Raw genomic sequence first — 46,298 nt, forward strand, 5'->3', positions numbered from 1 at the left:
AAAAAATTTTGATCAGAATTATTATCAATACCCCAGATAACTATTTACCTATTTAAAAACGAGGAAAGACACCGAATCCAGAACTGTAATCCAAGTAATCTACTAGGCAAATAAACCTACCCTTGCCAGGAAATAAGACCCCTTGTAGGCCAAGCGCGGATGAGGGCTACTGAAAGCCCACACTATACTGGATCGAGTAAGTGTGGTGAAGGTTATGTGAGTGATTAATTCATGGATAATCTGTATATGAGGCAACATTTTGCTTCAGAATGAGTAAAGAAGCACGTAAGGAGTACTCCGAAAATGCTGGCATACCTCTTGGCGTTGGTTATTGCTCTTGGTAGCTTAGTCTTTTACCTAGCTGCCTTCTTTTTACCAGAGGTTCATCGTAAATATGACTTTATCTGGAGTGGAGTGGGATTATTCTACGCTCTAGTGTTATGGATTTGTGCTGGACGCATTACTGGCGGCGTCTTAATCGGTCAAATTGCGGGTGTATCCCTGGTAGGCTGGTTGGGTTGGCAAACCTTGACCTTGCGACGAGCCTTGATACCGATTGACCAACAAACCCCTATCCCAAGTCAAGGTGAATTTATCGCCAAAATTCAAGAAATACTGCCAAGTGAGTCATTAAAAGGGCTAATACCTAAAGTAACTGGCTTTTTTGGCAATCTTTTGGGCAAACGCCAAGACTCAGCCCGAACTCCTGCTGTACCGGCAGATACCACCATGGCGTCCCCCACCCAGGAAACCAATCCCAAAACTACCCAACCAAGCCCTGCAGCGGATGAAGCAACTACGGTAGCATCCACTACCCAAGCAGCGGTTATAGAAACAGATGACACTAAAACCTCAGATTCTGCTGAAACAACTATCCCTAAAACAGAAACCCCTCAACCAGTAGCAGCGGCTAAGGAAGACTCACCTCCCCCAGAGACAGAAACCCCCCAAGCAGTAGCAGTCCCTAAGGAAGACTCACCCCCCCCAGAGCCGGAGTCAAGTCAGGAGCCAGAGCAGAAACCAGAAGCGATCGCACCAGAAGCGATCGCACCAGAAGCAAAAGCCCCACCACCTCCTAATCCGAAGGTGGAATAAAAATAGAGCGCAACATAAAAGCTACCACCAGCTTCAACCCCAAAACAACCGATTTCTAAAAAATCCCACCATTCTTCCTTGGGAAATTTGTAAGGTTGGCCAGATTGCTGCCAATAAAAATAAGAGAGATATATTATATAGATATATATCCTTTGTTGACCGTTGATTGTGTGATGTGGCCTGTAACGACTCAGCAGTACACAATCAGCGGTTAGCAAGTTAAAGTTGGTTATAGCGATCTAATCAACTGCTAATCAACTGATCTACTAGAATTTTGGCTTCAAACTGTGACAGCATCCAAAAGCTATAAAGATACGGTCAATCTGCCCAAAACCGAGTTTAATATGCGGGCAAACGCTATCAAGCGAGAACCAGAACTCCAAAAGTTTTGGGCAGAGCAAACTATTTATGAGCGCCTGTCACAAAATAATCCTGGCGAGATTTTCGTGTTGCATGATGGCCCCCCCTACGCCAACGGGTCTCTGCACATGGGTCACGCCCTTAATAAAGTACTCAAGGATATCATTAATAAATACCAACTGTTGCAAGGTCGCAAAGTACGCTATGTCCCTGGTTGGGACTGTCATGGCTTGCCGATTGAGCTGAAAGTCTTGCAAGCCATGAAGCTAGAGGAGCGTCAACAGCTGACTCCGATCAAACTGCGCCGTAAAGCCAAGAAATTTGCCCTGAAAACAGTAGAGCAGCAAAGCAAAGGTTTCCAGCGGTATGGAGTATGGGGAGACTGGGAAAATCCTTACCTGACTCTAAACCCACAGTACGAAGCGGCTCAAATTGGGGTCTTTGGTCAAATGGTCTTGAAGGGCTATATCTACAGAGGCCTGAAGCCAGTTCACTGGAGTCCCAGTTCTAAAACAGCCCTAGCGGAAGCGGAGTTGGAATATCCGGAAGGTCACACCTCCCCAAGTATCTATGCGGCTTTCCCAATAACTAAGGCAGGGCCAGGGATAAAGGAGATCCTAGAGCCATTTTTGCCAAATCTTGGTGTGGCGATTTGGACGACCACTCCCTGGACAATCCCTGGAAATTTGGCAGTAGCCGTTAATCCAGAACTGACCTATGCGGTAGTGGAAGATGGTTCCCAAACTAACCAATTCCAATTCCTATTAGTAGCAGCGGATTTGGTAGAAAGACTATCAGCTACTCTGGAAACTCCACTTACGGTCAAAACCACTGTTAAGGGTGAGGCGTTGGAGGATTGTACTTACCAGCATCCCCTATTTGATCGGGAAAGCAAAATTGTGATTGGTGGGGATTACATCACCACTGAATCGGGTACAGGTTTGGTTCACACGGCTCCTGGTCATGGTCAAGAAGACTATGGTGTGGGTCAGCGTTATGGCTTACCTATCCTTTCCCCAGTAGATGCGGATGGGAAGTTTACCGCAGAGGCCGGACAGTTTGCTGGATTGAATGTGCTCAAGGATGCCAATCCAGCCATCATTGAGGCACTGAACACAGCTGGGTCATTGCTGAAAGAGGTGCCCTATGTTCATAAATATCCTTACGATTGGCGCACTAAAAAGCCAACTATCTTTAGAGCCACAGAACAATGGTTTGCTTCAGTAGAGGGATTCCGGGATGAAGCGATAAATGCGATCGCATCCGTAAAATGGATCCCTGCCCAAGGACAAAATCGGATTACCCCGATGGTGGCAGATCGTTGCGATTGGTGCATTTCCCGCCAACGGAGCTGGGGTGTACCAATTCCGGTATTCTACGACGAAGAAACCAACGAACCCCTGCTTAATGAAGAAACCATTGCTTACGTCCAGGGAATTATTGCTGAGAAAGGTTCCGATGCCTGGTGGGAACTATCAGTAGAGGAATTGTTACCAGAATCCTATCGCAATAATGGTAAGACCTACCGCAAGGGTAACGATACCATGGATGTCTGGTTTGACTCCGGGTCCTCTTGGGCAGCAGTGGCGGAGCAACGGGAAGAATTACGTTATCCCGTGGATATTTACTTAGAAGGCTCAGACCAACACCGGGGTTGGTTCCAGTCCAGCTTACTCACCAGTGTAGCCAGCAATGGCTATGCTCCCTACAAAACGGTTTTAACCCACGGTTTTGTTCTAGATGACCAAGGGCGCAAGATGAGTAAGTCTTTGGGGAATATCTTGGAACCAGCTATAATCATCGAGGGTGGTAAAAACCATAAAAAAGAACCCCCCTACGGAGCTGATGTACTGCGATTGTGGGTATCTTCTGTAGACTATTCCTCAGATGTTCCAATATCTCAGAGTATTCTTAAGCAGCTAGCCGATGTCTATCGCAAAATTCGTAATACAGCCCGTTTCCTGCTAGGGAACCTTCATGACTTTGACCCAGCTAAGGATAAGGTGCCTGTTCAGGAATTACCGGAATTAGACCGCTACATGCTACACCGGATCACAGAGGTATTTGAGGATGTAACTGATGCCTTTGAGAGTTATCAATTCTTCCGCTTTTTCCAGAGCGTGCAGAACTTCTGTGTAGTAGACCTGTCTAACTTCTATCTGGATATTGCTAAGGATCGACTCTATATAAGTGCTCCCAACTCACCACGGCGGCGCAGTTGTCAGACAGTGCTACAAATAGCAGTAGAAAATTTAGCTAAAGCGATCGCACCGGTCCTCTGTCACATGGCAGAGGATATCTGGCAATACCTACCTTACCAGAAATCCCATGAATCCGTGTTTGAGTCAGGTTGGGTCAAATTAGAGGAACAATGGAAAAACCCTGAACTAGCGGCGTCCTGGTCAACCTTGCGCACCATCCGCACAGAAGTAAATAAAGTACTCGAAAAAGCCAGAGCCGAAAAGATGATTGGCTCATCTCTAGATGCTAAGGTCTTGCTTTATGTTAAAGATCAACAATTAAAGCAGCGCCTGGAAGCTATGAATCCTTCCGATAGCCTGAGTGGAAATCAAGTGGATGAATTGCGCTATCTCCTCTTAGCCTCTCAAGTAGAATTAGTAGATTCCCTAGAAGCTATACAAACAGCAACCTATAGCGCTGAATCAGAAACTATAGCGCTAGGGGTAGTCAATGCAGAAGGCTTAAAATGCGATCGCTGTTGGAACTACGGACCTAAAGTAGGTACAATTGCTGAGCATCCTACCATCTGCGAACGCTGTAATGCTGCCTTAGCTGGTAACTTCTGAGGTAACTTGTTAACTGACTTGTAAGTTATTGGTGATTGAGAGATTGCTAAGGACAGTTAGCACTATTGGCCAGATCAGGGATTAGAGATTCAACACTAATCCCTGATTTGTTCCATACTCTTAATCCCCTCAAGCTTAAGTAAAAATTCTTCTGTCAACTTGAAGAATGCTTTAGAGCCAGCAGAATTAGGATGAGCGATAACTACAGGACTAAAACTATCCACAGCTTTAGCAACATTAACATCCATGGGAATGCGAATTTTAAAAATTTGGTTGCTATCGAAATCGTTATCAACTCGCCTCATCACTTGCTTATAGTACCTACCCATCAGTCCCCCGCCTGACAAAATAAAGATAATCCCCAACAGCTGCAAGTTAAGAGGACTATCCTGCTGATGACTTTCTTTGAGCCTGGCAATCCGTCTTTCTAGAAGTTGAATCCCTACAATAGATAAAGGTTCTGGTCTGGCTGGTAGCAAATAGAAATCACTAGCCACAATGCCACTGCGAGTCAAAAGATTGTAGCCCGGAGCGCAATCTAAAATAATAAAGTCATAGTTAGGGATAATCGGCTCTAATATCCCTTTGATTAATAAACTTTCAAAGCGGCTCCAAACCTTACTAAATTCCACCTCCCCTTCCTGAATAGATTGCTTATGGAGTAGATCAGACACTACATATTCATCATAAAGCTCAATATCTCCCGGCAATAAATCCAATCCTTTGATATTACAATTATCAGTTTGAATAATATCCTCAATTGTTAAGCGACTGCGATAGCTAGGTTTAATGACTTTGTCAATTAACCGACTTAATGTCCGCCTTCCTTTTCTAGCTTTAGCAAATGCTTGGGGCTGCATTAAGCTCAAGGTTCCACTAATTTGGGTATCTAAATCGACCACCAAAACCCGCTTATTATGATTTTTGGCTAAGCAAGTCGCCAAGTTGACGGTGAGGGTGGTCTTGCCCACACCACCTTTCATATTGACTGTACTAATGACTAATCCCATTGATAAACGTGATCTTGCCATGACACTATTTATCATCATTCAGTATTATTGGTTACTAGGCAAGAATTCCGATGGATTACTATGATTTACCCTTGGGCAGTCCGCAATCATTCGGTAAGTCGTCGAGAGTCACACCCAAGGCTTGACACAGGGCTTTCATCTGTGGAATAGTCAGCTACCTTAAACCTGGATAAATTCTGCATTACCTGCATTACTTACCAATGGGTTTATGGTGAGTTGATGCGATCGCAAAATTGCTGAAAATTCCCCTAGACCAGATTGTACCTGTTGAATGCTCGGTTGAATAGTTGGTTGAATGCTCCGTTGATGTGATCGTTGTGTATCGTGGTTCAAGGTCTGCTCAAAACAGCATGTATCTTTTTGGAGCTTATGGGCTGAAATTATTACCCAGTATGGATTTCAGCTTGGATGTCGCCTCCCCAGATAATCAGTATAAACCATTCTGGTACAAAATCTGGAAGAAACCCTGGGAAAATCTTCAAAGGCAATCCAGGTTCATGAAATTCAGCCGTCGGTTTTTAAGCAGGGTAAGCGCCAGAAAAATTGAGCCAAAATGTGATATATGGCAAGGATTATGACCATATTAAGCCTTGATTTTCAGCACTATTGCAATTTCTTCTTAATATTATTTATAAAAATTATTCTTTATTGATTCTTTCCCTTACCCTCGGTTTTGATGGATTTATAGCATTTTTATTTGAGTTGTGAACAGAATCCTTAGGGAAAGGTAAGAGGCAAGAGGCAAGAGGCAAGAGTTAATCAAGTATATAGGGGTTTTTGGTAATAAAAAAATGGTAGTCCTTGTTTACAAATCATTTGGAAATGCTATATACCAACTTGCCATAGCCAGATTTGTTATGTATCCTAACTAAATACCCCCCAAAATTGGGGGGATTTCAGCTAGGGAAAAGGTATTTGGCGAAACCTGAACTGTTATGAAACCTTTTCCCTTTTCTTTTTTAGGTTAATCAGAAACCAAGGCTTCCTAAACCTCCAAAAGGAAGATTTTTAGGTAATGTTAGTGAGATTGATGGTGAGATTGATTTCCCCGTTTTCCTTTGATCATGGAAGCAGCACCAAAGGCACCAAATACTAACATACCCAATACCGAGGTAGGTTCGGGAACTTTAACACCACCATTGATGAAGAATAATGTCCGGTCATAGACCTTGCCACCAACGTCTCGCCCTAATTGTCCCCCGAATATATCTCCATCATCGAAGTGAATGCCACCGTAGATGCGAGAAATACCAGCTTCATCAGCAGCATCGGAAAATGTCTCCCAAAACAGGGTGACTTGATCCGTGGGAGTCAAACCAGGTTCAAAAAGAGAGGAACCAGGGAGAAAAGTTACTGAATTGCCGAAGTAATCACTACCGGTAAATAGCTTAAAAATCTCAGCTGCAGCAGCACTGAAAGCACTATGTCCTGAGGTAAATTCCGCAAAGGGAGGGGATGGATCGGCACCAGGAGTTTGGTAGGTAATGAAATCACTAGCTAATAGCCTTATGGTTCCTACTCCTGGTCCACCATAAGATTCGATCGCAAAGCCTCCCAGCTCCTGATCGAATTCACCAATTAAGCCCAGCTCACCTAGTTCGCGGATCGCTCGGACAGGACGAGTATAGTCGTAGAAGACTTTTGCTTCCCAAGTCGCAATGCCCGCATCCAAAACTGCATTCCCCAGACCAAAGTAAAGTTGGATATCTTCATCTAGGGTTTGGTTATCCCGTTCAGAGACGAATGAACCAAAACTCATCCAAGTTCCAGGAGGGAAGGGGGTGCCAGAGGGGTCTTCCCAGAACTCAGCCACTAGTTTTTGCTCATCGGTGAGATTAGCGCTGACCTCAACGATGCGCTCAGCTTGGTCGATAAACCCAGGGTTAACAACGTCAGTATTAACCTCGCCGTTTTCGTTAACCAGACTAACCTCTGTGCCATCCTTAAGGGTGACGGTACGCTTCTCCCGATTTAGAGTACCCTCTACACGCAGAAAAGGTTCTGGTGCTGGTGGTCGAAATTCAGAGCCAGAGTTCAAGGCAAAGGGAGTAACATTGCCCCACTGGGGAGTCAGAAACCGTTGCAGCCTGGCATCCGGGCTGCCAATTGGTACCCGTTCTGGTGTCCAGCGAGTGATATCGACCACGTTATCGGAACTGTTCACTGGTCGATAACCAGTGGTATCGGAGTAAGGAACACCAAGTGTACCCCTCGGGTCATTTCCTAACTGGTTGGAACCATCCTGACGTCGGAACTGCAATAAGCTGTTGGCTACTGTCTTACCAACGTTGGTAGCAGTAGGGATAGAAGCAGAGTTGCCAGCAAGCGATCGCACATCAGTCAGAAGCGAATCGAAGGAAGCAACCTCAGAGGGGAAAAGGTCCGAGAGGACGCTATGAGCGGCATAGCTAATCGCTAGGGACTTATTTTCCAAGGTGTTCTCAATATCAGGACGTTGCAGAGTATCCCCAAGAGTGGTGCTAATCGGGGTTCCTTCATAAGCCGACCAGGCATCGTACATGGCAGTACCCAAGATGCCATAGGCCCGGGAGGCTCCTGTCGGTCCCAATTGCGGGTTATTTTCTACGGCCCTCAAGGCTTGATTCACCCACAGATTAGCGCTGTTGTCTAGTGTCAGGTCTATGGCTTGTGCTGGTAAGCCCAGGGATAGACCTACGGTTGTTACTCCAATGGTTAGGAGTGAGGAGAGATGCTGTCGTTTTGTCAGCCCTTGATGGTGAGCCGAAAATAAATTTTTCATATTTACACCCGTGACTGGTTGTTCTTGAAAAGACCTTTTGCAAAAGTCAGTTTCTACGAGGTAACTACAGTAGTTATCACCCTGTTGTTGGCTTTTTATGCAAGAGGTCTAAAAATTGGACGGTAGATTGGACGGTTTTTACGAGGCAACTACAGTAGTTATCACCCTGTTGTTAGCTTTTTATGCAACAGGTCTAAAAATTGGACGATAGATTGGACGGTAGCAAAACGTCGTTACCGATCGGATTGGTTACCTGGGAAAAAGCAATGATGAGATCAGGTCGTCTCACCAATTTAGGAGAAAATTTAGGATAAATAGTCTCCCGAGAACACTACAGGGTAAGCATTCAGCATTCAGCATTCAGCATTCAGCATTCAGCATTCAGGTATCAGCATTCAGGTATCAGCATTCAGCTATTAGCATTCAGCTATCAGCATTCAGCTATCAGCCATTGGCAAACGGCTGACGGCTGACGGCTGACGGCTGACGGCACCTCAAGTAGCACCATCTGTAGCGCATATGCTTACACTACAGGTAAAAACACTGATGTCTTGCCGTTGAATCAAGTTCCAAAATAGATTCAAATAAGACCCATATTAGAGTAGCATGGTCAACGCATCTTGTCAATTAATTCGTAATAATTCTCAATAATCAAAAAAAATCGAAAAAAATTATCAATAAATTCTGCATTATTGTGGTTGTTGACAAGGCATTTTACACATATAGTGTTTTGTGAATTCAATAAACACTATATATAAGTCATAAAATTAGATGCGTTTACCCTGAACAGACTAGGAACTCTGAGCATAAATTCCTTAGATCTGGTTGATTAATCAGAGTCTTTGGGAGTTCTCGGTACTTGACACATAGGTCAAAATTTTTGGCTAGATTTAAATCCTTCACAGTTATCATCCGTATTTTCACAAACAACGTCAATCCTCATCAGTAAACTTCTTGGTAACTTTAAGAAATCTTCATAAAAGATATCCATATTTTCACAAGTTTCACAGAAACTGGGAATCGTCATGATTAGAGTTACCGCTACCAGGGTAAACCGGGACAAAATTCTGACCATAATTAGCTCAATATCCCAGAGGCCAAAACCATCGCTAGATCAGGTTTACTGCCTTAAGTTGGTAGCACTTATTAATCACGTTTCTGTTATTGATTCGATTTGGCCAACCTCATGGTCATGATCTTCACAAATTAGTCTCGTATTTTCACAGGAAAAATCCCTGGTCATAATCAGAGTTACTGATAACGACCAGTAGTTTTCACAAATCCTCAGGTTTTGTTCACCTAATTGTCACAATCTTCACAGAGTTCGTATTTTGAGTAATATAGCAGTCGCCAGGGCAGTTAGGACATGACAAAAGTCTCACACCCTTTGTAAGCGCAAGAGTTTTACTTCTGACTTCTGACTTCTGCTATAACTCCCCAAAATTGCGGGGATTTCAGCTAGGGAAAAGGTATTTGGCGAAATTTGAACTGTTATAAAACCTTTTCCCTGTTCTGTTTCAGCTTTATTGACCTGAATCAGTAGTAAGCTAGATTCATTATTGAACCGTTGACTTGAGATGTTTATGCGCTAACCACTACTCGTCCTACAGGACGAGCCACACAAGTTAAAATCATCCCTTGCTGCCGTTCCTCGTCTTCCAGAGCGTCAGGCTGTTCATCATACTCTACCTTCCCTTCTATAAGCTTGCGCTTACAAGCACCACAGGCTCCCATGCGGCAACCACTTGGTAATGGCACCCCTTCTTGTTCCGCCACATCTAGGATCACATCCTCCGCATCACAGCTGACCTCTTTTCCAGACTCAGCAAAGACCACAGTGGGTTCATTAGAGGTTGATGGTGATTCTACTAGGTGTAGTCTAGGACGATTGTCCCCTTTGACTGGTTCAGGAGTTGTTGCTGCTGCTTTCTGTTTATTCTGTTTAGAGGGCTTTTTGCCGCCAAAGCTCTCTTCATGGTAGTTTTCCATGGGGAAGTCTAGACCGGCTAGCATCCCTTTCACCCCTGCCATAAAGGGATTCGGGCCACAGACATAAACAATGCGATCGCGAAAATCTGCAGCCATCTCTGCCAGCATGGCTTCATTGAGTCTTCCGGTATAACCGGACCAAGCTTGGTCGAGTTCTGGGCGAGTCGTGGTAATCGCCAGCTTAAAATTAGGGTGCAAAGCGGCCATCAACTGTAATTTCTGATGGAAGATGATATCTTGTGGGCTACGAGCACTGTGGACAAACACAACATCCACATCAGCACCGGTATCACAAAGCCATTTGGACATAGACATGATCGGGGTAATGCCACTACCTGCTGAAATAAACAGCAGTTTATCAGCCCTATGGTCAGCACAGGTAAATTTCCCCATTGGACCATTTAATCTCACCTCGGACCCAACTTTGATGTTGTCGTGCAACCAGTTAGACACCAAACCCGCTGGCACATCAGGAGCGTCCGCTGGTGCTGGAACTCTCTTGACAGTAATTTCCAAGGTATGAGGACGTGAGGGGGCCGAAGATATGGAGTAGGAACGCTTCACTGGTTTGCCATCAATCTCCAAATCGAGAGTGACAAACTGACCTGGCTTGTAGCTGAACAGTATTGGTGGTTCGGCAACGAAGCGAAATGTTTTCACATCATCGGTCTCATTAATGACCTGTACACAGCGGACAGTAATCTCACCCTTAGTCCACTGCTTGATTCCAGGGCTATTACCATCTACCAGGTTGGCTTCCTGGTTAGAGCCATAGAGCTGTAGGTCTTTGACCAACAACACAAATTCACCGATGCGGATGATATCATCTTCCTTCAGGAGCCAGTTTTGGTTAACATCTACCTCCTCATTATTGATCCGAGAGCCATCGGTGCTACCGAGGTCAGTAAAGAAACACTGTCCCCTTATGCATAGGATTCTGCCGTGTACACGACTGACGACAGGACTATCCAAGACTAGGTCACAGCTCGGATGGCGGCCAATCAGATACTCACCTTGAATTCCAGTTGCTGGTTTCAGGGTTTTTTCCTGTAACTCGTTGGTTTGGTAGTTGATGATTGTAGTCGTCAGCATGTTTTGTGTCACTCCACATTACCGAACTAATGGGTCAATTGCGTCAATTGCTGAAATTATGAAGGGATTGTCCATCTATGATGCGGAAATTCCCCAGGCATCTATACCCTTCGGGTTAGTGCCTGGGGAATTTCCGCCAACAAATAAATTGTTCGCGCAGCGTGGCCTACGGCCAGCGATAGCGAATCAACATTAATTAATCTCGTATTCATAGCCGTCAGCTTTAAAAATTGTTTGCAGATATTTAGGGTGAACATCAATCTTTTTCGGTTGTGTTTGAAGTACAAAACTCGGACGATGACGAATAGCAATCCTACCTGTATAATTTCCAGCATATTTTCCTTTTGGAATGTTAGCTTTAACTATGTCACCTGTCTGGAATCCCTGAAAGAATTTGGCTTTAGGTGCATGAGCTTTTGGAAAACCGTATTTATTAGGGCGACATCTCTGACGAACCCCATGACCTTTTGCTTTAATTAGTAATGGTTTGATACCTTTAATTAACAATTTTTCAGGGGTAGATTTACCAACACAAGCAGCATCTGTCCAGTGAGTCTTTTCAATGCCTCTAGTTTGACGATTGAACTTAGTCAAACCACCAGAACCAGTTTCAACAGATAGCCCAGTCAACTTTAATCTTCTGAACAATTCCCATCTAGTTGCATTAACTGCTGCTGCGTCTTTAAGTGGTGCTTTTGCCTTGGCTAACACTCCCTTAAGGATGGCTGGTTTTTTCTTGAGGAATTTCTCAATAGGGTCACTACCTTTTTTATGGTTACAACAACGACAAGCTAGGGTTAAATTGCTGACTCGATTACTACCTCCTCTTGACTTGGGGACAATATGTTCTACTTCCAAAGGCACATTTTCAGCACCACAGTACACACAATTCCTTCCCCATTTAGCTAATAAGTATTCTTTCACTTCAAATCCAAATAGCTCACCTCGTTGATACTCAATTCCTGATATTTCAGGATTTTGCATTTTTTGGGTATCAAAACGTACTAATTCTTGAGAAATTGCTGTTATGGGGCAAAGCTTTCTTAACCTTCTAACCCAGGTTTCAATATTAAAAACTCGACTCATCAATGATGGTGGTAGCCAACCTTCAGGTTTTTTACGGTTAAGAAACCGAGGCTTACGGTAACGGGTTTTACGATTCCGTCTTCCTCTTCTTAAAGCTCTACGAGATTCAAGGGAATTTTTAATCTGTAATCCCCGATGAGCAATTTCTAAAGCATTAGTTACCCGACCTGTTGATTCTTGAACAATAGCAATTCCCGTATTTTTATAACCTGGGTCTATTTTTAATCTGTGAGAATGAGTAACATAATTATCAATTTTTCTATCTTGCAAAATAATTGTGAATGGGTATCGTTTAAAAACTTTTGCTCTACCTTTTTTTAGTAGTTCTCTAGCTTTTGCCGGGTGACAAGGGTCTAAAGGTTTTTTATTTTTATCTAATACAAAAACTCTCATTACTTTGAAATCTCCACTATGTGGGTAAAGTTTGCATCGACGGTGTTAAGACTCGGTACTTTATGAGTAACACTGGCTTTCCCGAATAACCTGTTTAATTACTCATTTCTAGAGCTTGGAGCTGGCACGCACCCCAAGGTAGGAACTTTAACTCTTGGTCTTAACGGCTGCTAATTTGATTAGCCATCTGGTCAACAGGCTCTTTCAAGCCCACACTGTACCGTTAGGTCAGTGTGCGGTAGTTGACTGTGAGTTCACAATTCATCTCAACTTGTCTTCATCGGTAGTACCCTCGGCCTGAGCCACAAGTAAGTGTTTTATAAGTGTTTTACCAGTGGCCATATAGTTATCAGCCTTTTTTTTTCTTTTTATGAAAAATGCTCTCTTTTTACGGTATATCCTCCTCGTCTCACCCTGTTGAATGTACTATCTGGGATCACCTTGGACTAGTCCTGATCACCTGATTGATTGTCATCTTTGCGGTCTTTTAGCAGCTTGGTGCGCTTATCAGAACGATTCTGCTTGCGAGATTCCCTGAGTATAGTGCGTTGGTTAGAAGTACTAGTTTTCTGGCGCTCTTTGATGGTGCTCAGTACTTTATAAGGGTCCCGTCCATAGTGGGGATACAATATTGGTAAGTTTTCTTGCTCCTTACCAAGTTCTTCTAAAACCTGATAATGTTGCTGATCGTTGATACCCAGTTCATCCCGGATCTGCTGGAGAACCTCGAGACTACTAGCGGAATTCACATGTCCAGCTTGGATGGCTTCTCTTAGCACCCCTTTGTATACCCCCAAGCGGTATTGTTGGTTAGCACCCGGTAGGGTTTTAGCCAGGATGTGTAATTCCTCAGGTTTGAGATCATCCACGGAACGACCTTCCAGAAATTCCGAGAAGTCCAGGGGTAGCTTCTTGAGTTGACGGCGCAACTTGTCTGCCAAACTCTCCTGGGTATATTGGTGGGAACTACGACCCCAAGTTTGATAAAGCCATAAGCTGCTGACTAGAATCACTACACTCTGAAACAGGAATTGCACTAGAACAGGGAACCGATTAATTTCGGGACGACCCCCGTAGATGAAGAAGAAGTTAAACGCAATAAAGGTACAAATGGAAAAGACTCGGTGCAATACTTGCTCGTGAGTGATAGATTGGTTTTTTCGCCACAGAGCAGCTTTGTATGTCTTCTCTAGCTTGGTACAAATTAGACAACTGAGCGCCACGAAGACAACGAAGGTAAGAGGAGTTGCCACCAGTTTAGGAATCGCAATCGGGTGATTCATGATGTAAAACCCTGGCTTGAAAAGCGCACCTAACTGATTCTCTTCATGGGTCCAAGCCCCAGACAGGTAATAATCGAAGTTTCCTGCATACAACCAGTAGTAGACGAAATAGCCAATTACCATGCCTAAATAACCGTATTGGACTAATTTCCGACCAGGCTTAGTCAGTTGTTGCCAGTAGGCTTTTTCGGAATCGATATCCATACAAGGGGACTTACAACTGATACAGGCACTTTTTTCTTGACCTGTGGTCTTGTCTAGGGTGCGGCACATGGACTGGGTAATGGTTTTTGGCGGTGCGTTGTGAGCTTCAGTGCCAAGCAATCCCCGTGGTCCAGTAAATACCATCTGAACCATGCCAAATGGACAGACATAATGACACCAACTTCTGCCACCATAGAGGAATACCATCATCATGGCGGATACGATAGTCAAGCTCAGAAACAAACCCAGAACCAAGCGGTCAGAGTTAACAAATAGAATCCGGCAGTTCAACCCGATAAAGAAAATGGCAAACTGCACATATAAATGGTTACGAACTAGCCAGGGATTTTTGCTGATATCCCCCTGTGGCTGCAACCCCAAAGCTCTGGGAATTTGGGACAGAAAGTAAAGTGGGCAAATGCGTCGCCAAGTCTCATGACCAAACACCAAGACAATCATGATGGCGCTAGGCACGATCATGCCCCAAAACATTCGCGCTCCCAGGGCATAGGGTTTCTCATCTAGGCATACTCCCTGGACTTGAACACATGGGTCTCGGGTGAGTATGGGATCTCGAAATAGGCTGAATAGATTATCAGGATCAGTTAAATTGTGTGAGATCGGGTCATAAAACAACGAGACAATTAATATTAGCCAACTAATCGCTAGCACCCAACGGACTCGGTGCCAACTTTGTTCTGGTACCTTTGACAGCATCACTTTAACCCCCTTTTGCTCCATTATGAGAAACAACTTCAGCCATTGACAGTACCCGTTTGGATAATTCCTAACAGCTAGCACCGAAACTAAATCCTGATGATGAGAATTACCCATGCCTGGGCATGATCTGTTCCATAAAACCAACCAGCTTTAGGTCAAGCCTCTTAAGCTTGGGTTTGTGGGCAACCTAACTAACACCATTGGTTTGTGTCACCAGTTACTTATCTGGTTGAGTCCACACCTTTTATGCAGTTTCCAAATTTTTATAGCACTAAGCATTAAGAGGACATTGATACAAGCTTAAAAGCTGTTGTATTCAACTTTTGCATGGATGCATGCCTCTTGCCTTGGGCGTAGCGCCATAACATCATGAGCTTACAAAAAAAATGCATATGGTTCTAATCTGACAGTTGGGTAGACATCGCCCTACTTGCTGTCAGAAACAGAATTTGTTGGAGCTGGTCGAAAGCACTATTAGCTCTACCTGATGTGGTTGGGTAAGCTAGGCTTTGGCCAGTTTTGAATAGGCTTACAGGTTATGGAGAGCTTTTTAAACAGCTCTGGGTGCTCTCTCTCTTGTCTCAATCATCAGTACCAACTGCTCCCATTCGACAGCGGTTTAGGGGAAATTACCTCTCGTCAACATAGGTGTAACTAGGTTTAACCAGTAGGGGTCACTAAACTAGGCATTAATCACCACTGAGGCGGTTGGCCAGTTGGGACAGCTTGGTTAACCCCTCAATTGAGGTTATAGATGGATCTCAACAGCTCCCAGGAGTTAATCCACAAACTAACCGAATCTTGACAGCGAATCATCATATGCACCCTTCTCATGATTTGAATAAAGGATTTGTAGGTTTGTTTAGCTTCACAGATAGTTTACCAAAGCAATTCACCAACTTTACTAAAAATTTGCATAAATTTATTTCAAGCCCTGGTAAAGCTAAACCAAGGTCGCTTTAAATACTTGGCAGTAAGGGATTCAGGAGTCTGATCCCCTTTCAGGGTAAACGCATCTTATTTTGAAATGCCTACTGGATATGAGATTAATAAGATAAGTATTTATGCTTATTAATTTTGAAATCTCTTCTGAGTAAGGCTTTTAGAATTTAGATGCGTTTGCCCTGGATCCCCTTTTCCCGATTAATTGTAGCTGTTGATACCAATATTAGCTTAGGGATAACAATAATCTATAATTTATTTTATAGGCATACTAAGCTTTGATATCTTGAAGCGAATATCTTGAAGCCATGAGTTGCTCGTCCTACCCATTAATCGTAGCTGTTGATACCAATAATTGAATTGAAAACTTAGTATCTAGCGATACTAGGTTTTCATGTCTTCAATCCATTTTGACGTTTATTTTGAGAATAATAGCATTTTTGGCGTTGCTCAACTTAACGATTAATTATTGAAAGCATTAGCATCTTGGCTCCCTAAATCGACCCATGCTGTGGGGTGTCCAAGACTTCACTACATCGCTTTTCCCATCAATCCTAGTTTCGCACATCCAATAAAAATGCTATAGTAACTTTCATTACATTAGGGGAATCAAAATAATGAGCGCCAGAATGGGCGCTTTTTGGGTTTAAGGGTATCGGTCTTGTCCTGATTAACTGGCGTCTGATCAGCCTCTACACCTAATTGTGGAGATTTGGACTGTGGGGATTTTCGATTAGGAATTTCTTTACCCAACTTCCAGTCATTGTCAGCCTGCAATAAAACATAGGTAGCCACATTTTCAATCTCCTGCTCAGTTAGCTTTTTCTGGAAGGAGGGCATAGCGTTTTTCCCATTGGTTACCTGGGTTTTAATTTTTTCCAGGTCATACATCTTATATCGTTTCAGGACAGCTTTCTTCAAGGTTTTATTGGCCATAATCACGTTATTGCCACCGATATGACAAGCAGCACAATTCTGACTAAAAACCTGAGCTCCCTGAGCGGCATCACCAGCGAGGGCTGGACGTTCTAGAGCAAATGTAAACCATACCGTAGCAGTCAACAGGATTGATAGCAGCTTCTTCAAGGGTATTCTCCTTCTGATCAAACAGATAGCAGGCTACAGAGTGGCCTATAATTATTCCTCAGAATGACTGTAAACCTTAGAAGAACTGCTGTCAAACCTAAGAACCAAGACTATCAATGAAGGAAGCAGACCGACTACATATGAATCGGGATAGCCTGACTGATCAAAATGTCATAAACTGTAAATAACCTCTAGCACCCAAATTAACCTAAATAAAATTAAACCAAAATTAACCAGTAATCTATGAGTCCTCTGCCCCATCATCGCCCTAAACAACTCTCCCTAGGTCCATTGGAACGAGAAATCTTGGAGATTATCTGGGCATTAGGTTGCGCTACTGTCAAAGATGTCCATGAACAGATTTTGGCTGACCCAGATCGGGAATTAGCTTATGCTTCAGTGACCACAGTGCTACGCCGCTTGACCCAGAAAGGTTGGCTCAGTTGTGATAAACGACAGCGTACCTTTTTATGGAGACCCTTAGTGTCTCGGCAAGAAGCCCAGGTACTCGCAGCCCATGACCAGCTCAATCGCTTTTTAGCCGTAGGCAATCCGGATGTAGTTGCTGCCTTTGCCGATAGCTTAGATGCAGCCAGTGTGGAACAAATTTCTGCGATCGCACAACGACTGCAAGCAGCACGTCAAAGGCGGAAGGAGGAAAAATAATGCATGTGGTGATGATTATAGCAGCATTAGGGCTGGCTTGCTGGCACAGGCACACAAGCTACCAACTTCCTGGGAGTTTGCCCAGGCGCTGGCAACAGGTACTAGTGCAATTTCTTGCTCCACCCCTACTTCTCCTAACCACTGCTTTGGCTGTCCTATCCATGGGGCCAAAGGGACAAATGATCGGGTTACGCACCGACTGGCTCAGCTACTGCCTAGCCCTAGGATTTCTGGGTTGGGCAGTAGTGTTGTGGCTAAAGTCAGCAAAGCTTGGTTGGCAGTCTTTGCAACAAGTTCGTTCCTTACCCCAAATTTGCTTAATAAATGGGCAATGGCAAAATGGGCAATGGGAAAGGGTTGAAAACTGTCCTGGCTTAACTCCAACCCCTGAATCCCTAGCTAGTCAGGGTCAATTGGCTCGTCTTTTAGACACTCCCATACCCTTTATTGCTCAGATTGGCTTTTGGCAACCCGAACTTGTGGTCAGTCAGGGACTCCTAGAAACTCTTTCATCGGAACATCTAGAGGCTGTGATCACCCATGAGCAAGCTCACCACCATTACCGAGATACCTTCTGGTTTTTCTGGCTAGGATGGATTCATCGAATTACCGCTTGGTTACCAAATACAGAGTCATTGTGGCAAGAACTATTGAATCTACGAGAAATCCGTGCTGACCATTGGGCCGCTAAACGGGTCGATGCCCTATTGTTGGCAGAATCACTGTTGACTATGGTTAGCAGTCCCATGATAACTACGGAAAATTTCTGTGCTCCCTTTAGTAGACCTGTGCCTCCCAGTCGCTTCCAAGAGAGAATCGATGCACTCTTGACAGAGCCAGAGTCTGCCACTGGTACTAGCTCCTGGAATTACTCCTGGAATTGGAGTTGGTTGCTATACGTATTATTACCCCTATTGGTTGTACCGTTTCACCAATAAACTTAAGGGCAACAGGCATTACCACAGGCATTAGGCCACAGGGAAAGGGGAAAAAAATATTTTTTTTGGTCTTGACGTCGCGACATAGTGATGTAACTATATAAATATATCGCGACAAAAGGAACGAACACACAAAACACGATAGTAAAACACTTAAATAAACCCCGTAAGTGTAGTAACTACCTAAGTGTATTAACCAGTGTATTAACCCATTGTCATGATATCACGATATACCAATAGAAGTATATCGTGACAAAATGTGCCAAACTTATAAGAGGACAATCACATGTTGCTCTCTCTGGAGCTAGAGGACAAGGACATTGGTTCACAAAAAGACAGATCCCCGGTATGCATTACTGCGAGGACATATTCCCAAACATCTACTAAAGCGCTTCCGCAACTACTGTGTCGAACACGAACTTGACTACAGTGAAGGACTAGAAGATGCGCTGACTAAATTTTTTCAGTACCTAGACAGCAGCCAACAATTAGCAGTTCCAGCACAAACTCCTACCATTGCTGATCTGATTCATGGCTGGAACTTGGAAGAACTATCACGATTAAGTGAAGTTAGCGTTGAAAACCTCCAAGCCATCTTGGAAGGAAACCGACCCACAGATGATGATCTGATTGGTTTGGGTGTAGTGCTATGCAAGAACAATGATGAACCTTGGACAACCGATGAGTTAGTGGAGATTCGCGATCGCTGTTTCTACGGTTTTCCAAAATTGTCGAGCAACAGCGAGTCGCCAAGGATTCAATAACCGTGATCGGACTAACAGCTGCCAATGGTGATTGCTATCAGAGGGGATTTTTTACAGAAATTATCGGTTTTTGAAGCGATTTTTGGCTAAAATCAATCCTGCCAGTTACTGTACTATGGAAGCCGTCGGTTACTTAGATCAACAACCATAGATCAACAAGCAGAGGTGAGCCATAGTACTTAGCCATAGTACTTAGCCATAGTACTTAGCCATAGTCTCCGTTGGTCCGGTTTAACTTGCTTAACAGCAACACTCACTACTCAGCGTGTCATTTTAGGTTTCAGTCTTCAACAATGGACAATTTCTTTTTCTCAGGGTGCCATCTATCAGTTACCACGGAAAGCTTCAATATTGAAGCACCATCACGCTTAGCGGCCTACGCTCTAAGGCGACATGCTAGTGAGCTGGCTGTCTCTGCTCAAAAACTCAGGCTTCAACGGGCTATTGTATCCTGGCCCGGATGCGAGCGACCTTACCAAATTCCCACCTCCATACTCAGGAGCGAGACAACTATGACCGGACCAATACCCCAAAATGGAACCTATTTGCTAGGAGCCAACTACCTTCGTGTTAATGATTTTATCAAAGAAAAGCGTGAAGAAGGTCTAATTGTAGTAATTACGTCAATGTGGAATGATGTTTGCTTACACACCAATGACCTACTTGCACCAGAGCGGGGTATTCTCCAACCCCATCAGTGGACTGGCTTTAATTATCGCTACTTGTGGCGTGATAGTCGGGATGACTATAACGAACTAATTGATCGATTGACTCGGGAGCGTTACATTCCCAAATTCCAGTACACGCTGAGGCGTCCCGATGGCGCATTAGGCCGCTATGAGACCGATTATTACCTGGTAGAGGACTATCTTAACGTACCAGTGCGCATTGGTGTCAGCGATGTCAATGCTTGGGAACTGATATCAGAACCGTTAGCAAGTTAGTTTCCATTTAGCTGTCCGGCAAAAGAAGCCCCACAACGAACATGCGCAGCATGAGTGTGGGATGAATTTTGCACAGAGTCTTTCGGGACAGGAAAACGAGCTATTAAACTTCTGATTAATTCAGATTGAGTCATTCCTCTTCGTTCTGCTTCCTGTAAGAACTGCCTTTTTTCAAAATCGGTAAGTCTGATAATCAACTTCTTGTCTTTCATTATGGGTTGTCGCATGTGTACAGGCATGTGATCATCATAGTAGGTCGATCAAACAGGAAGCAAGGGATGAAACTAGCGTATCAATACCGATTAAAACCAACAAAATAACAAGTAGCTAAAATTGATAACTGGTTGTCAATGCTTTGTGCCCAGTACAACTATTTGTTGGCGGATAGATTTGCCTGGTATGAACAGAATCGCTGTTCCATTAATGCTTGTCCTCTTGTTTGTCATCTCCCTGATTTAAGAAATAATCCAGACTACTACAGCCAAGTGCGATTCGTTGACTAGAAACTTCAAACCAATTAAAGGTCAGAAGGAGGATTAGTCGCTAGGTCAGGAAACTGACTCTGATAACTTGATAACCATGATGGTGAAACTCCATCCCTCGCGAAATCCGAGTGACAGCCTTACCCGGATTTATGAACATAACAAACTCATAGATTAATGCAAGGGTCGAACAGTGAAGCATCCTTAACCTGAACAGATGTTAGTAACAGGCAGGGACTCATGGGTACGCAAGAAAGATACATCCGAGTTAAATAGGTGTAGCGAAATAAGGTTTGATACGCTACAAACAAATAGTTAAAGGAAAACAAATGGATTATGTAGTTTTGGCTCTACATAATGATTTCCCTAATTCCCGGTGAATAGTATCGCCCTAAAAGTCCGAAAAAATGGTTATCAGGAACGAAGTAACTCCTATATATACTCTCAGAAAGGTCGAATATTCTGAGTAGGTAGTTAGCCGTAAGTTATATGGGAGCAAGATTGAATCAAAAGCTAATACCTGGAGTAACATCCAGGATACGCCGACAGATTCACGTCTATAGGAAAAGATATAGTTGTAAGTAGTAATGAATATGTCTAAAACCCAGGGAAACCAGACGGTGGAATGGAATAGGGTAAATTGGCGTAAGCTAGAAAAAGTCTTATTTAAGTTACAAAAACGAATATATCGAGCCTCACAACGTGGTGACGTCCGTGTGGTAAGAAAGCTACAAAAGACCCTAATGAAATCCTGGACAGCCAAAATGATTGCGGTCAGGCGGGTTACCCAGGAAAACAAAGGTAAGAAAACTGCCGGAATAGACGGGAAAGAAGCCTTAACCCATAGGCAACGACTCGCCCTGGTAGTTAACCTAAAAATCCATAAGAAGGCAAAACCAACAAGAAGGGTTTGGATACCAAAACCTGGAAAAACGGAAAAGCGACCTTTAGGAATCCCGACCATATATGACCGTGCTTTACAGGCACTTGCTAAACAGGCATTAGAACCTGAATGGGAAGCAAAATTTGAACCCAACTCTTATGGGTTCAGACCAGGACGCTCATGTCACGATGCTATTGAAGCAATATTCAAAGCCATTGCCCAAAAACAAAAATGGGTTCTAGATGCAGATATTGCCAAATGCTTTGACAAAATCAACCATGAAACGCTACTAACAAAATTAAATACATATCCATCCTTAAGACGTCTAATAAAGTCCTGGCTCAAAGCCGGAGTGATGGACAATGGAACATTCTCACCTACAAAAGAGGGCACTCCTCAGGGTGGAGTTATATCTCCACTCCTGGCAAATATAGCCCTCCACGGAATGGAAGAGCACATCAAACAATATGCAGAAACATTAAAAATAAAAGGGAGGGCTAAAACACAAAAGAGAAAGGCAATGAGTTTGATAAGATATGCTGACGACTTCGTAATCATACACGAAGACCAAACCACAGTAGAAGAATGTCAAAAAATTATTAGCACATGGTTGAAGGATATAGGGCTGGAATTAAAACCAAGTAAAACAAAAATAGCCCACACAACGGACGGATTTGACTTCCTAGGATTCAATATACGTCAATACAATGTAGGTAAAAATCAGTCAAAACAAGGTTTTAAGACCATCATAAAACCATCCAAAGAAAGCATCCAAAGACATTATAGGCAGCTCTCAGACAAAATAGACCGTCATAGAGCCGCCTCCCAAGAGGCACTAATAAAATGCCTTAAACCTATTATACTCGGATGGTGCAACTACAATAAAACAGTATGTAGCAAAGAAACATTCGAGAAAATAGGATACATGTTATGGAATAAGCTTCAAAGATGGGGATACAGAAGGCATCCTAATAAATCTAAAAACTGGGTAACCAAGAAATATTGGGGAACCTTAGGAAAGGATAGATGGATGTTTATGACTAGTAAAGATAATTACTTACCTAGACATGCCAAGGTAGAAATTATCAGACACACAAAAGTCAAAGACACCAGAAGCCCTTATGATGGAGACCTAATCTATTGGAATACCAGAATGAGAAAGCATCCTGAGATGACCAATCAGGTGCGATTCGTTGGTTATAAACCTTGCCCCGTAAGGGTTTTGGGGGATTAACCGCTAGGACAAATTACTGAACCTAGACAACTTGGTAACCATGGTGGTGAAAATCCACCCCTCGTGAAATCCGAGTGACAGCCTTACCCTGATTCATAAGGAGTAACGAACTTACGGATTGATGCAAGGGTCGAACAGTGAAGCGGAACCAATCCAGGGGAAGTTAGTAACAGGCACAGGACTCATGGGTACGAGAGAAAGGTACGTTTGAATCATCGTTATCATCGTGTAGCGAAATGGGTTGATTACGCTACAGACAAACAGTCAAAGGAATATGGATTATGAGGTTTTGACTCTTCATAATGATTTCCCGAAATTATTCCTGGTGAATAGTACCACCCTAAAAGTTCGCAGAATGGTTATCAGGAACGAAATAACCCCGATATGTACTCTGTTGAAAGGTCGAATATTCTGAGTAGGTAGTTAGCCGCATGTCGTACCGGGGAAAGATTGAGTCAGAAGTTAATGTCTAGAGTAATGTCTAGGATATACTGACGGACTCACGTCAAACGGAAATGAAATAGTTGTAAGTACCAATTGATATGTCTAAGACGCTGGGTTTCCAGACGGTGGAATGGAATAAGGTTAACTGGCGCAAGCTAGAAAAGACCCTATTTAAGTTGCAAAAACGAATATTTCGAGCCTCTGTTCGTGGTGATATCCGTGCGGTAAGAAAACTGCAAAAAACTCTAATGAAGTCCTGGACCGCCAAGATGATAGCGGTACGTAGGGTCACCCAGGAGAATAAAGGTAAAAAGACTGCCGGAATAGATGGGGTCAAATCTCTAACCAAGAGACAACGCCTCACCTTAGTAGCCAACCTCAAAATCTCCAAAAAGGCAAAACCTACCAGACGGGTCTGGATTCCTAAACCCGGACAATCAGAAAAACGCCCATTAGGAATCCCGACCATGTATGACCGCGCATTACAGGCACTAACTAAGCAGGCATTAGAACCTGAATGGGAAGCACGTTTTGAACCCAATTCATACGGGTTCAGACCAGGACGCTCCTGTCACGATGCTATTGAAGCAATATTCACAGGCATCAACCAAAAACCTAAATGGGTACTAGATGCCGACATTGCCAAATGCTTTGGCCGTAGGCCACGCTTCGCGAACGATAAAATCAACCATAATGCACTTCTCACAAAATTGAATACTTATCCATCCTTAAGACGATTAATCAAATCCTGGCTAAAAGCTGGTGTGATGGATAATGAGACATTCTCACCTACAGAAGAGGGCACTCCACAAGGCGGAGTCATATCTCCCCTTCTGGCAAATATAGCCCTTCACGGCATGGAAAAAAGGATTAAACAATTCGCAGAAACTATGAAGGGAAGTAAATCCAAAAATAGGAATGCATTAAATTTAATCCGATATGCAGATGACTTTGTCATAATGCATAAAGACCATTACGTGGTAGAAAAATGTCAAAGAATCATCAATACATGGTTGAATGACATGGGTTTGGAATTAAAATCAAGTAAGACCAGGATTACCCATACATTTGAAGGATTTGACTTCCTCGGATTCAATATCCGTCAATATCAAGTCGGTAAAAACCAGTCAAAACAAGGTTTTAAGACCATCATCAAACCATCTAAAGAAAAAGTTCTAGAGCATTACAGGCAGCTCGCCAAAGTTATCGAACAATACAGAGCTGCCCCGCAGACGGCTCTAATCAGCCGACTAAAACCCATTATAAGAGGATGGTGTAATTACTAAGCTGTTGCGCATTTAAACTGTGATAACAGCATTGCCTTTGTTTTTTATTTTTCGTACCCATTTTATAATTAACCCTCCTTCATTTAAAAGATGATTTAACAAACATTCTAATTCTTCAATTGATTTGAAAACTCGATTGGCAATATATTCTTTTGCTGAATGCCAAACCAATTCAATTAAGTTATAATCAGGACTATACTCGGGAAGATATTCTAAATAAATATTCGGCATATCTTCTTCTATTTTATGAATATATTCGGCTTTTTTGTGAAAACTAGCATTGTCTAAAATAATGACGATTTTCGGTCCTTTATTAGCAAAGTCTTCTAGTTGATTACCCGCTTCCATCCATTCATTTTCTAGCTCTTTATAAAAGGTTTTTAAAACTTCATAAAAAGTTTGACTATTGCTTTTTTTGAGGAAATCTACAAATCTTTTTTTATCTGAATATCGCAAAGCTCCCATCACATTAACTCTCCCTTGCCTTTCGGGCAAAGCCCGACGCTGCGCGAACGGTCTCCTCTAACTTTTTTTCGCTTTCCTCTTTTACACCAGTTTTTTCTTCTGATGACTCTCAAACTAAATCCGCTTTCATCCCAAAACCATACCTGAAGACGCTCTGGGCTTTCTTTTTCTATTTTTAAATACTCATCTAGTTTCTTTTTAAATGCTTCCCTTTTTTTAGGGTCTTTTTTAGAATCTAAGCTATACTTTGACCAAAGGTAAACATATTTTTTCTTGACTAGTATCCTACGAACTTGAGACCCACTTAACTTGATGCCTGTTGTATCTTCTAAATGAACGGCTAATTTTTGAGCTGTCCATCGACCAAATTCATATCCTAATTCTTCGGGTTCTTTTTCGACTAATTCTAATAATACTTCTATATATTGTTTTGTTGCTTTTTGGTGATTGCCTTTCATTCTTTTATCTTTAAGACTCTCTAAGTCATCTGGATCTCCGTGGACACACCAATAACAGACTGTGTTCTTTGAACAACCCAAAACTTCAGCAATTTCTAACTGTGTTTTTCCACTATTCAACAACAGCAAAATTAAAATACGTTCTCTAATATTTCCATTTTCTTCTATTTTTAAGGCTTTTTGAAGTATTGTTTTTTGCTCTTGTGTCAGATAATTTTTTGCTGGCATATTTCCTATTATTGGGTTATTTATTAATTTTTATTATACCAATTTAAATGCCGAACAGCTTATAGTTCAGTCTGTAGTAAGGAAACCTTCAATACTTTAGGGCATATGCTATGGAAAAAACTCCGAAGATGGGGATATAGGAGGCATCCCAAGAAATCGAAATCCTGGGTAACCAAGAAATATTGGGGAACCATCGGGAAAGACAAATGGATGTTCATGACCGGGCAAGATAATTACTTGCCCAAACATGCCAAAATACCTATTGTTCGGCACAGAAAAGTCAAAGAAACCAGAAGTCCCTACGATGGCGATTTAATCTACTGGAGTACCAGAATGGGTAAACATCCCGAAACTACCATTCAGAAGGCAAAACTTTTGAAAAGGCAAAAAGGGAAGTGCTCCCACTGTGGTCTTACCTTTAGGGATAGAGACGAAATGGAAATGCATCACATCTTACCACGCGCTAATGGTGGAACTAACAAAGATGAAAATCTGGAATTACTACACCTTCATTGCCACGATGCCAAACACGGGACAAAAGTCAACGCCAAAGAGTTAGATGAAAACCCGTTTTAGAGGTACCAATGACAATGGTTCCGTTTGATGAGGAGCCGGATGAGGTGAAAGTCTCACGTCCGGTTTTGAAGACGAGTCAGTGGGGTGACTCACTGGCTTAGTTTAATAAGGGAAGACTTTTGAAAAGGCAACAAGGGTTTGAAGTTACCGTAAGATAGTGGAGCCTTTATAGTTGGTAGGTTATGCGTAAAAGGTTGAAGTCTTTTGTAGTAAGGCGACCCTATCTAAGGTTTCGTTTCCGGAAATGCGCTCACTGTGGTCTTACCTTCAGAGATGGAGATTTATTGGAAACACATCACATAATACCACGCGCTAAGGGTGGAAACGACCTAGACAAAAATCTAGAGCTGTTACACCTACATTGCCACGATACCAAGCATGGGACAACAATCGATACTACAGAGTTAGATGGAAACCCGTTCTAGAGGTACCAATGACAACGGTTCCTATAATGACGAGCCGTATGATGCGTGCATTGTCACGTACGGTTCTGAAGACGAGTCGGTGAGGCGACTCACCGGCTTAGTTTAATGTGACACTGGGCAAACTGGTTCTAAAAAAGTGTCTTAAAGTCCCGGCCACAACCTGAATTAAACAATGTGCGACCGGCGACACCGACCAAGAAATATTCTCGCAGTGGTTTTGCCTTGCTAACTGCAATCTCCGAGAAGGTGTCAGGCAAATTGAACCGCCCTAAATCACCAAAACAATCTGGGAAATGGAACGAGTAAAAACGACAGCAATACCGGGTCTGAAGGAAGGTCGTACCTTCGGTAAGTAAGGCATTACTTAATCCCCACTGTCGGGTAGGATGCAGGCGGAAACTGCCTGCGGGTATCCAGAATATACGAATCAATGGAGAGTATGGTTAGACACGTGAACAGACACAGTGAACTTTGGAAAGGACAAAAGTGGAAACAACTCCGCCGAAACCTATTCCGCCTACAGCGAAGAGTATATAAAGCGGTTCAAGCTGGTGACTTGAGGAAAGCTCGGTCTATACAGAAACTGATTCTGAAATCCCGCTCGGCTCAACTCCTGGCCATCCGTCAAGTGACACAGCTAAATCAGGGCAAAAAGACCGCAGGTATAGATGGCAAAACCGCCCTCAGATACCAAGAACGGTTAGAACTATTAGAAGAATTGAGGCAAAACGCCCTCGACTGGAAACACTCCGGTCTCCGTGAAATTCCAATCCCTAAAAAGAATGGAAAAGTAAGGATTCTAAAAGTACCAACCATTGCGGACAGAGCATGGCAAGTAAGCGCAAAATTCGCACTCGAACCAGCGCACGAAGCTACCTTTCACGCCCGGAGTTACGGGTTTAGGACTGGTAGAAGCGCCCACGATGCCCAAAAATACATATTCAATAACCTAAATTCCCGAAAAAACGGCATCCAGAAAAGAGTAATAGAACTAGACATCAAAAAGTGTTTTGACCGCATCTCCCACAAATCCATCATGGATAGATTGCTAGCCCCAGCTAGTCTGAAAATGGGGATATTCAGATGTCTATTAGCTGGCATCAATCCGGAATTCCTTGAACAAGGAACGCCCCAGGGAGGAGTAGTCAGCCCACAAAAGCGCCAACATCGCACTTGATGGAATAGAGGCCATTCACCCTAGCGTCCGATCTGCGGATGATCTGGTGATTTTCCTAAAGCCAAAAGACAACGCCGAAAAGGTATTGAATAAAATTAAAGCCTTTTTAGCGAAACGCGGGATGGAAATTAGTGAAGAAAAGACCAGGATAACCAAAACGACAGACGGATTTGACTTCCTGGGCTGGAACTTCCTCCTCCAGAAAAACGGAAAGTTTAGGAGCATTCCCTCAGAGGATAACTACGAAGCAATCCGGAAGAAGATTAAAGCCGTAGCCAACAGCTCGAATTATGGTGCTAAAGTCAAGGCAGAAAAATTAGCCCCTATTGTCAGGGGCTGGAGGAATTACCATCGGAATGGCAAGATGGACGGTTCTCGAAATAGTTTATGGTTTGCTAATAAATCAGCACACCGCAAATTTTTGAAGGAAAAGAAAATCGATAGAACAGAGGCCGAAAGGCTAATCAAGAAAGCATTCCCAAAGGTAGGATACTCCGAAAACAAGCATGTGTCGGTCAAAGGGACTAAGTCCCCTTATGACGGAGACTTAGTCTACTGGAGTCAGCGAAACAGCAAACTCTACGACAATGCTACAGCAGATGCCTTGAAGAAACAGAACCATTCTTGTGGACATTGCGGACTAAGGTTCATAGGTAACGAATCTGTACACCTCCATCACATAGATGGAAACCACGACAATTGGAAACCAAAGAACCTAATGGCCGTACATCGGAGTTGTGATCAACTCATCCATGGGGGCAGACCGAAAGGTCAGGATATCTAGGAGCCGTATGAGGGGAAACCTTCACGTACGGTTTTGAAGGAGAGGGTGCGATTCGTTAGCTAGAAACCTTTACCCTACAAGGGTTTTGGGGGATTAGCTGCTTGGTTCAATGAACCCTGACAACTTGATAACCATGGTGGTGAAAAACCATCCCGGAGACAAAACCTTAGAATAGTGCAGCCTTAGTACAAAACCTTACTCCTATGATGCCTAACCTGCTGACCATAAAGGCTGCACTATTCTTTCGGTAACTTCTGACCCTCATGAAATCCGAGTGACAGCCCTACCCTGATTCATAGGAACTAACAAACCTATGGGTTAATGCAAGGGTCGAATATTGGAACACCCTTAACCTGACCGGTGTCAACAATAGGCAAAGAACTCATGGGTACGAGAGAAAGGTACGTTTGAATCATCGTCACAGAGATGTAGCGAAAAAAGGTTTGACACGCTACGGAGAAAAACTCAACGGAATTAGGATTACAAAGTTCCTCCCCTTTGTAATGGATTTCCCAAACAGTTCCCGGTGAAAAGTACCACCCTAAAAGTTCAAAGAATGGTTATCAGGAACGAAATAACTCTCATATGTACTCTCAGTAAGGTCGATTACTGAGTAGGTAGTTAGCCGCATGTCATATGAGGGCAAGATTGAGTCAGAAGCCAAAGCCTAGGGTAATGCCCAGGATATGCTGACGGACTCACGTTATAGGAAAAGATGTAGTTGTAAGTAGCAATGAAAATGTCTAAAACTCGGGGATTCGCCCCACAGTCGGAATGGAAGAAAGTCAACTGGCGGAAGCTAGAAAAGAATGTCTTTAAGTTGCAAAAACGAATATATCAAGCCTCTCAACGTGGTGATGTCCGCGTGGTAAGAAAGTTGCAAAAGACTCTGATAAAGTCCTGGTCGGCCAAGATGATTGCGGTCAGACGGGTAACCCAGGAGAACAAAGGGAAGAAGACTGCTGGAGTAGATGGGGTCAAATCATTAACACCAAAACAACGGCTTACTTTAGTCTCCAACCTAAAAGTTTCTAAGAAAGCCCAACCAACCAGAAGGGTATGGATTCCTAAACCTGGACGGAAGGAAAAGCGACCATTGGGTATCCCAACCATGTATGACCGCGCTCTCCAGGCACTTGCCAAACAGGCATTAGAACCTGAATGGGAAGCAAAATTTGAACCCAACTCCTATGGGTTCAGACCAGGACGTTCATGTCATGATGCCATCGAAGCAATATTCAATAGCATCAAACAAAAGCCCAAATGGGTACTTGATGCTGACATAGCCAAATGCTTCGATAAAATCAATCACGATGCACTTCTAACTAAACTGAATACCTATCCATCCATGAGACGCTTAATAAAGTCCTGGCTAAAAGCCGGTGTGATGGATAGTGGGACATTCTCACCTACAGATGAGGGCACCCCTCAGGGTGGAGTTATCTCTCCACTAAAGCGCGAATATAGCCCTCCACGGAATGGAACAGGCCATATGGGATTACGCAAATTCTGTAAAAGGCAAGAAAACCCACTATAAAAAGGGACTAGCTCTAATCAGATATGCCGACGATTTTGTCATCCTACACCAAGACCAAAAAGTGATAGAAGAATGCCTTGAAGTCATCAATAATTGGCTACATGACATGGGTCTGGAATTAAAGCCTAGCAAAACCAAAATGACCTATACCTTTAACGGATTTGAATTCCTTGGATTTAATATCCGTCAGTACAAAGTAGGCAAAAACCACTCTAAACAAGGCTTTAAAACCATCATCAAACCATCTAAGGATGCAATTCTAGAACATTTCGAGCGGCTTTCAAAAGTCATCGACAGACATAAAGCCGCTCCTCAAGAGGCTTTAATCAAACACCTCAAACCTATTATACGCGGATGGTGCAACTACTACAGAGGAGTCTGTAGCAAAGAAACCTTCCAAGATTTAGGTTACATGCTCTGGAACAAACTCCAAAGATGGGGATATAGAAGACACCCAAAGAAAACCAAAACCTGGGTAAACAAGAAATATTGGGGAACCATCGGAGAGGATAATTGGATATTCATGGCAGATGAGGATAATTACCTCCCAAAACATGCCAAAACTGAAATAATAAGGCATAAAAAAATCCAAGATACCAGAAGTCCCTACGATGGAGACCTAATCTATTGGAGCACCAGAATGAGAGAACATCCTGAAATGCCAGCTCAATCGGGAAGGCTTTTGAGAAAGCAAAAAGGGAAATGCGCTCATTGTGGTCTTACCTTCAGACCTGGGGATTCAATGGAAATGCATCACATACTACCACGCGCACTGGGTGGAAATAACAAGGATGAAAATCTGGAATTACTACACCTAACCTGCCACGATGCCAAACACGGGAAAAAAGTCAACGCCTTAGAGTTAGATGAAAACCCGTTTTAGAGGTACCAGCGACAATGGTTCCTATGATGAGGAGCCGTACATCGGTGACAACTTAAGCCTGTATGCCAATTGTCAAGGGGGTTGACGAAAAAGGCTTGAAGAAAAACTCAGACTGACCCTTTTGTCGGTCAGGAAAAGGAGCAACAATAAGTTTGACCTTGGGTTTTCGCTGCTGTTTGACGATACCTAAATCCTGATTCTCTGGGGCAGCAAAATACTTAACTGGGTCAGAAGCTAATCCTTTGTCATGAGCAACATAAAAATGATAGAGACCTCGATAAATCATCTCTAAAGAGATGCGGTCAAAGGGTAAAGAAAGCTCCGAGGCTACAGCATCACCTAAATCCACTAAAACCGCATAAAAAAGCCACGTCCCCCAAATCTGTAACTTAACTCCATTAAGAGAACCAGTCCATAAATAACTTAACCCTAAAAGTCGTTTAACTGTATTAAAAGCCTCTTCAATCCGCCAACGCCGTCCATACAAATCAGCGACGACATAGGGAGGTAAAATCATCGGATCAAGCACACTCGTTAAATAAGAATGCCAAGTTTTGCCCGAGCGCACTTCTATTAAACGTAAAGTCACAAACGGAGTTTTTTTAGTCCCAGAACCCATCCGAATCAGACGGTCACGAAGACTATAACTATCACTGAAGACTTGCTTAACTTCAAGGGAAGCTCCCTTCTTTAAGCGGGTAATAAAATGAATCCCTCGGTCAATTAACTGCTGCCAAAAGTAAAAGTGATAAAAGCCTCGAGCTAGTAACAGCAAAGTTTTAGCCCTTACTAAATTCAACAGATTCGACTCCAATTTGGTGTCAGAAGCTCTGGGATTTTCCTCAAACCAAATCTCAACCGGAAGCCGTGTCTTTACATCCACCACTACTCCCATCTTTCCGGCTAACTGTCCTTGGGGTATGTCTGCCAAGCTTTTTAGCTTCCGAAACAAGGCTTCTAAAGTGGAATTATCGGCAATCCAAATTCTCTCAAACTTGGATAGAGTAAACTGAACACTTTCTGGCAGAGGACGGCCCTTTCTTGAGTCCCAAACCTTTCTTAATTCTGGCAGCAACTCCTTAAAAACTCTCTCAAATAATTGAGCCGGAAAGGTCAAAAATCTCTGAGAAATTGCTTGTTGACTCACCTGAGTGGGTGAACACCACAAAAAGCCTTCTCTTGTTAAGATTCGGTTAAGTTCTCTGACCCCAGCTACATCTCGCCACAGTAAAGTTAACACGGCAGCTACCATCAAGGGCAGGTTAAGAATCCGGTCTCTTAATCCCAGTTTACGATAGTATCCCTCTTGGGCTGTGATGGCTGGTTTCACCAACGATTCTAGCTTAGCAGCTATTGCTGAGTCCTCTACTAGAGGACGTTGGGTCTTTTTGGCATGGTCTCGGTGGGTTTTTCTGTGGCCGCTCATCAGGATTCACCATGGCTCAATTACTTGTCTGTTCTGAGTTTCACACGACTTGAACCCTCAGGCAATCGCCCCTCTTGACAAAAGGCTTCTTCTCTTAACTTGTCACCAATGGGAGCCGTATGATGCGAAAGTGTCACGTACGGTTTTGAAGACGAGTCAGTGGGGTGACTCACTGACTTAGTTTAATTGCCCTAGGATAATACCTAGGCATCGACTCTACCAAAGAACCTTGGTATATCTTAACTAATTTGGTGGATTTAGACCTAGCTATTCGAGCTTATCAAAAGGTGCGACCCGTGGCGAATTTAATTCGCCTACGGAAAGCGCACCTAAAGCGTTTTGATATTGAAGAGATGTTTCGAGATTTTAAAGCAGGTGGCTATAATCTTGAAGGCTCCAAACTGAAACATCAGCAGCTTAATAAACTACTTATTGTCGTTGCTATTGCTTATACTAGTGCCCTTGTCCACGGTCAAAACATTAAGAGTCTTGGCATTCAAAAATATGTAGCACGACCGGAAACTTCCTCAACTTCACAACGTAGACATAGCTCTTTTTATATTGGTCAACATCTTCATCATTGGCTCCGCCTACAGCAATTGTGCCAACAAACTTTGTCTGAACTTTTGCAAATTAATCGTCGTTGGATTCTCCATTACAATCAGGGCAAACGTGCTATTGAGCTTGCCCTGTCTAGTTTTCAATCCCCTTTGTCGCCCTGCTAGCTGTTTACTCCGTCCCTACCTAAACAATCACCCTCGATTTCGTCGTTACTTCGTCTATCCAAGTAACCTTGTAACAGTCGTCTCAATAGTTCGTATCCATTTTCGAGTAGTAACGTCTCTAATTCCCCATGCTCGCGCACCGCACACTGTTTCTGAACCGAGCCAATCAACTATTTGTTCAAATAGCTCTCGCGCTCCTGAAAAAAATCTGTCTTCATTTGAGGTAGATGGTTGCATATGTCTGACTTAATCCTGGCAAAGACTGCTGTGAAGCGCCTGTCCTGTCCTTCGGTTTTTTGTCTCAAAACACTGCTACAGGACAGCTTGGGGTAAAAAACTATTCCCCATTCTATCGTCTTTCTATAAGAGCCGCACCCAAAAAGATAGGTCAAAAGTAATAGCCCTGACCTATCTAAACAAAATGATAGCTAAACTATACCAAAAAATTATCCCAAATCAGCTGCATCACACAGCATATCTATTACTAGACTTGATGGTAATTAGTTTACAATTACTCAAAGAGGTTAAGTTAGAAGTCTTAGCAGAATCGCTGCCGTTACCTATTTTATTAGAGAGCCGTCGTCGGAAAATAAGGCGATTTTTGATACTTAAAAACTTTACTATTGAAACTATCTGGTTTCCCTGTGTTACCGCTCTTTTAGAGGAGATGTTTAATCCTAAGGATAGGATTTATCTGGTCATTGATAGAACGAGTTGGAGTCTGATTAATATCTTGATGGTGAGTGTTGTCTATGATCATCGAGCCCTTGAAGTTACCGTAAGACAGGGTCGCCTTAATAAGCGACAGTCTGTAAGTTATAAGTTTAAGTTATATGAAATAAGGCGACCCTGTCTAAGGTTTCGTCCCTGGCCAATTTACTGGACATTATTAGATAAAAAGCGATGCAGCGCGGTCTTGGGGGTTTCCCCCGGAGACGAAACCTTAGACAGGCTCGCCTTTATGGTTGTTAGGCTATGCAGAAAAGGGTTAAAACTTGAGGCGCGACCCCGTAATTTAATTCGCCATAGGAAAGCGCGCCTCCATTGATTAAGGCGAGCCTGTCTTACGGTAACTTCAAACCATGAGCGACTGCATCAAGACAAGGAAATAGTAATTTGTCCGAACAAAAAGCAGTATTGAGCAAAAGTATGGAGTTACTATCAGCCTATGATGTCGTGGTGCTGGGAGACCGATAATTTTGCTCTACCAAACTAGGTCACTGGCTAGCTGAACGCAAGGTATACTTTTGTTTACGACAAAAATGTGACACCAAAGTTTTGCCAGAAAGCGATGCAGCGCGGTCTTGGGGAGGCAGCGCGGTCTTGGGGGTCTCCCCCATGAGCGACTGCCGTGGTTTCCCCCATGAGCGACTGCATCAAGACAATGAGGTTTATCAAGAGTTGCGGGACTATGGTTTAAAGCCGGGAATGAAATTGTTTCTCAATGACCTTCAAGTAACGAAAAAAAACGGATTTGGAACGTTTAATATAGCTTGTAAATGGAAACGAAATTACCGAGGAGTGAAGACAAAAGAACCGTGGTATATCCTGACTAACTTTGAGGATTTAAATACCGCTATTGTGTCTTACAAAAAGCGATTTGCGATTGAAGAAGCGATGCAGCGCGGTCTTGGGGAGGCAGCGCGGTCTTGGGGGTCTCCCCCCGGAGACGAAACCTTAGACAGGCTCGCCTTTATGGTTGTTAGGCTATGCAGAAAAGGGTTAAAACTTGAGGCGCGACCCCGTAATTTAATTCGCCATAGGAAAGCGCGCCTCCATTGATTAAGGCGAGCCTGTCTTACGGTAACTTCAAACCATGAGCGACTGCCGTGGTTTCCCCGGAGACGAAACCTTAGAGAGTGGAGCCTTTATAGTCGGCAGGTTATGGGTAAAAGGTAACGGCGCTTTTGTAATAAGGCTCCACTCTCTTACGGTAACTTCAAACCATGAGCGACTGCATCAAGACAATGTTTCGAGATTTTAAATCAGGTGGTTACAGTCTAGAAGGCTCGAAGCTGGGAGCAGAATCTCTAAGCAAGTTAATTATTTTGATAGCAATTGCCTATACTAGTGCAATCCTTCAAGGACGAGAAATCAAGAAAATGGGAATACAGAAATATGTTGTACGACCAGAAACCAAATCGCAATATCGCCGACATAGTGCTTTTTATGTTGGTCAACATCAGTATCATTGGCTGTACCTAGGGCAAATACCCGAAAAAATTGTAGAGGAACTTTTGCAAATTAACCGCCGTTGGGTCAAGCATTATAAAAAAGGTAAGCGGGCTAGGGAACAAGCCCTGTCTATGTTACAAGCTTCGTTGTCCCCCTGCTAGCTTTTCGCACAGACAAGATTAAATTGTCGAAGCTTCTTAACATCAGTTTCGTTAGGCTTCTGACCTTATTCCACTGACCGTTCTGCGTGGCACGATATATCCGTTTCCTCAGATTCTTAACATTCTTAACCACTGATTTCCAGTCAATCTGTGACCAGTCCTTAAGTTGTCCAGAGTCTCCGATAACCACAGTGGTTTCCATCTTTCAATCTCCGTTTTAGTTTCAAGGAAATCGTTCATATCGTTTGAGACCTCTCAGAAGTGGGCTACCATTTTCAGGTGGTGTGATGTTGGGATGGACCCTCAACCCTTATTCCTTGCATTACACAGGGACGTTCGCTTTCTCTGACTTCCTTTACCCCCTAGACGGTTAGGCTTTGATTACTCTCGGCTTACTTTCAAGTTTCGACCTCAAGAAAGAGTCTATTGGGCTTACCGTGTTTCGCTTTTGATGACCTTCGAGAAGGTTAGGGTTCGACTCATACTCCGATAGCTTTTTGGACTTCTTTGTTAGACAGCGAAACTTCTAACAACCAGCTATGTACCATTAAGGTTCACGGTGTGTCAGCCTGATTTCACCTTTCCGTATATCACGGAGCTAGATTAGTCGTTCACTTATCGTTAACCCTTCCTTTTCTTCCTCTTGCCATTACCACTGATTTAGGCTATCAGTTTGTTGGCTTTTGTGGTCTGCACTCCAACGGTTTCATTGCTTACTTTCGTCGTGACCAGACTCTTTCGAGCCCTTTACATGAGGACTGGGGAGAAGTACCCCAGAGAGAGTCGGCTCTCTATTCATCAAATGCGACTTTGCACGTCGGTCGGGTAAGGTTTGTAGATTACTCTACTCCCCTCCCCTAAGAACCGGACTTGACAGTTACCCATCATCCGGCTCAAGCCTTACTTCAAGCCTTCTGCTTGGTTTTCTTTTTCCCATGAAGAAGCTTGTGACAAGCTTTATGAAGATGTACAAGGTTGTCAGCCAGGTTAGAACCACCTTCTTTTATGGGAATTATGTGATGGGTTTCGATTTCTTCGTCATTGCGTAACCAGTCATTACAGATTGGACATTTATACCCATTTATCCTAGCTACTTGGTCATACTTGCTATTTTTTTCCCAGAGGGTTTTGTTAGCTTTTAGACTTCTTTTTAGCCAGTATTCTTTGAGAATCGGGTCATCGGGTGAGTTGCTCCCTTCTATTTTGACGTGTCTCACAATGGGTGTTCCTGCGACATCATATATTCGCAATTCTGAGTTTCTTCTTTTGGATGTGGACTCACTTGAGAATACCCAGTCTCTTGTGGACACACTCCACGGAGTTTTCTTGTATATCACCTTGAAGTATTTGTCCTTGACCCATCTTAATTTACGCTTTTTGTGTCTACGCCTTGCCCAATCCCACAGATATTTCCATACCCTGTTACCTACGTAACTGAGTATTTTCTTTGATGTGCAATGTCTGTAGTAGTTAGCCCAACCTCTGAGAATCGGATTCAGTTTATTGATTAATTGTTCTTGGCTTTTTCCGTTAAATGCTTTGACAGTTTTCCCAATTTCTTGGCAGAATGAGAGAACTTTATTTTTGGCGGGTTTGGTCAGAAGTGTTTCATTCTTTCCTTTCCCGAACATTCTTACGTTAAAACCCAGAAAGTCGAACCCTTGGGATATGTGGACTATCCTTGTTTTATCATCGCTTATTTCTAAGCCTCTTTCTGATAACCATGCTTTGAGCTGGATGAGAACTTTTTCCAGTTCTTCTTTTGTTTCTGCCGTGACCACAAAGTCATCGGCATATCGAATATATCCGAGTTTGTATACTTTTCTTCTCTCTCCTTTCTTGTTAGATCTTCCTCTTATTCCACCCCAGTTGTTGAGCTTTTCTTCCAATCATTCCAATCCGATGTTGGCGCTTTTTTGGACTGATGACTCCCCCTTGGGGTGTTCCTTTATTGGTTTCGTGATATATTCCTTTACTTATATATCCAGCTTTCAACTATCCTGCTACTATTTCCCTGCCTGGAGCAGAGTCTATTTGTTTCATGATAGTTTCATGGGCTAGGTTATCGAAAAAGCCTTTTATATCCGCGTCTAGAACCCATCTATCCTTTCCTCTGGAATTTAGTCTGTTTACCACTTGCTCTATGGCATCATGGCAACTTCTACCTGGTCTGAACCCATAAGAATTAGGTTCAAATATGGCTTCCCATTCGGGTTCTAGGAGATTCTTTACTATTGCCTGCATGACTCTATCCTTTAAGGTTGGGATGCCTAGAGGACGTTTCTTGCTATTTGACTTAGGAATGTATACCCTGCGTGCTGGTGACGCTTTGGGTATCTTCCACTCATTGACAAGTTTCACTCGTTGGCTAGGTGTTGTTGCCACCTCCTTATCGACACCTGCTGTTCGCTTTCCGGTATTTATCTGAGTGATTTGTCTGACAGATAGTAGTAAGTTGGCGTAGCTTTTCAGCATCAGTTTCTGTAACCTTCTCAGTTGCTTCCACTGACCAAGCTTTTTGGCACGAAAGATTCTTCGACGCAGGTTTCTAACAATCTTACGGGCTTTCTTCCAGTTGACCTGGCTCCAGTCTGTAAGTTGTGCCGTCTGTCCATTTACCGGGCTATTACCCCGTATCAAACTTTTCATCAGGTTCGATTCCTTATCTTTCGTTTATCTTTCGTATAAGACCCAAGGGAAGTCTGCTATTACTTTCGTTCAGGGGCAAAGTTTGAACCCCTATCCTCCGTATTACCAGAGGCGTTTGCTTTTTCCCTCATCCTCTACCCCCCAGAGAGTTCCGTCCTTGTTGCCTCAGACCTACCTTAGATATCGACCTTCTAAGGACTCTGTGGGGCTTACCCTGTTGTGTCAAGTAAATTTATTTCTCCTTCGGATGATGCCTCTTCCACGGATGGGAGTTTTGTTTACACGGCTTATAGAGAAACTAGCTATAGGCCCAGGGCAAACGCATCTAATCGCTAGAAACTAGCTCGAAAAAGCGTTTGAATGACTCGAAAATTTTAGCTGACCTGAAAATTTTGACGGGAACAGATAAAACTGGTATAATATTTGTATCGCTTATACAAAGGGTAAGTATTGTTTTAGATAATTAATATATATTGACAGCATAATATCAAGCTAGACCTTTTAGTCTAAACCGATGGCAAATTGCCAAACTCCATTTAGTGAGTTAATTGACTTATTAACTAAAGCTTAAACACCTAAAACTTTGAGGAGATAATCGTTATCCCATCCAGCTTTTTTTCGTTTAGTTTTAATTCCCGTTGTTTCTGTACTTTCTTGTTTTAATAAATTCAGAGCTATTTGTCTAATAATGGCTAAGTTTTCGGGAGCGTTATCTTTTCTGATTCGAGAATCATCTTCTGAAAATTGAACATCAAGCACCCAATGTAGTTGATTTTCTATACCCCAATGTCCCCGAATAGCCTTGGCTAATAGTTCAGCATTATTGGTCAGACTACTAACATAGTATCTTCTTTCAAAAGATGTTGTTCCATCTTTTTCTTGTCGGAAATAATCTACCAGACCAATTGAGTTAAGTTTTAACCAATCTCCAGATGGGTCAACCTCTTCTTTAATATTACTGAGCATTTGATAATATCTTCGCTCTTCACGACCGTGACCAATTTTCGACTGCACAAAATTAGTTTTAATACCTTTTAATTTCTGATTAGATGATGAACTATTAAATAAATTTTCTACTCTTTCATAGAGAGAGCATTGATTTTTTTTCAAGGTAATTACATAGTCAGCGTCTTGTGCTACGATTTGTAAGACAATTTCTTTTTGACATCCCATCGCATCAATAGTGACGATGCATCCTTTCAGAGCCAAAACTTTTAGAAGTTTTGGAATAGCCGTAATCTCATTAGATTTTTCATCCACTTTTACTTGTCCTAAAACTAGTTGATTAGCTGTCGCCCAAGCACTGACCATATGAATAGCTGGTTTGTGAGAACTTTTCTGATAAGAATGACGCAGTGTTTTTCCATCAATAGCTACTATTTCACCAGAAGTGAGCTGACTAATAGATTGAATCCATTTGAGAAAGCATGACTGTAATTGTTCCGGGTTTAGTTTCGCAAAAACTCGAGCAAATGTATCATGAGAAGGAATTCCATTGGGCAGTTCTAAAAACTTTTTGAGCCATTGATATTTGGTTTTTCCGTAAAGTTCTATGTCTACCCAGGTGTCTGCACCACTAATGACTGCACAGATAGTAATCGTAATAATATCTATTAATTTATGTAGTTTAGTTCGATCTACTCGCGGGTCTTTTAAGTCACTGAAATGCTCAAAAATAGTGGTTTTAGGTCTCCGATTCATGGCTGAGGATTTCACGAAACTACCTGGGATTTTTAGTCTTCCATCATTTTGACATAATTTCAACTCTAATTTTTTTTGGAAAGCTCGTAACTTTTATTAAGTTTATTGACTTATTCTTACGAAGAATTGATTTGGGTATCACTACTTATTTAGACAGCATATCCCCTGTTAAATTTTCAGTACATAATCTTGGTCATTGGTCAACAAAAAATTAGATGCGTTTGCCCTGGCTATAGGCCCTACCCACTTGGCTTTTGCCTTCAGCGTGTCAGGTCTTTACGCTGGTCATGAGATTACGCGGTTTATTAGCATTTCATTTTTTCATTCATCCATATCGGAGAAGCCCTCTAGCTCCTAACCGGGTTTGACCTTACCTAGCTTCGGCTACATTCGTGACTCTGCATATTTCCCTTTCGTTACCAAAAGGTATTGAGTCCAACCTAAAAGGTTGTTTTACGTGAGGGTAGGTGGTGTAAATTACCCTGGGGAGTCGGCTCCCCGCTTTACTTGACCAGTTCAGGTCGCGCCGCTTCCCCTCATACGGCTCCTCATCAAACGGAACCATTGTCATTGGTACCTCTCTAGGACGGGTTCTTGTCTAACTCTTTCAAGTTGATTTTGTTCCGTGCTTTTTGTCGTGACAGTGGAGGTGTAATAACTCTAGATTTTTGTCTAGGTCTTTTCCTCCTAGTGCGCGTGGTATAATGTGGTGTTTTTCCAACAAATCTCCGTCCCTGAAGGTAAGACCACAATGAGCACATTTCCGGAAACGAAACCTTAGATAGGGTCGCCTTACTACAAAAGACTTCAACCTTTTACGCATAACCTACCAACTATAAAGGCTCCACTATCTTACGGTAACTTCAAACCCTTTTTGCCGTTTCAAAAGTTTTCCAATTGAACTGGTCATCTCGGGGTGTTTTTGCATTCTGGTACTCCAGTAAATTAAGTCACCATCATAGCAGGGTAAGCGCAAGAAAATTTATAGGTTCGATATGCTAGAGTTTAAGGGAATGGAGGCTTCTAAAACCTTAAGCATATACCTTGTATCCATGCTGGCTCGTTTAGCTTTTTGACGAGTACTACGTTTATAACTCGTTTCTCGATTGAGTAGATTGATGCTAAGCGCGCTTGAGTAAAGCCATATTCTGTGGAGCATGCCCTGTACGAATCCGGCTGCTATCCTCCCCAAAAGTCACATCTAATACCCAATGCAGTTGGTTTTCAATGGACCAGTGTTGTCGGATAGCTTTGCCCAACTTCTGAGCATTGGGCGGCAAAGAAGTAAGGTAGAACATGACCTCACGGGTAGTCTTATTCCACAAATGACGGGTGCGAATAATCATCACGATAGTCTTTAATCCAGACCACTGGGACTGTTTGTACAAATCGAAGTCTATCTGTTCGAGAGAAACCGCCCAAACAGCCGCGCTTTTCAGTACGATGGTGCCGGGGATTCTACCCTGACATCATAGCTATACTCGATGCCCTCAAAGCTATGATCAACAGCAGTCTCAAACCATTGCAATACAAGCTCGAATAAAGTGGGATGATTCCCTTTGAGAGCCAAAATATAATCAGCACCTTTGGCACGAATACTATGGGCGTTTCTGTAGCTGAGTACCCATAGCATCGATAGTAATGATGCACCCACAGATGTCCAATAATTCTAGTAAAGCTGGGATGGCTGTAATTTCATTAGTTTTATCTTCAACTTTAACTTGCCCAAGAAACAACCTATGCTCACTCGCCCAAGCACTCACCATATGCAATGCAGATTTTGACTGGTTGCGGTCATAGGAACTCTTGAGTTGTTTGCCATCAATGGGGATAACCTGTGCTCCGGGCATCTGTCACCAAACTACTCAACCAACTATTGAAACGTCGCCTCAATGCACTCGGAGATATCTGCTCAAACACTCGTCGGTATGTATCTGCTGAGGGCATCCCATTTGGCAATGGTAAAAAGCTCGACAACCAATGCTGGTGGCTGATCCCATAGGTTTCGATATCTTCCCACCCTGTCGCGCCCCCGATGGTAGCTAACAGTGCAATCATCACAATGCTCACAAATGGATGGAGCACTCCTTGTTTACCTCGCGGATCACTGAGGTGATCAAAATGCTCGAGCATTTGCGGCTGTTGCTGTTCACAATTTAGGGCAGGCTGTACTGGCAAGGATTGGCCACTGGTTGCGGTTGAGTTAGTGGGTTGATCGAAGCCTTTAACCATTTGATATTTTTATTATCACATTGTTTCCCTTAGCATATTATGAGTTCGTTTTTCTTGCGCTTACCCTGGTATGCCATCCAGCTTGGTCAACAACTAAAACAATGTGTTTATCATCACCATTATTAAATTCAGCAGCAAATTCTGCCAAAACCCGATTAAATAGCTCAGTATTGACATAAGGCAGAATCCACGCCTTAGTTTCGACCGTACACGGGTGTGCAAAAGCATACAACCATAACCACTCAAATCTCCAATTGACATGGGCAATTGGCCAGTCACCTTCTGGTACATAAATGCGTCGAACCACAGGTTTGAGTCCCAGGCGATGTTCATCCTCACACCATAATTGCACATCTGCATTCGGGTAAGTGCTTTTGATTTGCTCAAGGTCGGCGGCTAGTTTTTTTTCCAGGCTTGTTGCTCATGCATAGTCGCTTTTAGTATGAGCAGGTCTCGGAACCCTCAACCTAAAAGTCATTTGTCGTAGTATCTGCCATCCTCTTTGTCTGCTGATGGACTTGCCCGTCACAGATGTTAGCCAGTCTGCCACTTTCCGACCATTCCACAATCCCCCATCTGGAGCTTGTTCTTGCAAAACTTGCCATAACTGTGCAAGTTCTAGATCTCCTATTAATGGCTTGGCTCCTTGATTTTGTTTTCTGCGTTCCCGTAGCGTGGCTTTTGGCCAATCGCCTAATCCTTCAGCACCCAATTGGTTGTATCTTTTGATTAATGCATAAATCCCGATTCTACTGTAGCCAGTTATTTGGACTACTTCCTCTGTTTTTTTTCCTTGAGCGAGTAACCAGATCACCTGATACTGCCGACTTTCTATGGCACTTTTGGCCTGGCGGTAACCCTGTTGGAGTTCCTCAATGCAAAGAGTGTTCGGTGATGGTAATTCGTCTTGGCATTACAAAGATGCTGCACTCTCCACTTTTATTATAAGTGATTAGACGGACATGATATTATTGGGAAAACCTTGGCCTTTCGGCCACGCTTTCGGCAAAGCCGACGCTGCGCGAACGCGAACAACATTCAACCTGCCAACATTCAACTGATCAAACCTGTCAACATTCAACCTGCCAACATTCAACTGATCAAACCTGTCAACCTTCAACGGATCAGACCTGTCAACCTTCAACCTGTCAACCTTCAACCTGTCAACATTTAACTGATCAGACCCGCTAATTTTAAACTTTTCATTGTTAGGAACCACGCGCAAAGTGACACTGCCTTCTTGAGCTCACGGGGTGACAACCCCGTGAAAACCCAACCAGATTGAGATTTTCAGGAATTGATGGTAGAAAAAGATCGGTCTTGAACTTGTGAGCCAGACCGATCAAAAAATGATATTACCTGAACTATATCTTACTCATCTATCAAAATACTTCAGTGAGGCTCAATTAATCACTTTAGAAATCTTGGTGTGGCTACTGCAAATCCATAAACAGATTAAAATTGAAAGGTTAGCCGCTCATTTTCCCTTACCAATTAAGTCCGAAAGTCGCCGTCGTCATCTTCAAAGGTTTTTAAAGTTACAGTTTTTGTCAGTATCTCTGATTTGGTTACCAATTATTAAAACAATAATCTCTAATAAATATCAAAAAAAAGAGAGGTTATATAAGCGTGTTGGATAGAACTCAATGGCAAGATAAAAACTTGTTTATGGTGGGGGTAATTATTGGAAAACGGGCACTGCCAATTTCCTGGCATTGTCTTGATGCAATAGCGAGTGGGGGAAACCACGGCAGTCGCTCATGGGGGAGACCCCCAAGACCGCGCTGCCTCCCCAAGACCGCGCTGCATCGCTTTCTCAACAAAAGAGGTGCCAGTAATTGTGATGAGCAAAAAGCAATACTAAGACCAGTATTAAAGTTATTGAAAGATTACGAACTCGTGATCTTGGGAGACATTCGGTGCGTCTTGCATTTCGAGGAAACCTCGAAATTACGCACCGAGAATTTCACAGCGTCATCCTAGCTAAATGGCTGAGGCAAAAGAAAGTGTACTTTGTCCTTAGACAAAAAAAGGACACAAATGTGAAAATAAATGGGCAAGACTATCAATCTTTAAGTGCTTTCAAAAAATCTCCAGGACAACGACGATTTTTGACGAGCATAAAAGTCACCAAAGAATGGGAATATTCTCAAGTTTACATGGGAATTTATTGGAAGAGAAAATATCGAGGTATGGGAGAAGCTGAGCCTTGGTACCTTTTAACTAACTTACCCAGTTTAGAGTCAGCAATCAAAAGTTATAAAAAACGGGTAGGTATTGAAGCCATGTTCCGTGATTGTCAAACAGGTGGTTACAATTTAGAGGGATCTAAAGCGAAGATTGAACGTTTAAACAGTCTAGTTTTGTTGAACGCAATTTCCTACACTATTGCCACGTTCAAAGGATATGATCTTAAAATAAAATGTCACCAAAAGTATATTGGTCGCTGTCGAAAATTTAAGCAAAGTTTTACAAAAAATAGTAATTTTTGGATAGGTTTATATGGGACGAGTTGGATAGTTTATCATGAGTTTATGAAAGAGTGTGTGGATAAATTAATAGGGTGTGGCTCTTTTGGAAAGACGTTTGGTCAGGTTTAGAGAGGTATCGGAAGAGTAGGAGGAGCAGTAATAGAGCAACGAGCTTGAATTAGTCGTTTCATCAAAGGAAGGCCATCTTTGTACAAAGACAAGTGATTACGTTTATGCTCTTGCTTTAAGTGAAAGGGCCAATACTCTTGCCAATCACCGCTAACATAAAGCGAGCGCAGACGTAAAACCGCCTCAGCACCCATAAGACTCCATCTAGCCCCGGTAATGTCCATCCTGTCTTTGATTAAGTGACGACAAGCGCCCTCAATAACCCCAGTGGCAATGGGAAGACCAGCTTTCAAGTAATCGTGGTATTTGAGGTAAGCAGCGTTGTTGAGTAAATATCTGGCACACTTATCCACTGGCTGACGTTGTGATGCAGAAAGTTGGCGCTTTGTAGCGCTACCACGCATACCCCCAGCAACTGTACTCGATTTACCTTCAAGGATCAGCAGTAAACGTTTACTAACCCAAACTTCGGCTTGTTGACTAGTGTCCGAATAGAAGGCAAATGCAGCCTTCCACAGATACTCAATCACATGAATAATATCCAGGACAATCGTTAACTTGAGATGGTGTTCGCGAGCAAATTTTTTCAAAGCGCGATAATTGTGTCTTGTTACCATCGACCAGAGCGCAAAAACGCTTGTGTTGATTGGGGTCGCGGTGTAATGCCTCGTCAAAAGCTTCTTTTATAACAAGTGATGGTTCTTTAACTAAACTTGCCCAAACACGCTTACCGATTGGTTTGGGTCGTTTGATTTTTTTGTGTTCTTCTTCTGTGCTGACAATTTGTTGAGGTGTACGAACAAAAGGGTTGATGGTATAAACTGAAGCCACTGTTGCCATTCGCTTTGAATTGCGTTTTTCCCCCTTAGTTAATCGTTTATTTAACTTCTTGCTATTTGCCAGCGCTCTTTTTTGCGTGGGAGCACGTAAGTCTTCTGTACGCATGACAACACCCTTGCCATCCACACTAATAACTACTATTTCCCCCGTCTCCTTCAATTCAACCGATTGTGCTTGTTGATGAGCATAGAATTGATCAAAGTCACAAGCACTTTGATCAGCCAATTGTTCAACTTGTCGCTTACCAACTTTTGCGGCTGTTGTTTTCTGTATGATTTCGACTGTTTCGCCAAACCCTGAACGAGCTACTTCGACAGCCACTCGCTCTCTCAGTCCGTGGGAGTATTTTTCTACTGGTAGGTTTAACTCGGCATCGAGTGGGTTGAGGGAAGTTATTTTTCGTCCACCATAACCGATTCGATTGGCGATGATCGTGCCAAATATTGTTGTCAGCTTCCTTGTAAATCTCTTCTTATGGGTTCTCTTGGCTTCGTCGTTACCTAAGCATTCTCCTTCGATCTCGTCATCACTTCGTCTGTCGAAGTAACCTTGCAGCAGTCGTCTTAATAGTTCGTATCCGTTTTCAAGCAGTTTACTCTCTAATTCCCCATGTTGTAAACCGCAAACACTATCTGAACCCAGCCAGTCCACTATTCCTTCAAATAGCTCTCGCGCTTGTGAGAAAAACATGTCTTCATTTGAGATCGATGGTTGCATAGGTCCAAACTTTTCCTGAACTACTGCTGACTTTTTCAGCTGGTCACCC

Annotated in this window: 31 protein-coding genes and 11 pseudogenes; 22 read left to right on the forward strand and 20 right to left on the reverse strand. The window is 42.9% G+C overall.

Going from position 1 to position 46,298, the window contains the following annotated elements; translation table 11 throughout:
• Positions 1–303: 303 nt before the first annotated feature.
• Both LYNGBM3L_RS31415 and ileS read left to right on the forward strand, forming a co-directional pair.
• On the forward strand, positions 304–1,095 hold the full coding sequence (locus tag LYNGBM3L_RS31415) for a Ycf66 family protein (RefSeq protein ID WP_008190929.1): 792 nt from the start codon (positions 304–306) through the stop codon (positions 1,093–1,095).
• 287 nt (positions 1,096–1,382) lie between these two features.
• Positions 1,383–4,262, forward strand: coding sequence for an isoleucine--tRNA ligase (gene ileS, locus LYNGBM3L_RS31420; protein ID WP_008190931.1), 2,880 nt, complete (start codon positions 1,383–1,385; stop codon positions 4,260–4,262).
• A 95-nt stretch (positions 4,263–4,357) separates the two neighbouring features.
• On the opposite strand, the gene LYNGBM3L_RS31425 is transcribed toward ileS, so the two are convergent.
• The 8 genes from LYNGBM3L_RS31425 to petJ all read right to left on the reverse strand — a co-directional run bounded on the left by LYNGBM3L_RS31425 (position 4,358) and on the right by petJ (position 16,849).
• Entirely contained in the window at positions 4,358–5,272 is a 915-nt protein-coding gene (locus LYNGBM3L_RS31425) for a ParA family protein (protein WP_008190935.1), read from the reverse strand.
• Positions 5,273–5,452: 180 nt separating this feature from the next.
• Complete coding sequence (locus LYNGBM3L_RS44740; protein WP_154659983.1) at positions 5,453–5,626, reverse strand: hypothetical protein; 174 nt, start codon at positions 5,624–5,626, stop codon at positions 5,453–5,455.
• 685 nt (positions 5,627–6,311) lie between these two features.
• On the reverse strand, positions 6,312–8,054 hold the full coding sequence (locus LYNGBM3L_RS31430) for a vanadium-dependent haloperoxidase (RefSeq protein WP_008190939.1): 1,743 nt from the start codon (positions 8,052–8,054) through the stop codon (positions 6,312–6,314).
• An 871-nt stretch (positions 8,055–8,925) separates the two neighbouring features.
• On the reverse strand, positions 8,926–9,129 hold the full coding sequence (locus LYNGBM3L_RS45310) for a hypothetical protein (protein WP_008190940.1): 204 nt from the start codon (positions 9,127–9,129) through the stop codon (positions 8,926–8,928).
• 506 nt (positions 9,130–9,635) lie between these two features.
• Complete coding sequence (locus tag LYNGBM3L_RS31440) at positions 9,636–11,135, reverse strand: 2Fe-2S iron-sulfur cluster-binding protein (protein ID WP_008190942.1); 1,500 nt, start codon at positions 11,133–11,135, stop codon at positions 9,636–9,638.
• Between the two features lie 192 nt (positions 11,136–11,327).
• Entirely contained in the window at positions 11,328–12,614 is a 1,287-nt protein-coding gene (gene iscB, locus LYNGBM3L_RS31450) for an RNA-guided endonuclease IscB (RefSeq protein ID WP_008190945.1), read from the reverse strand.
• Between the two features lie 446 nt (positions 12,615–13,060).
• Complete coding sequence (locus tag LYNGBM3L_RS31455) at positions 13,061–14,818, reverse strand: 4Fe-4S binding protein (RefSeq protein ID WP_165691848.1); 1,758 nt, start codon at positions 14,816–14,818, stop codon at positions 13,061–13,063.
• A gap of 1,554 nt (positions 14,819–16,372) precedes the next feature.
• A complete protein-coding gene (gene petJ / locus LYNGBM3L_RS31465) occupies positions 16,373–16,849 on the reverse strand; it encodes a cytochrome c6 PetJ (protein ID WP_008190952.1) in 477 nt (158 codons plus the stop codon).
• Between the two features lie 243 nt (positions 16,850–17,092).
• On the opposite strand from petJ, the gene LYNGBM3L_RS31470 reads away from it, so the two are divergent.
• From LYNGBM3L_RS31470 to ltrA (LYNGBM3L_RS31500), 7 genes and pseudogenes are all read left to right on the forward strand, one after another.
• Positions 17,093–17,515 (forward strand): BlaI/MecI/CopY family transcriptional regulator, encoded by a 423-nt coding sequence (locus tag LYNGBM3L_RS31470; protein ID WP_008190954.1) that lies wholly within the window; start codon positions 17,093–17,095, stop codon positions 17,513–17,515.
• Positions 17,515–18,453 (forward strand): M56 family metallopeptidase, encoded by a 939-nt coding sequence (locus LYNGBM3L_RS31475; RefSeq protein ID WP_008190958.1) that lies wholly within the window; start codon positions 17,515–17,517, stop codon positions 18,451–18,453. Before LYNGBM3L_RS31470 ends, LYNGBM3L_RS31475 begins: the two co-directional genes overlap by 1 nt.
• 320 nt (positions 18,454–18,773) lie before the next feature.
• Positions 18,774–19,217, forward strand: coding sequence for a hypothetical protein (locus tag LYNGBM3L_RS46255; protein WP_008190960.1), 444 nt, complete (start codon positions 18,774–18,776; stop codon positions 19,215–19,217).
• Between the two features lie 293 nt (positions 19,218–19,510).
• Positions 19,511–20,161 carry a hypothetical protein gene (locus tag LYNGBM3L_RS31485; protein ID WP_008190963.1) on the forward strand — a complete coding sequence of 217 codons (651 nt, stop codon included), beginning with the start codon at positions 19,511–19,513 and terminating at the stop codon, positions 20,159–20,161.
• A 332-nt stretch (positions 20,162–20,493) separates the two neighbouring features.
• Positions 20,494–20,646 (forward strand): annotated as a pseudogene (locus tag LYNGBM3L_RS37550) (RNA-guided endonuclease TnpB family protein); the annotation flags it as partial.
• Positions 20,647–21,230: 584 nt separating this feature from the next.
• Positions 21,231–22,760 carry a group II intron reverse transcriptase/maturase gene (gene ltrA, locus LYNGBM3L_RS31495; RefSeq protein ID WP_008190968.1) on the forward strand — a complete coding sequence of 510 codons (1,530 nt, stop codon included), beginning with the start codon at positions 21,231–21,233 and terminating at the stop codon, positions 22,758–22,760.
• A 542-nt stretch (positions 22,761–23,302) separates the two neighbouring features.
• A pseudogene (gene ltrA, locus LYNGBM3L_RS31500) lies at positions 23,303–24,487 on the forward strand (group II intron reverse transcriptase/maturase); the annotation flags it as partial.
• Between the two features lie 15 nt (positions 24,488–24,502).
• Here ltrA (LYNGBM3L_RS31500) and LYNGBM3L_RS39165 read toward each other — a convergent pair.
• A pseudogene (locus tag LYNGBM3L_RS39165) lies at positions 24,503–25,641 on the reverse strand (IS630 family transposase).
• A 72-nt stretch (positions 25,642–25,713) separates the two neighbouring features.
• Here LYNGBM3L_RS39165 and LYNGBM3L_RS49205 point away from each other — a divergent pair.
• From LYNGBM3L_RS49205 to ltrA (LYNGBM3L_RS42295), 5 genes and pseudogenes are all read left to right on the forward strand, one after another.
• Positions 25,714–25,815 (forward strand): annotated as a pseudogene (locus LYNGBM3L_RS49205) (group II intron maturase-specific domain-containing protein); the annotation flags it as partial.
• A 42-nt stretch (positions 25,816–25,857) separates the two neighbouring features.
• Positions 25,858–26,217 carry an HNH endonuclease gene (locus tag LYNGBM3L_RS50875; RefSeq protein WP_353736798.1) on the forward strand — a complete coding sequence of 120 codons (360 nt, stop codon included), beginning with the start codon at positions 25,858–25,860 and terminating at the stop codon, positions 26,215–26,217.
• A gap of 182 nt (positions 26,218–26,399) precedes the next feature.
• A complete protein-coding gene (locus LYNGBM3L_RS37555; protein ID WP_071986979.1) occupies positions 26,400–26,642 on the forward strand; it encodes an HNH endonuclease in 243 nt (80 codons plus the stop codon).
• 439 nt (positions 26,643–27,081) lie between these two features.
• Positions 27,082–28,603 (forward strand): annotated as a pseudogene (locus LYNGBM3L_RS50710) (reverse transcriptase domain-containing protein).
• 739 nt (positions 28,604–29,342) lie between these two features.
• Positions 29,343–31,023 (forward strand): annotated as a pseudogene (ltrA, locus tag LYNGBM3L_RS42295) (group II intron reverse transcriptase/maturase).
• A 52-nt stretch (positions 31,024–31,075) separates the two neighbouring features.
• Here the strand turns inward: ltrA (LYNGBM3L_RS42295) and LYNGBM3L_RS31535 are convergent.
• Positions 31,076–32,449, reverse strand: a complete 1,374-nt coding sequence (locus LYNGBM3L_RS31535; RefSeq protein ID WP_008190980.1) for an IS4 family transposase — start codon at positions 32,447–32,449, stop codon at positions 31,076–31,078.
• A gap of 296 nt (positions 32,450–32,745) precedes the next feature.
• On the opposite strand from LYNGBM3L_RS31535, the gene LYNGBM3L_RS31540 reads away from it, so the two are divergent.
• Complete coding sequence (locus tag LYNGBM3L_RS31540) at positions 32,746–33,174, forward strand: hypothetical protein (protein ID WP_131827095.1); 429 nt, start codon at positions 32,746–32,748, stop codon at positions 33,172–33,174.
• Positions 33,175–33,185: 11 nt separating this feature from the next.
• Here the strand turns inward: LYNGBM3L_RS31540 and LYNGBM3L_RS42300 are convergent.
• Positions 33,186–33,411, reverse strand: a pseudogene (locus LYNGBM3L_RS42300) (ISKra4 family transposase); the annotation flags it as partial.
• A gap of 184 nt (positions 33,412–33,595) precedes the next feature.
• Between LYNGBM3L_RS42300 and LYNGBM3L_RS42305 the strand changes: the two are divergent.
• From LYNGBM3L_RS42305 to LYNGBM3L_RS31555, 3 genes are all read left to right on the forward strand, one after another.
• Complete coding sequence (locus LYNGBM3L_RS42305; RefSeq protein ID WP_008190985.1) at positions 33,596–34,222, forward strand: hypothetical protein; 627 nt, start codon at positions 33,596–33,598, stop codon at positions 34,220–34,222.
• Positions 34,223–34,452: 230 nt separating this feature from the next.
• Positions 34,453–34,956 (forward strand): hypothetical protein, encoded by a 504-nt coding sequence (locus LYNGBM3L_RS44745; RefSeq protein ID WP_154659984.1) that lies wholly within the window; start codon positions 34,453–34,455, stop codon positions 34,954–34,956.
• A 164-nt stretch (positions 34,957–35,120) separates the two neighbouring features.
• Positions 35,121–35,510 carry a hypothetical protein gene (locus LYNGBM3L_RS31555; RefSeq protein WP_131827096.1) on the forward strand — a complete coding sequence of 130 codons (390 nt, stop codon included), beginning with the start codon at positions 35,121–35,123 and terminating at the stop codon, positions 35,508–35,510.
• Here LYNGBM3L_RS31555 and LYNGBM3L_RS37560 read toward each other — a convergent pair.
• From LYNGBM3L_RS37560 to LYNGBM3L_RS48120, 8 genes and pseudogenes are all read right to left on the reverse strand, one after another.
• Positions 35,479–35,712 (reverse strand): reverse transcriptase N-terminal domain-containing protein, encoded by a 234-nt coding sequence (locus LYNGBM3L_RS37560; RefSeq protein WP_071986980.1) that lies wholly within the window; start codon positions 35,710–35,712, stop codon positions 35,479–35,481. The two genes, LYNGBM3L_RS31555 and LYNGBM3L_RS37560, sit on opposite strands and share 32 nt — an antisense overlap.
• A gap of 703 nt (positions 35,713–36,415) precedes the next feature.
• Positions 36,416–37,399: a group II intron maturase-specific domain-containing protein gene (locus tag LYNGBM3L_RS39175; RefSeq protein WP_008190990.1), complete on the reverse strand. Its 984-nt coding sequence runs from the start codon at positions 37,397–37,399 to the stop codon at positions 36,416–36,418.
• A 106-nt stretch (positions 37,400–37,505) separates the two neighbouring features.
• Entirely contained in the window at positions 37,506–38,159 is a 654-nt protein-coding gene (locus tag LYNGBM3L_RS39180; RefSeq protein WP_008190992.1) for a reverse transcriptase N-terminal domain-containing protein, read from the reverse strand.
• A gap of 567 nt (positions 38,160–38,726) precedes the next feature.
• Entirely contained in the window at positions 38,727–39,860 is a 1,134-nt protein-coding gene (locus tag LYNGBM3L_RS31565) for an ISAs1 family transposase (RefSeq protein ID WP_008190995.1), read from the reverse strand.
• A gap of 619 nt (positions 39,861–40,479) precedes the next feature.
• Positions 40,480–40,623, reverse strand: a pseudogene (locus LYNGBM3L_RS49620) (HNH endonuclease); the annotation flags it as partial.
• Positions 40,624–40,728: 105 nt separating this feature from the next.
• Positions 40,729–40,821 (reverse strand): annotated as a pseudogene (locus LYNGBM3L_RS50880) (HNH endonuclease); the annotation flags it as partial.
• Positions 40,822–40,842: 21 nt separating this feature from the next.
• A pseudogene (locus tag LYNGBM3L_RS50715) lies at positions 40,843–42,092 on the reverse strand (ISAs1 family transposase).
• Positions 42,093–42,162: 70 nt separating this feature from the next.
• A pseudogene (locus LYNGBM3L_RS48120) lies at positions 42,163–43,006 on the reverse strand (IS630 family transposase); the annotation flags it as partial.
• 68 nt (positions 43,007–43,074) lie between these two features.
• Here LYNGBM3L_RS48120 and LYNGBM3L_RS42315 point away from each other — a divergent pair.
• From LYNGBM3L_RS42315 to LYNGBM3L_RS39195, 4 genes are all read left to right on the forward strand, one after another.
• Positions 43,075–43,266 carry a hypothetical protein gene (locus tag LYNGBM3L_RS42315; protein ID WP_131827098.1) on the forward strand — a complete coding sequence of 64 codons (192 nt, stop codon included), beginning with the start codon at positions 43,075–43,077 and terminating at the stop codon, positions 43,264–43,266.
• Positions 43,267–43,420: 154 nt separating this feature from the next.
• Positions 43,421–43,732, forward strand: coding sequence for a hypothetical protein (locus tag LYNGBM3L_RS46260; RefSeq protein WP_008191007.1), 312 nt, complete (start codon positions 43,421–43,423; stop codon positions 43,730–43,732).
• Entirely contained in the window at positions 43,722–44,075 is a 354-nt protein-coding gene (locus LYNGBM3L_RS46265; RefSeq protein ID WP_008191009.1) for a hypothetical protein, read from the forward strand. Before LYNGBM3L_RS46260 ends, LYNGBM3L_RS46265 begins: the two co-directional genes overlap by 11 nt.
• A 23-nt stretch (positions 44,076–44,098) precedes the next feature.
• Positions 44,099–44,692 (forward strand): hypothetical protein, encoded by a 594-nt coding sequence (locus LYNGBM3L_RS39195; RefSeq protein WP_008191013.1) that lies wholly within the window; start codon positions 44,099–44,101, stop codon positions 44,690–44,692.
• Here the strand turns inward: LYNGBM3L_RS39195 and LYNGBM3L_RS37580 are convergent.
• A protein-coding gene (locus LYNGBM3L_RS37580; protein ID WP_131827100.1) for an ISKra4-like element ISMpr2 family transposase occupies positions 44,689–46,249 on the reverse strand; the annotation gives its coding sequence in 2 pieces (ribosomal slippage) (positions 44,689–45,285 and positions 45,287–46,249; 1,560 coding nt in all). The two genes, LYNGBM3L_RS39195 and LYNGBM3L_RS37580, sit on opposite strands and share 4 nt — an antisense overlap.
• Positions 46,250–46,298: the final 49 nt, after the last annotated feature.

It is taken from the genome of Moorena producens 3L (assembly GCF_000211815.1).
GTDB lineage: Bacteria > Cyanobacteriota > Cyanobacteriia > Cyanobacteriales > Coleofasciculaceae > Moorena > Moorena producens.

Bases quoted from the DNA above. Each gene is read 5' to 3' on its own strand.
- LYNGBM3L_RS31415 (WP_008190929.1), top strand. From the start codon at position 304: ATGCTGGCATACCTCTTGGCGTTGGTTATTGCTCTTGGTAGCTTAGTC.
- LYNGBM3L_RS31425 (WP_008190935.1), bottom strand. From the start codon at position 5,272: ATGGGATTAGTCATTAGTACAGTCAATATGAAAGGTGGTGTGGGCAAG.
- LYNGBM3L_RS31430 (WP_008190939.1), bottom strand. From the start codon at position 8,054: ATGAAAAATTTATTTTCGGCTCACCATCAAGGGCTGACAAAACGACAG.
- LYNGBM3L_RS45310 (WP_008190940.1), bottom strand. From the start codon at position 9,129: ATGGTCAGAATTTTGTCCCGGTTTACCCTGGTAGCGGTAACTCTAATC.
- LYNGBM3L_RS31440 (WP_008190942.1), bottom strand. From the start codon at position 11,135: ATGCTGACGACTACAATCATCAACTACCAAACCAACGAGTTACAGGAA.
- iscB (WP_008190945.1), bottom strand. From the start codon at position 12,614: ATGAGAGTTTTTGTATTAGATAAAAATAAAAAACCTTTAGACCCTTGT.
- LYNGBM3L_RS31455 (WP_165691848.1), bottom strand. From the start codon at position 14,818: ATGCTGTCAAAGGTACCAGAACAAAGTTGGCACCGAGTCCGTTGGGTG.
- LYNGBM3L_RS31470 (WP_008190954.1), top strand. From the start codon at position 17,093: ATGAGTCCTCTGCCCCATCATCGCCCTAAACAACTCTCCCTAGGTCCA.
- LYNGBM3L_RS31475 (WP_008190958.1), top strand. From the start codon at position 17,515: ATGCATGTGGTGATGATTATAGCAGCATTAGGGCTGGCTTGCTGGCAC.
- LYNGBM3L_RS31485 (WP_008190963.1), top strand. From the start codon at position 19,511: ATGGACAATTTCTTTTTCTCAGGGTGCCATCTATCAGTTACCACGGAA.
- ltrA (WP_008190968.1), top strand. From the start codon at position 21,231: ATGAATATGTCTAAAACCCAGGGAAACCAGACGGTGGAATGGAATAGG.
- LYNGBM3L_RS50875 (WP_353736798.1), top strand. From the start codon at position 25,858: ATGACCGGGCAAGATAATTACTTGCCCAAACATGCCAAAATACCTATT.
- LYNGBM3L_RS37555 (WP_071986979.1), top strand. From the start codon at position 26,400: ATGCGTAAAAGGTTGAAGTCTTTTGTAGTAAGGCGACCCTATCTAAGG.
- LYNGBM3L_RS31535 (WP_008190980.1), bottom strand. From the start codon at position 32,449: ATGAGCGGCCACAGAAAAACCCACCGAGACCATGCCAAAAAGACCCAA.
- LYNGBM3L_RS42305 (WP_008190985.1), top strand. From the start codon at position 33,596: ATGATAGCTAAACTATACCAAAAAATTATCCCAAATCAGCTGCATCAC.
- LYNGBM3L_RS31555 (WP_131827096.1), top strand. From the start codon at position 35,121: ATGAGCGACTGCATCAAGACAATGTTTCGAGATTTTAAATCAGGTGGT.
- LYNGBM3L_RS37560 (WP_071986980.1), bottom strand. From the start codon at position 35,712: ATGGAAACCACTGTGGTTATCGGAGACTCTGGACAACTTAAGGACTGG.
- LYNGBM3L_RS39180 (WP_008190992.1), bottom strand. From the start codon at position 38,159: ATGAAAAGTTTGATACGGGGTAATAGCCCGGTAAATGGACAGACGGCA.
- LYNGBM3L_RS31565 (WP_008190995.1), bottom strand. From the start codon at position 39,860: ATGAATCGGAGACCTAAAACCACTATTTTTGAGCATTTCAGTGACTTA.